The sequence below is a fragment of the Streptantibioticus ferralitis genome, assembly GCF_029223525.1.
Taxonomy (GTDB): Bacteria; Actinomycetota; Actinomycetes; order Streptomycetales; family Streptomycetaceae; genus Streptantibioticus_A; species Streptantibioticus_A ferralitis.
Genome location: NZ_JARHTQ010000007.1, coordinates 57,672 through 114,116 on the forward strand (window position 1 = coordinate 57,672; position 56,445 = coordinate 114,116).

A 56,445-nucleotide genomic window follows, 5' to 3' on the forward strand; every position below is an offset into this window, starting at 1 on the left:
CATGGTGCTGCTGGCCCGGCACCGCGAAGGGGTGCTGGAACGCCGGCTCCCGGTACCGCGCGTCCCCGCCGGACTGGCCGGTCTGGTCCGGGCGCTGCGCAGTGCCGGGTTCGAGACCGACACCGAGATCACGCCGGAGACGCCGCCACGCGTCCCCGGCAGCCGCCCGGCGGCGCGCGAGGTAGAGCTCGTGGACGCACCCGAGTTCGTACTGCGCCGCTTCGCCGAGGTCGTGCCCGACCCCGGACGGCGCTTCTACCCCTTCCACTCGCCCAACGTCATGCTGGCCGCCACAGACGGGGCCTACGAGCTCTACGCCCAACTCAGCCGCGCCGACGGCTACTGCACACTGATCGGCACCGCACCGGGGATGGACGCCCTCGGCGACGACCTCGAACCGCTCATCGAGCGCCTCGGCGGTTACGGCGCCTCCTACATCGAGACCCTGGTGCCGCTGGACTGCTACGACGAACTGTGCCAGTTACTCGCCCACGGCTTCCTGCCCGCCGCCGCCTATCCGGCGATGCGCCGGGTGGGCGAACGGTTCCGCGACTACGTCGTGATGGCTCGCACCCTGCAGCCGCTGGACTTCCGTGACCTGGCCCTCGATGTGGCCTTCCAGCCCTTCACCGAGCAGTACATCGAGCTGTGGAAGCAGCAATACCTCAACACCCGCGGGGTTTTCCAGTGAACCAGTACCTGGGGCCGGTCACGGTACCCGATTCCGACGCCCTCGCCGCCGTACAACGGCTGTGCGACATCGCCGACCCCTATGCGGTCGGCCCGGAGAACGACCGGCTCTTCGCCCAGGCGATGAACGAGTCCAACGCCTGGCACGCCGCCCGGTCGCCGTTCTTCGCCCGGATGCTGGCCTCCAGCGCCGCCGCCGGCCAACCCCTCGCCGACGTCGACGAGTTGCACCGACTGCCCTTCGTGCACGCCAACTTCTTCAAGGCGCACGAGGTGGTCTCCATACCCGGCGACGACGTGAGGCTGCATGTCACCTCCTCCGGAACCACCGGGCAGAAGTCGCAGATGTTCTTCGACGAGTGGACGCTACGCGCCGGTCAGCGCATGGTCGCCCGGATCTTCGACCACTACGGCTGGATCGGGGAGGAGGAGCCGGTCAACTATCTGCTCTCCAACTACCAGCCCCGGCCCGGGCTGAACCTCGGCACCTCGTTCACCGACGAGTACCTGTGCCACTTCGCGCCGGTGCGGTCCGTCGAGTACGCGCTGAAGCACACCGGCGGCGGCCACGAGTTCGACCCGTTCGGCTGCGTCCGCGCGCTGATCCGCTACGCCGAGGAGGGAGCGCCGGTACGCGTCCTCGGGTTCCCCGCCTTCCTCTCCTTCACCCTTGACCGGATGCGGGAGTTGGGCGTGCCGCCGCTGGAGCTCTCCCCGCGGTCACTGGTGGTCTTCGGCGGCGGTTGGAAGGGCCACGCGGACAAGCAGGTGGCCAAGCCCGAGCTCTACCGCCGGATCAAGGACCAGCTCGGCATCCCGGACGAGCGCATCCGCGACGGGTTCGGAGCCGTCGAACACTCCGTGCTGTACATGGAGTGCCCGCGGCACCGCCTCCATGTGCCCACCTGGTCGAGGATGCTGGTCCGCTCCGTGCGGACCCTTGAGCCGCTGCCCTACGGGGAACGCGGCTATGCCCAGTTCATCTCCCCGTACATCACCTCGGTCCCGGCGCAGTCCGTCCTCATGGGCGACCTGGTCTCGCAGCACGCGCCCGAGGAGTGCGGCTGCGGCCTGCCCACGCCCTGGTTCACCGTGCACGGCCGGGCCGGGCTGAGCCGCAACCGCAGCTGTGCCGTCGCCGCCGCCGAACTGCTCAAGGGGAAGTCATGACCACCGATCAGACAGTCACCGGCCAGGAACACTACTGGCAGGGCGAGTGGGTCGACGACGCTGAGGCGGACCGCCGACTGGACGGGCTGGACGACTTCGTGCGCGAGGCGCTGGCGCGGCCGGTCAGCCCACTGGTCGTCGTGGCGGCCTGCGACCGCCTGGCCGAGGCGCTGGCCGACCCGGACAGTCCGCAGACCCTGCGGCTCTCCGCGCTGCTCAGCGAGGGCGGTGTTCCCGGGGAGGAGTCGGCGCGCACCCTCCGCGACATCGCCGAGGCGCTCGGCCGGGAGGCCCTGGAGACCAAGCTGGCCCGCGAGTTGGGCGGTATCGACCCCGGCCGGCTCGCCCGCTTCGATCTGCGCCGCGAGGTCTTCGAGGCCTGGCTGCCGGTCGGCCTGCTGGTGCACATCGCCCCCGGCAACGCTCCCGCGGCGGGTGCGCTCAGCGTCGTCGAGGGACTGCTCGCCGGAAACGTCAACGTGATCAAGACCAGCGGTGGGTCGCGCTTCACCCACGGTCTGCTCGCCGCCCTGGCCGAACTCGACACCACCGGGCAGATCGCCCGCCGGGTGGTCGTACTCGCCTTCTCCTCCACGCGCACCAGTTGGCTGGAGCGCCTGTGCGCCGCCGCCGACGCGGTCGCCGCCTGGGGTGGGGAGGAGGCCATCGCCGGGGTCGCCGCGCTGGTCCGGCCGGGCTGCCGACTCGTCGACTGGGGGCCCAAGCTCTCCTTCGCCTACCTCACCGCGGACGCCTGGTCCGCACCCGAGACGCTGCGCGGGGTCGCCGCCGACATCTGCCGCCTCAACCAGCAGGCCTGCTCCAGCCCGCAGGTGGTCTACCTCGACACCGATGACACAGAGGAGGTCTTCGCGTTCGCCGAGCGGTTCACGGCGGTACTCGCCGACGCCGTCAGCACGCTGCGCCCGGCCGAGCCGGAGCTGCTGGAGAGCGCGGAGATCACCAACACCGTGCTGGTGGCCCAGCAGGAGGAGCACCTCGGCCTGACCCGGGTGCACGCCGCGAAGGACGGCAGCTGGCATGTGCTCGCCGACACCCGCAGCGCGCTGCGGGCGTCCCCGCTGCACCGTACGGTGTGGGTGAAGCCCCTTCCGCGCAAGCGGATCCAGGAAGTGCTGCGCCCAATGCGCCGCTATCTGCAGACCGTTGGCCTCGGAGCGGACCGCCGCGACACCGCCGAGCTGGCCGCGGCCGTGCTGGCGGCCGGAGCCCAGCGGGTCACCACGCCCGGCGGCATGCTCGGCAGCTACAACGGTGAGCCGCACGACGGTGTCTACGCCCTGCAGCGCTACAGCCGCCGGGTGGACGCCCAACTCGACGACAGGTTCACCGCCGACGCCTGTCTGGACGACCTGGTCGCCGCGCGTGAACTGCCGCCGCCCGCGGTCCCGATCACCGCCAAGTCCGACTTCGAGCGGCTGCAGACCGACCTGAGCCGGGCCGAGGTGTTCTTCCGCAGCGGCGGCAGCTCCGGAGCGCCCAAGCTGTCGGCCTTCACCTGGGACGACTACCACGAACACATGCGGCATGGGGCGGAGGGCCTGCTGGCCGCGGGGTTCGAACCGCGCACCGACCGTGCCATGAACCTCTTCTTCGGCGGTCTGCTCTACGGCGGCTTCCCCAGCTTCTTCTCGGTGCTGGAGAACCTCCGCGCGGTGCAGTTCCCGATGGCCGCGCAGCAGGACCATGCCGGGGTGGCCCGTTCGATCGTGGAGCACGGGGTGGACACCCTGCTCGGCATGCCCAACTACCTGCTGAGGGTGTTCACCGAAGGCGCCGAGGACCTGCGCCGCTACGGCGGAGTGCGGAAGATCTTCTACGGCGGTGAGCACTTCCCGGAACGCCAGCAGGCCTGGCTGCGCGAGGAGTTCGGGGTCGAGCTTATCCGCTCCGCCGCTTACGGCAGCGTGGACGCCGGTCCGCTGGGCTATCAGTGCGCCGAGTCACCGACCAGGGTCCACCATCTGTTCAGCGGCCTGCAGACACTGGAGATCCTGCGGCTGGAGGAGGACCGTCCCGCGCCGGTGGGCGAGGCGGGACGGCTGGTGTTCACCGCGCACACCCGGCGCGGTCAGCGGCTGGACCGCTATGAGATCGGTGACCTGGGCCGCTGGGTGGCGGGCGACTGCGGCTGTGGGCGCCGTACGCCGCGCTTCGAGCTGCTGGGTCGGTTCGGCGACATCTTCCGCAGCGGCAGCCACTTCCTCAACTACCGCAGGTTCGTCTCCGTCGCCGAGGAGTCGCTGGGCCACCACGGCGCCCTGCAGATCCTGCTGGATGAGGACGACCAAGGCCACGAGCGGCTGACGGTACGACTGGAGGAGGACGGCCCCGAGCCCGCGGTGGACGCGGTGCGCGCCTTCCTCGACGAATACCACGAGTTGGGCATCGCGGTGCGTCGTGACCGCATGCTGGAGCTGCACGTGGAGCGCGTGCCCGCGGAGCGCTTCGAGGGTACGGCCGCCAGCGGCAAACTCCTGGCGGTCGTGGACCGGCGGGCGCGCAACCGCTGACCCGGGGCGGTGCGGGGGCCTCGGTGGCGGCGACGCCGCGCCGCCCCCCCCCCCCCCCACCGCCGCGTACCCGGACCCGCCGCCGGACCGCTTCCGGTCCGGCGGCGGGCATCCGCGTCGGCTGGGCGGGGTCAGCCCAGCCGTTCGTCGATCAGCCGGACCAGCTTCCCCGTCCGGGGGTTGAGGGTCAGGTCGTCCACCGCCACCCACTCGACGGCGAGCGGGTGGATCAGTCCTTGCCGTACGTGCTCGTCGAACATCGGCCGTACGCCGGCCAGCCGTTCCACCAGTACGCGCTGCACAGCCGCCCGGTCCGCGGCTTCGCCCGAGTGCGCCGCGAGGCGCAGCACCAGCTCGTCCCTGGCCTCCCGGTGCCGTAGCACCACCTGCACCCCCGCGACCAGGCCCTGTTCGTCGGCGCCCTCGACCAGCTGCCGCAGGTCCTCCAGATACACGGTGACCGGTCCGACCCGGGCCCCCTCCTCGGAGCGGCCGAGCAGCCGGAAACGGCGCCGGGGGAAGTCGACCCACTCGGCCATGTCGCCGACGGGGTAGCGGATCATCGGCATCAGCCGCCGTACCAGGTCGGTTGCGACCACCCGTCCGGGGCGGCCCGGTTCCTCGATGGGCTCACCGGTCTCGGGGTCGAGCAGTTCCACGACCTTGTCCGGGGCGAAGACCTCGTGCACCCGTGTGTCCGCTTCCCCCGCGACCGGCCCGGCCAGTACCCCGGCGTCCACGCTGGCATAGCCGATGGAGCGGACCTCGATGCCGGGGAACGCCTTGTCCAGCAGCGCGAGTTGATCGGCGTAGAGGGCCTCGCCGCTGAACAGGGCCAGACGGACGCCCGGCAGCGTACCGACCGCGTTGATGACTTCAAGGGCGAGGCGGCACAGCGAGGTCGGCGGTGCGGCGACCACGGTGGCGGAGAAGTCGCGCAGCGCGCCGACGGTGAAGTCCAGTGGACTGGCGCCGCCGATCGGCAACTGGACCGTGGGGACGGGTGCGTCCTGGAGGCAGTTGAGGGTGAAGACGAAGCTGGAGTACAGCTCACCCGCGTAGAAGAGGTTGGCGACCCGGTCTCCGGCACGCAGCCCCGCGGCCGGTAGCCCGTCACCGAACCGGCGGCTCATCGCCCGCCACTCGTCCCGGGTGTAGACGGACACCCGTGGCGAGCCCGTGGTGCCCCCGGTCTTGAAGACGATTCCGTCGGTGTGCGGCCCGGTCAGCACCCGGCTGCCGTCAATGCCGTGCGCCTGCCAGTACGCCGTGTGATCGATGAGCGGCAGTGCGGCGAGTTCGGCCGTCCCCGGAGGTAAGGCGGAATACAGGTCGCGATAGAACGGCGAGTGCTCCCGTACGAAGGATATGAGCTCGGCGGTCCGGTGATGGTTCACGTGATCCAACTTCCCTACGAGGCAAGGATTCCAGGGTACTGAAGCCCTGTCACCGTGGATCCGGAGGGAGCCCGGTACCAGCCATCGTCACAGGGCGGACTACGGGCGGATCCGGTACAGCACGTTGCGGCGCAGCGGCCCCTCGGGCGCGCTCGGGTCGTCGAAGTCGTCGGCAGGGTCGTGGGTCATGCCGATCCGGCGCATCACCGCCTGGGAACGGAGGTTGGTGGCGGTCGTCACCGCGACGATCTCGGGCAGGGCGAGCGTCCCGAAGCCGAAGTCCAGACCGGCCAGGGCGGCTTCGGTGGCGTAGCCGTGGCCCCACGCGGATCGGGCCAGCCGCCAGCCGACCTCCACACCCGTGAACGGCAGGCCCTCGTCCACCTCGTCCAGGCCGGTGAAGCCGATGAACTCCCCGCTCTCCCGTACCTCGACCGCCCACCACCCGAATCCCCGCCGGTCGAACTCGGCCTGGAAGCGTGCCATCGAAGCCGCGCTCTGCTCCCGCGTGAGCAGGTCGGGGGAAGTGCTCCCGGACCTCGGGGTCGGCGTTCATCGCCGCCCACGGGTCCAGGTCGGACTCGCGCCACTGGCGCAGCAGCAGGCGTTCGGTGCTCAGTTCGGGCATGCCGCCAAGCTAACGCGATCACGGCAGCCGGGGCGAAGCATTTCACCGGGACCGTCGGGCTGCCGAAACCGTCGGCCCTGGACGCCCGGGCGGCCGGCGAAATTGATTGGGCCGGGCAGCCCGGCCGCGGGTACCGTCAGGCGGTTGCGTTGCCGGTGTGAAGGACGGGTTACCAGATGGACGTCGAACCGCAGGCGTTGCTGCCCACCACCCGGCGGGCTCTGCTGCATCGGCTGGCCGTCGGCCAGGCAGAGGGCCGGACGCCGTCCCTCGTCGGGGCCGTGGTCCGGGAGGGGCGTGCGGTGTGGACCGGGGCGCGCAGCATGCTCGACGACCATCAGCCGACCGACGACGTGCAGTACCGGATCGGCTCACTGACCAAGTCCTTCGTCGCGGTCCTGGTGCTGCGGCTGCGCGACGAGGGGCTGCTGGACCTGGCCGACCCGCTGGAGCGGCATCTGCCCGGTACCCCGGCCGGTGAGTTGACCATCCATCAGCTTCTCACCCACACCTCGGGGTTGGCCGCCGAGACGCCGGGGCCCTGGTGGGAGCGCACACCGGGCGAGCTGCGTCCGGACCTCACGGACGTGCTCGGCGAGCAGCCGGTACGTCATCCGGCCGGTCGCCGGTTCCACTACTCCAACCCCGGCTACGCGCTGCTCGGCGCGCTCGTGGAGCGGCTGCGCGGTGCGCCGTGGGGCGAGGTGCTGCGCCGGGAGGCGCTGGAGCCGCTCGGCATGACACGGACCACGCTGCTGCCGCAGGCCCCGCACGCCGGGGGCTTCGCGGTGCATCCATGGGCGGACGTCATGTTGCCGGAACCGCTTGAGGACACCGGGGTGATGGCGCCAGCCGGCCAACTGTGGTCCACGGCCGCCGACCTGTGCCGATGGGCGGCGTTCCTGGCCGCGGGCGACGAGAAGGTGCTCGGCCCGGCGGCGGCCCTGGAGATGCGCAGGCCCGCCTCGGAACCGGACGACGCGCAGTGGACCGCGGGGTACGGCCTCGGCCTGCAGGTCATCCGGCGGGACGGCCGGACGCTGTACGGCCACGGCGGCTCGATGCCCGGGTTCCTCGCGGGCCTGTGGGTGAGCGAGGCGGACGGTGTCGCGGCCGTCGCGCTGGCCAATGCGACCTCCGGCCCGCACGCCACGGCGATCGCCGCGGATCTGATCCGGATCGTGGCCGAGCACGAGCCGCGCATCCCCGGGCCCTGGCGCCCGCTGCGCGAGGCCGACCCGGACCTGCTCGCGCTGACCGGCCCCTGGTACTGGGGCGCGGCGCCGTTCACGCTGCGGCTACGGGGGGACCGGTCCCTGGAGCTGACCGCGCTCGGCGCGGTGGGCCGCAGCTCGCGCTTCCGCGCGGAGGCGGACGGCACCTGGACCGGCCTGGACGGCTACTACGCCGGTGAGCAGCTACGGGTGGTAAGGGCCGCCGACGGGACGGTCGGCCACCTGGACATCGGCAGCTTCGTCCTGACCCGGCAGCCGTACGATCCGGCCGCGTCGATCCCCGGCGGCGTGGACCCGCGGGGCTGGCGCACCAGCTAGGACCGCGACATCGCGACAAGGCAGCCGCCCGAACCTATTCTGGGAGTGTTCCCTGCATCCGGGTTGCCGGACGGCGATGGCGATGACAGAGCAGTACCTCGCCGGAGAGTTGTCCCAGCTCCTCGCCGAGATGCGGAAGGCGGCCGGGGAGGATCCGCCGCGGGCCCGCCAGGTGAGCGCCCTGCGGCGGCAGGCTGAGGCACTGCCGCCCGCGGCGCTCGGTCCGGTGGTGGAACGCGCGGTGGCGGTGGGCGATGACCTGTGCTGGCGGTCGCTCGGGCGAGGAGACACGGCGGCGTTCGGCGAACAGGCGGCGGTCGTCCACAACGTGTACGAGTTCGGTGTCTGCTCCGGGCTGATCGACGACCGATGAGCCGGGCGGCGCCGGGCGTGAGGCCGGGAGGCTGAGCGCATGAGTACCGCAGGTCCAGGCCGCGACGTTCCCGAGGCGCAGATCGCCGTCCACTGGCGCGAGGAGGAGTACTACTACCCGCCGGCGCGGTTCATCGGCCAGGCGAACGCCTCCGACCCCGGGATCCTGCGGCGGTTCGGCGAGGAGAACTTCCCCGAGTGCTTCCGCGAGTACGCGGACCTGCTGGACTGGGACGCGTACTGGCACACCACGCTGGACACCGGCAACCCCCCGTTCTGGAAGTGGTTCGTCGGCGGGCGGCTGAACGCCTGCCGCAACTGCGTCGACCGGCACCTGCCGACCAGCCGCGACAAGGCCGCCTTCATCTGGGTGCCCGAGCCCGAGACCGAGCCGCCCCGGGTGCTCACGTACCAGGAGCTGTATGTACAGGTCAATGAATTCGCCGCGCTGCTACGGGACTTCTGCGGGATCCAACAGGGCGACCGGGTCACCTTCCACATGCCGATGGTGCCGGAGCTGCCGGTGTGCATGCTGGCCTGTGCGCGGCTCGGGGTGGTGCACTCCGAGGTCTTCGGCGGCTTCAGCGGCATGGCGTGCGGCGATCGGCTGGCGGATTCCGGCAGCCGGGTCCTGGTCACGATGGACGGCTACCACCGGGCCGGGAAGCTGTCCGACCACAAGGCCAAGGCCGACGAGGCGGTCCAGGTCGCGGACAAGCTCGGCCAGCAGGTGGACAAGGTGCTGGTGTGGCGGCGCCACCCTGGCCAGTACGTGTCGCAGACCCCGATGGTCGAGGGCCGGGACTTCTTCGTCGACGATCTGCTGCCCGGCTACCGCGGCCGGCGCGTCGAACCGGAGTCGATGCCCGCCGAGGCGCCGCTGTTCCTGATGTACAGCAGCGGCACCACCGGCCGCCCCAAGGGCGCGCAGCACAGAACCGGCGGCTACCTGTCGTATGTGGCCGGAACGGCCAAGTACTACCTGGACATCCACCCCGAGGACACCTACTGGTGCGCGGCGGACATCGGCTGGATCACCGGCCACTCCTACATCGTCTACGGCCCGCTGGCGCTCGGCACCACAAGCGTGCTGTACGAGGGCGCGCCGACCCACCCGGACGCCGGGCGGTGCTGGCGGATCGCCGAACGGCTCGGGGTGAACATCTTCCACACCGCTCCCACCACGATCCGGCTGCTGCGCAAGCTCGGCCCGGACGAACCCGCCAAGTACGACTACCACTTCAAGCATCTGACGACGGTGGGCGAGCCGATCGAGCCCGAGGTGTGGCGCTGGTACCACGAGGCGGTGGGCAAGGGGGAGGCGGTCATCGACGACACCTGGTGGCTGACCGAGACCGGTGGCTTCCTCGGCGCCACGCTCCCCGCCCTGCAGCCGATGAAGCCGGGCAGCTGCGGCCCCGGCGTTCTGGGCATCTACCCGGTGATCTACGACGACGAGGGGAACACCGTCGAGCCGGGCAGCGGCCGAGCCGGGAACGTCTGCATCCGGAACCCCTGGCCCAGCGTCCTGCAGACCATCTGGGGTCAGCCGGAACGGTTCGTCGAGCTGTACTACGGCAAGTACTGCCGCGACCGGCAGAGCACGGACTGGCGGGACTGGCCGTTCCTGTGCGGCGACGGCGCGGTCCAGGCGGCCGACGGCTACCTGCGCATCCTGGGCCGGATCGACGACGTGATCAACGTGGCCGGGCACCGGCTGGGCACCAAGGAGCTGGAGTCGGCCTGCCTGACCGTGGCGGAGGTCGCCGAGGCGGCAGCCGTTCCGGTCGTCGACGAACTCCGTGGACGCGTGGTCGAGATGTACGTCGCGCTCAACCCGGGCCTGGAACCCGGCGGCGAACTGGAAACCAAGGTGGCCAGGGCGGTTGAGCGGCAGATCGGCCCGATCGCCCGGCCGAAGAAGGTGTGGATCGTGCCCGACATGCCCAAGACCCGGTCCGGCAAGATCATGCGCCGGGTGATCGCCGGTATCTCCAACTTCGCCGACGTGGGGGACACCAGCACCCTCGCCAACCCCGAAGTGGTCGATGCCATCCGGCACTTGGTGCAGAGCAGGAAGCTGGAGAGCGGCGAGGTACCGCGCGAACTCACCGAGCGGGAGATCGAGGAGATCAGATCCTTCGGCCGCGCCGAATGACCGCGGCGGGCTCGCCCTTCAGGGCCGGGCGATGACCGGGAACTGGGCGCCGAATCCCACCTGCCAGGCGGAAGTAGGATACGTACCGCACCTTGCGGAGGGCTGATGCGCGGCAGGGGCGTGCAGTACGACACCGGAACCTTCCCTGACGGCGACAGCGCCCGTCGCACCTTCGAACCGCACCAGGTGGCGCGCGAGATGCGGGTCATCGCCGACGACCTGCACTGCACCGCCGTCCGCGTCACCGGCGGCGATCCCGAACGACTCAGCACGGCAGCCGAGTTGGCGGCCGCCGCCGGACTGGAGGGGTGGTACTCGCCGTTCCCTTGCGAGATGACCGAGGAGCAGATGCTGCCCTACTTCGCGGACTGCGCCGACCGCGCCGATCCGTTGACCGATCTGGACCTGGGCTCCTACGGCATCGTCAAGATGCTCGACGGAACGGCGGCACACACCTACCCCGGCTGCCCTGGGAGCCCAAGGAGGCCTTCCACGCCCTCGCCCGGCACTACGCGCCGTGACCGGTACCTCCCGGTCCGCCTGCTCAGGGACGCTGAGCGGCGGACCGGCGAGGGTTCAGCCGACGGCCGTGACGGTGCCGGCGCCGACGGTCCGGCCGCCCTCACGGATGGCGAAGCCGAGTCCGGCCTCCAACGGCACCGGACGGCCCAACTGCACCGTCATCTCCACGGTGTCGCCCGGCCGCGCGATCCCGACCCCGCCGAGGTCCACATCACCGACCACGTCCGCGGTACGGATGTAGAACTGCGGCCGGTATCCGCTGCCGATCGGGGTACGGCGACCGCCCTGCCCGGTCGGCAGCACGTAGACCCGCGCGGTGAACCGTCCGCTCGGCACGACGCTCCCGGGCGCGGCCACCACATGCCCGCGCCGCACGGTCTCCCGCTGCACTCCGCGCAGCAGCAGCGCGACGTTGTCTCCGGCCTCGGCGGACTCCATCGGCTTGCCGAAGGTCTCCAGTCCTGTGACGGCGGTCTCGATCCCGGCTCCGAGCACCTCGACCCGGTCGCCGACCCGTATCGTGCCGCGCTCCACGGCACCGGTGACGACCGTGCCGCGGCCGGTGATGGTGAGCACGTTCTCCACCGGCAGCAGGAACGGCGCGTCGGTGTAGCGCGTCGGGACCGGTACGTAAGTGTCGACCGCGTCCAGCAGCGCCTCGATCGCCCCGGTCCAGCGCGGGTCGCCCTCCAGCGCGCGCAGCCCGGAGACCCGTACGACCGGCAGGCTCTCGCCCGGGTAGCCGTGCGCGCACAGCAACTCGCGCACCTCCAGCTCGACCAGGTCGGTCAGTTCCGGGTCCCCGGCGTCCGCCTTGTTGAGCGCGACCACGACATGCTCGACTCCGAGCTGCCGGGCGAGCAGTACGTGCTCCGCGGTCTGCGGCATGACGCCGTCGAGCGCCGAGACCACCAGCATCGCGCCGTCCAACTGCGCCGCACCGGTGATCATGTTCTTGACGAAGTCGGCGTGCCCGGGCATGTCCACGTGCGCGTAGTGCCGGGTGGCCGTCTCGTACTCGACATGCGCGATGTTGATGGTGATGCCGCGCGCCGACTCCTCCGGCGCGCGGTCGATCCGGTCGAACGGTACGAACGTGCCGGTCCCCCGGGCGCTGAGCACCTTGGTGATGGCGGCGGTCAGCGTGGTCTTGCCGTGGTCGACGTGCCCCATCGTGCCGATGTTCAGGTGCGGCTTGGTGCGCACGTATGCCTGCTTGGCCATGATTCCTTCCTTGGACACTGCGGTGAGTCCGCGAACCCCTGGGCCCGGCCGACCCTCCCCCTGCGGGGTCCGCGGAAGTGTCCGGGAAGGGTCAGGTTCGGGCGCCGTCAAAGGACGCGGTCGCTGCGAAGGAATCGACGGATCCGGCGGCAGCCCGCAGCGCGTCCGCGACGGCGGACGAGGCTGCGAAGGCGTACCGGAACATGCGGTCAATGATCCATGGCGCGGCGGAGGTTGGCGACTGGTTTTCCGGCGGACACCGACGCGCCGGACCGCTCAGCCGTGCCGCGGCCGCAACGCAACCGGAACACCGGTCCACGGGCGGTGAACGGCAGTGAACCGGCCTGGGGAACCAGGAAGGCGTGCTCGCGGCGGATCCGCAGCATGTCGCAGTAGCCATCGGTGATCACCAGGACGGGCGCCGACGGCGGGAAGCCCTCGGCACGCGGCAGTAGGTCGATGCCCGGCTGCAGCAGCGTGCCGCCGCGGCCGCGCACCCGTACCCGTCCGGCGATCTCCGCGACCGGCGGATAGCCCGCGCCGCGCGGTGCGGCGTCGCAGAACACCACGCGTGCCGCCGGAACGTCCCGGGACTCGGCGTAGGACGCGATCGCGCCCAGCGCCTTGCCCAGCAAGGTGCGGCTCATCGAACCGGAGGTGTCCAGGACGATGCCGAAGGTGCAGCGTGCGATCTCCTCCGGCGGGAAGTACCGGCCCGCGCGCGGGATGTCGGGGGCGGCGGCCTGGCGGCGGGCCGGACGGGCATAACGCCGGTAGAACTCGTCGAGGTCCACGTAGTCCGCCGGTCGGTGGGGGAGCGGTTCACCGAGGATGTCGCCGCGCAGCTCGGGTATGCGGGCGGGAGTGACGGTGACGGCTGCCTGCACGCGCGGGCTCCTTGACAGATGAGATGGGCGCGCAGGTGCGCGGTGTCGTACGGACAGCTTCCGCGCCGCGGACCCTCCGGTACAACCGAATTCGATCAGCGGTTGACCTTCACCTTGGGGGAAGCCACAGCATCAATGGGCCGGGCGATGTGCCCGGCATGAGGAGGAGCGCGCATGGGGTTGCTGACCATCGGGGCTTTCGCGAAGGCGTCCCGGCTGTCACCGAAGGCACTGCGTCTTTACGACGAGCTCGGACTGCTGACCCCGGCGCGCGTCGACCCGACGAACGGCTACCGCCGCTACGACCCGCAACAGCTGGAGCAGGCCCGGCTGGTGGCCTGGCTGCGCCGCCTCGGTGTGCCGCTGGCGCAGATCCGGCAGATCTGTGTGCTGGAAGCGCCCGCCGCGGCGTGGGAGGTACGCGCGTACTGGGCGCGGGTCGAGGCCGATGTCGCGGCCCGGCGGGACCTGGCCGCCTTCCTCATCGACCATCTGTCCCGGAAGGACCCCGAGATGACACTGTCCGTCAAACCGCTGGAAATCCGTTACGCCGCGCTGTCCGACGCCGGACTGGTACGCGAGAGCAACCAGGACACCGCCTACGCCGGATCCCGGCTGCTCGCGGTCGCCGACGGCTTCGGCGGTGGTGGCGCCCCGGCCAGCGCGGCCGCGATCGACGTGCTCAAGTCCCTGGAAACCGACGGGATCCCGGCAGGCAACCTGCTCAACGCCCTCGAAGACACTGTGCAGCAGGCCCAACAGGCCGTGCACGGCATCGCCGCGGCCGACCCCGCACCGCAACAGGTGGGCACCACGCTCACCGCGATGCTCTGGACCGGAACGCAACTGGCCCTGGTCCACATCGGCGACTCCCGCGCCTACCTGCTACGCGACGGCGAGTTCCTGCAGATCACCCACGATCACACCGCGGTCCAGTCGATGGTCGACGAAGGACGCATCAGCGCCGAGGAAGCCGCCTCCCACCCCCAGCGCTCGCTGCTGGCAAGGGCCCTGGCGGGAGCGGGCGAAGCCACTCCCGAGGTACGCCTGCACGATGCTCGACCCGGTGACCGCTATCTGCTCTGCTCCGACGGCCTGTCCGGCGTCGTACCGCCGGAGGCACTGCGCCGGGTGCTCTCGACGGTCTCCGATCCCGAGCAGGCGGTGCGCGAACTGATCGCCCTGGCCAACCGCTCCGGCGGGCCCGACAACGTCAGCTGTGTGGTCGCCGATGTGCTGGAGCCGCGGCAGTAGGTCCGGCTCGGACCGCCTCAACTCCTCCTGGTTTCCGCTCGGTTCATGGCATCGGGGGTGACATGCTTTCGACCGGGCGGTAATTGAGCCCGCCTACTCACGTCGTCTGAGTAGGCGGGCCGATCGACCGCGCTCGGCGGGAGGGTTCGATGGGGGCCATGGACGGAACCATCACCCCCGAGCAAGAGCGCGAAGCGCTGGACCACAACCTGCGGAAGGGCGCGGGAGTTCGACCCAGTACTGTCCGTCAACGTCCGCGCGGTCATACTCGCCGTCCAGACCGCGCTGCGGTTCCTGCCCGGGGGCGGGCGGATCGTCACTGTCGGCAGCAACATCCACGACCACACGCCCTTTCCCGGTATGGCGCTGTACGTGGCGAGCAAGGCCGCGTTGAGCGGTCAGACCAGGGGCCTGGCCCGCGAGGTCGGCCCGCGTGGCATCACGGCGGTCCTCGTCGTAGTCCGGCGTCGGCCGTGCCCGGGCCGCGGGAGCGTACGTCAGGCGCCGACGGTTCCGTCGATGCCCTCGCGCAGGAAGTCGGCGTGTCCGTTGTGCCGGGCGTAGTCGTGGATCAGATGCAGCATCACCAGACGCAGCGACACGTCCTGGCCCCACCTGGGCTGATGGCCGATCACATCGAGCGACTCGGCCTCCCGCTCGATCCGCCGCGAGTGCTCGACCTCGGCCTGCCAGGCCTCGAACGCCCCCGACCGGGTCTGCGCACTCGCGTCGAACGCCGCCTGGTAGTCGCCCTCGTCCGACCACACGAGCGGGATGTCCTCCCCGTTGATCACCCGGCGGAACCATGTCCGCTCAACCTCCGCCATGTGCCGCACCAGGCCGAGCAGCGACAGCGTCGAGGGCGGCATCGACTGACGGCGCAGATCCTCGTCGGAGAGGCCGTCGCACTTCATGGCGAGCGTCGCCCGGTGGTAGTCCAGGAAGGCACGGAGCATCTCGCGCTCGTCCGCTATCAACGGCGGGCCGATCCGTTCGGTGGTCATGAGTGGAAATCCCTTCGCTTGATCTTGGCCATGCGCACCCCGTCCGGGTGGTGCCACACGATGCCCTCGTACTGCGGACGGGCGTGCAGCCAGTCCCGTAGCCCCTCGAAGTCCCGCGGTGCGGCCGCCACATCGGCGCTGACCGACGACGGTGCCCAGCCGTGGCGCACCAGGACGTGCCCCTCGAAGCCATCCGGGTTGCCATTGATCTTCGGCCCCACCAACTCGTAGGTGCCAGGAGCCCACGCCTCCCCCAACCGCTCGGCCTCAGCGTGGAACTTCGCGAACGACGACTGGGACATCGGCTCCCAGCCGACCGCCTTGCCGGTGGTCTCGTCGGTCTGCACGGGCAGGTAGTTCGCGGGCGACCGCCCACCGGCCTTCACCTCGCGCCGCGCCCACCACTCGCCGGACCGGTCGAGCATCACGCACGTCCCGTCCCACTTCCGTGTCGCCGTGCCCTCACCGGCCAGCACCCACTCGCAGTTGGGCGTCACCTCGGGCAGCAGGCCCCCGCGCTCCTGCCGATCGCGCACGAACAGGGTAGGGATCTTACGCATGACTTCCCCCGGTTTGGATGCAGCTTGTCCGGTGCGTAGTGAACCAGTACTGGCCAGCTGACCGGTACCGAATTGGGCGGCGTGCCCCGCGACCTAGCCCGGCGCGAGATGCGCCACCACCTCGGCCAGTTCCTGGCAGGCGTCCTCCACCTTGCGGCGGGTGTTGTTCCGCTCGGTGGTGATCGCGGCCAGTAGGAGTGCGGTCAGGGCGGCGGCGCCGTTGAGGGCCTGCAGGTTGACCATGGTCGCGACGAGACCGTGATGTGCGAACGGTCCGGTGTGATGGGTCGCCGACGTCACCGCGCCCACGGACACGACCAGCGCGCAAGGCGCGGCTCCCGCAAGTTGGAAACGCAGCGCCGCCCAGATGAGTAGCGGGAAGACAAGGAACAGCAGCGACAGGGAGGTGCTGGTGACGCCGAACGTGACCACCACCGTGCCGACCAGCAGGGCCGCCGCCTCGGCCCACTGGAGGAAGGGGACGTCACGGGGCACGCGGACCCTGCGCACGGTCAGCAGCAGTGGTGTGACCACGAGCACGCCCAGCGCGTTGCCCGTCCACCACGCCGACCATGCCGTCCAGAACGAGTCGGCGGGCACCCGGCCGCTGAGCACCAGAGCACCGACGGCCAGCGTCGGATTGACCAGCGTGCCGGCCAATGCGCCCAGGAACACCAGTGCCAGCCCGTCCCGCAGCCGGCCCAACTCGACGCGGAAGCCGACCTGGCGGAGCATCAGGTAGGCACAGATCGGGGCGAGCGTGTTCCCCGCGATGATTCCGACGTCAGCGAGCGGATAGTGCCACGGCAGGAACGTCAGCTCGGAGAAGAGTGCGCCGAGCGCGATCCCCGGCCAGGTCCGCATCCCCCAGTAGAGCAGGTAGGTCAGGGCGATGCCCGAGGGCAGCCAGAGTGGGGAGATGACCTGGTTGCCGGCGACCACCACCCGTTCCGTCTCGCCGAGCCAACTCGTGGCGATGTAGGAGGCGGCGACGACGACCAGCCGAACGGCCGCTGTGGCGTCACGCCGGGGTTCCTCGTTGCGCACCACGGCGGCCATCACACTACGTATCGCTGCCGAAGCCCGTTCCGACACGCGGGAGCGAGCTCCTCAGCCCATCGGACAGGGGAGCGCCGCGGAGCCGTTGGTCGGTGCCGCCAGAGGGACACCCGCCAGCACCGTCCGTCACACCGGCCCGTCGGCCCGCTCCGGGTCGTTGTTCGCGCGTGCCTCCGCGATCCCCGCCCGCGACACCACCCATGTGCGCGCCGCGGCCGCCTGGGGGGCCGGACCGTGCGGCTGGGCCGCTACGGCCTCAGCGTCCGCCGCGTCGGGCAGCCCGTCAGGATCGCCAGCCGGGTAATCCGCGTAATCCGATTCGTCCACGACCACATCAACGGACGAGACGCGCGCAGGTGACGGTGGACTTGTGGCGCTCCCGCCGAAGATCCGGCACCGCCTGCCAGACCGGCGCGACGCTGGTGGGCTCGCTGCTGGGACCGCGGGGCAGGACGCGGCTGACCATGCCGGTCGCTGTGCGGGCGATGCTTCTGGCGCCGGGGCATGCCTGCCCGCCGTCGCTGGGTTGGGCGTTGGCCTGCCAGACGCTGACCGGCTGATGTACGTCCTACAGCCTCGGGCTGGACCAGTGGTTCATCGCAGCGGTTCCGGACGAACTCCTCGGTCGGGCCATGAGGTTGATGACCGCCGGGCTGCTGACCGGTCAGGGTCCGGGCATGACCCTGGCGGGTACCGCCGCCGATTGGGCACCGCCGCCGGGGTCGCGTGCTGACATAGCCGCTGGTTCTCGCAGTGAGAACCAGCCGTTCTTGGACATACCGCCGGGCGGACGACACCCTGGAGATCATGGGGAACACAGCGCACCACAGAACGACGGAGGAAGTCAGAGCCGGATCGCGGCCGAACGCCGGGAGTTGGCGGCCATGTTGGGAGTCGGCGGGCGGCGTCAACTCGTCGGCCGCGACCACGCGATGGCGCTGGATGCCGCGGATCAGCGGCCGCGAGGGTGGCAACTGTCGGCGGCCTGCCGCTCTTTGGGAGCGTGGGTCCGGATAGGGGCGTCGCCCAGGTCGGGCGCGTCAGGCGTGGGCGTGGTGCGCGAGGGCGGCGTGTGGGTCCCGGCCGACGGCGGTGTGGTCGGTGTGGACGGTGGCGGCGGCGAGCCGCGGGACGCCGTGGATGAGGGCGTGCTCGGCCGCGACTGCCAGGTCGTGGGCCTGGACGACGGTCAGATGCGGGTCGACGACGATGTCGGCCTCGGCGTGCAGCGCGTGTCCGATCCACCGCATCCGTACCTGCCCGGTACCGCGGACGCCGTCGATGGCGCGCAGGGCGGTCTCCGCCTTGTCGATCAGAGCCGGGTCGACGGAGTCCATCAGGCGCCGGTAGACCTCGCGGGCGGCGTCCTTGAGGACCATCAGGATCGCTACGGTGATGAGCAGGCCGATGATCGGGTCGGCGGCACGCCAGCCCAGCGCCGCGCCGCCGGCGCCGAGGAGGACGGCGAGGGAGGTGAAGCCGTCGGTGCGGGCATGCAGGCCGTCGGCGACCAGCGCGGCGGAGCCGATACGGCGGCCGGTGCCGATGCGGTAGCGGGCCACCCATTCGTTGCCCAGGAAGCCGACCACGGCTGCGACCGCGACGGCCCACAGGTGGCTGATGTCGTGGGGGTTGAGGAGATGGGCGACGGCCTCGTAGGCGGCCAGCGCGGAGGAGGCGGCGATGGTGAGCACGATGGCGATGCCCGCGAGGTCCTCGGCGCGTCCGTAGCCGTAGGTGTAGCGGCGGTTGGCCGCCCGTCGGCCGAGCATGAAGGCGATGCCCAGCGGGACGGCCGTCAACGCGTCGGCGGCGTTGTGGATGGTGTCGCCCAGTAGTGCCACCGATCCGGACAGCGCGACGATCACCGCTTGGACCACCGTGGTCAGCCCGAGGATGCCGAGCGACAGCGACAGGGTGCGCATGCCTTCGCGGGAGTTCTCCATCGCCGCGTCGACCTTGTCCATGGCCTCGTGGCTGTGCGGGGTGACCATGTGCGCGACGCGATGGCGGATCCGTGCCCATCGGCCATGACCGTCGTCATGGTCATGGCTGTGATCGCCGTGACCGTGTCGGTGTTCGCCCTGGTCGTGACCGCGCTGCCCGGCATCCCCATGCGGGTGGCGGTGGCCACGGCCAGTCTGGTCGTGGTCGTGGGTCGGCTTGCTCACGGGTGCCTCCCCCTCTCGGGCTGGTGACGGCTGGGGCGGAGTGGACGTCGCGCCGCTCCACACATCATTATGTACGCATGAACGCACGCATGCATCTATCAGGTGCGCATGGGTCGCAGGAGCCAGCCGACGGCGAGCGGCTGACGGTGGCCGTGGAGGTGCTGGGGCTGCTCGCCGACCGCACGCGCCTGGCGCTGCTGCGGCGCCTGGGTGCGGGCGAGGCCGATGTGACGACGCTGACGGAGTCCTGCGGCGCGACCCGGACTTCGGTCAGCCAGCATCTGGCGCGGCTGCGGCTGGCCGGGCTGGTGACCACCCGCAAGGAGGGGCGCCGGGTGATCTACGGGCTGCGCCACGGGCACTTGCGGGGACTGGTGGACGAGGCCCTGAACGTCGCTGACCACCAGATCGGCCACCTGCCGCCCCACGACTGACGCCGTTGTGCGGGCGCCTTCGGGCCTGACGGTGCAGCGGGCCGCCCCCGACCTGCGAGCGGCGGCCCAGCGGCGGCTCGCCGTGCTTTCCCGTTGTGGGCCCGGTGCCAGGCGGCGTCCGCCAGCAGGCGCAGGCCGTTGAGGCCGACGATGACGGTGGAGCCCTCATGGCCCGCGACACCGAGCGGAGCATGGAGCAGTCCGCCTGCAGCCACCAGCTACGGCTGCTGCGCAACCTCGGTCCGGGCAGCGGCGCGCGCAAAGGCCGATCCGTGGTCTACGCGCTCTGCGACGACCACGTCGCCGAACTGCTGGACCAGGCCGTTCACCACATCGAACACCTACGGCCGCGCATCAGCGACGCTTCGCCCGCACCGCAAGCGAACACGGCAGCCCCCGTCCGCTGAGCCGTCCGTAGCGGTTCCGTGGCCCGGCCGTGCCCGTCGGCGGCGATTCGACCCCCGTCGTCTCACTGGCGGGTCATCACTGGCGGTATCCCGCGAGGAACCGGCCGATGCGGCTGATGGCCGCCTCCAGATCGTCGGCGTTCGGCAGGGTGAGGATGCGGAAGTGGTCCGGGTGCGGCCAGTTGAAGCCGGTGCCCTGGACGACCTGGATCTTCTCGCGCAACAGCAGGTCCAGTACGAACCGTTCGTCGTCGTGGATCTTGTGCACCTTCGGATCGAGGCGCGGGAAGGCGTAGAGGGCGCCCTTCGGTTTGACGCAGGAGACGCCGGGGATCTCGTTGAGCTTCTCCCAGGCGCGGTTGCGCTGTTCGTGCAGGCGTCCGCCGGGCAGGACCAGGTCCTCGATGCTCTGGCGGCCGCCCAGCGCGGCCTGGATGGCGTACTGGGCGGGGGCGTTGGGGCACAGCCGCATCGAGGCGAGCATGGTCAGCCCCTCCAGGTAGTCCCTGGCGTGCTGTTTGGGGCCGGAGACGACGAGCCAGCCGGACCGGAACCCGGCGACGCGGTACGCCTTGGACAGGCCGTTGAAGGTCAGGCAGACCAGGTCCGGCGCGAGTACCGCGGCGCTGTGGTGCACGGCGTCGTCGTAAAGGATCTTGTCGTAGATCTCGTCGGAGAAGACCATCAGGCCGTGGCGGCGGGCGAGATCGAGGATGCCGTCGAGGATGTCCTTCGGATAGACGGCGCCGGTGGGGTTGTTGGGGTTGATGATCACCACTGCCTTGGTGCGGTCGGTGATCTTCGACGCCATGTCGTTCAGATCCGGTAGCCAGTCGGCCGACTCGTCGCAGATGTAGTGCACCGGCTTGCCGCCCGCGAGGGTGGTCACCGCGGTCCACAGCGGGAAGTCCGGTGCCGGGATGAGGACTTCGTCGCCGTCGTCGAGCAGCGCCTGGACCGCCATGGAGACCAGTTCGGAGACGCCGTTGCCGAGGAAGACGTCGTCGACTCCGACATCGGGCAGGCCACGCTGCTGGTAGTGCTGGGCCACCGCGCGCCGGGCGGGCAGGATGCCGCGCGAGTCGGTGTAGCCATGGGCCTGCGACAGGCTGCGGATCATGTCCTGCAGGATCTCCTCGGGCGCCTCGAACCCGAAGAGCGCCGGATTGCCGGTGTTCAGGCGCAGCACGCTGTGCCCCGCCTCCTCCAGCGCGTTGGCGTGCTCGATCACCGGTCCGCGGATCTCGTAGCAGACCTCGTTGAGCTTGCTCGACTGCCGGAACTCCATGCCGCCGCCTCCCACTTCGCACATCTGCCGCCGGACGGCGGGTGCCGATACTGGACTTGGTTTTACCAAGTTGGCGCTTGGAAAGTCCAACCTCATGTCTAGACTGAGCCGCATGCCACGTCGAAGCTACGACCAGTACTGCGCCATCGCCCGGGCTCTGGACACCGTTGGGGACAGATGGACCCTGCTGATCGTGCGGGAACTGCTGGCGGGCCCCCGCCGCTACACCGACCTGCACGCCGATCTGCCCGGCGTCAGCACCGACGTCCTTGCCTCACGGCTGAGGGACATGGAGCGCGACGGCCTGACGACCCGCCGCCGACTGCCCCCGCCCGCTACCGCCGTGGTCTACGAACTCACCCCGCACGGCCGCGATCTGCTGCCTGTCCTCGTGGCGCTGGCCGGGTGGGGCTCCCCGGCGTTGAGCGAGCGCAGGGCCACCGACGCCATGCGGGCCCACTGGTTCGCCATCCCGCTGATGAGCCGCCTGAAGCACCTGGCCTTCCAGGCGGGCACCATCGAGATACAGCTTGAGGAAGGCGTGTTCCATCTGCGGTTCGATGACGGCGAACTGACCTACGGCGACGGTCCGGCCCAACTCGCCGACGCGCGGCTCATCTTGGGCACCGAGACCTGTGTCGCCATCGCGGACGACTCCCTGTCCCTCGAAGCAGGGCTGAAACAGGGCAGGATCCAGCTGCGTGGCGAGGGCCCCCTCGCCTCCGCACTGCGGCAAACGTGACACCTGCCGTCAAGCGGTACCGCGGCGACGGCAGCGGCGCCGGCTGTCGGCGAGAAGACCGGCGGGGTCCGCGGCCGATCACCGCTCAGGGACCAGCCACGGCTTCTGCGGCAGCGGGGTGCCGGTCTCGATGAAGGACTTCAGGTTGGACAGCACCGCGGCCCAGCCCGCGGCGGCCGCGTTCCGTTCGGCCTCGTCGGCCAGGTTCTCATGGGTCACGGTGAGCCGGACGATCTCGCCGTACGGCTCGATGTCGAAGGTGACCCGGGAGGGGCCGTCGGCCCGCTCATCGCCCGGTGCGGCCCAGGTGGTCACCAGTCGCTTCGGCGGGTCGCTCTCCATGACCGCGCCGACGACATCGGCGACGCCTGTACCGTCCGTGCGCCGGTGCTCCCAGGTCGAGCCGGACTGCCAGTCCGAAACGTTGCTGTGGCCCCAGTACTCGGCCGTCAGATCGGCGTCGGTCAGCGCGTGCCAGACCTTCTCCGGTGTGCTCTCGATGTAGATCACGTACACCAATGCGGGCGTGTCCGCCATGGCGCCCTCCGCTCGTCGTTTCAGTACGCCGAGCGCTTGCAGACGCGGGCGCTCGAACTTGCCGATCCACCGCTCCCGGATGTCATGGAGGGGGACGGGATTGAGGTAGTGGAGCTTCCCCCGTCCGCGCCGCACCGTGCTCATCAGGTTGGCGGCCTCCAGGACGGCCAGGTGCTGGGTGGCCGACTGGCGCGTCATCTCCCGGCACTCGCACAGCTCTCCCAGGGTCTGCCCGTTGTGCTCGTGCAGCCTGTCCAGCAGATACCGCCGGGTCTGGGCGGCCAGCGTTTGAAGACCTGGTCCATGTCCGGCTTGTCCATCTCGGTGCTGTGCACGCCTCACCTTGTGCAGGCAAACGCCTGCATGTCAATGCGGGGAGACGGCGGGGACGGGCCGGTGGCTCCTGCGCTGCGCCGCGACCAGGGCGGCCGCGGGCAACATGCTGCATCCGCTCACCCCGATCAGCGCCCAGTAGGCGAGGTCGACCGCATGCGCCCTGGATATCGGCGCCGGGCTGTAGGTGTAGGGCATACGGGCCAGCAGGAGCACCAGCGTCGCGCTGCCCAGCGAACCGCCCACGTGCTCAAGGGTGTTGAACTGTGTGCTGGCCTGACCGATGTGCGTGGGGGAGAGCGACTGGTAGGCGGCGGTCATCGCCTGGGTGTGCGCCAGCCCGACACCCACGCCCCGGAGCACCGTGGCGGTGATCAGCCACCAGTACGGCGTCGTTGTCGTCAGGAAGGCGAACGGCAGCGTGGCGAGCAGCACGGCGCCGCTGCCGACCAGGACGGTGGCACTGCCCAGCCGCTCGAACAACCGGCCGGACAGCCACATCGCGGCGGCCGTGCCCAGCCCCTGCGGCGCGATGAGCAGACCGGTCCGCCAAGGGTCGTCGCCCCGGACGGTCTGAAGGTACAGCGGCAACAGGATCGTTCCGCCGAACACGACCGCGCCGGTCACCAGCATCGACTGTGCGGCCGCCCGGAACACCCCGTTCCGGTAGAGCCGCAGATCCAGCAGCGGACTTTCTCCCTGGAGCGACCAGACGATGAAGGCCGTGATCAGTACGGTCCCGGCGCACAACGGGACCACCACGGCCGGGCAGCCCAACTTCCCGGCATGACCGGCCTGGGTCAGCGCGAACGTCAGGGAGGCCAGCCCGGGGGAGACCAGCAGCAGCCCGATCACATCGAGGGATGCCGTGGGACGCGGCGGCCTGGGCTCCACGAGTCGGCGCGCCAGGAGCGTGGCGACGATACCGAGCGGCACGTTGATGAAGAAGATCGAACGCCAACCCTCGTAGGCCAGCAGTCCGCCACCCGCCAGCGGCCCGAGGACCGCGACCAGCATCACCGGAATGCTGAAAGCGGCCATGGCCCTCGGCAGCCGATGGGGGCCGGCGGCGGTGACGAGCATGATCCGGCTGACCGAACTGATCAGTCCGGCGCCGACTCCCTGCACCGCGCGGACGCCGATGAGCTGCCAAGGGGCCTCGGACAGGCCGCACAACGCGGATGCGACGGTGAAGACGCCCATCGCGGTCAGGTACATCTGCTCCGGGCCGAATCGCTGCGCGGCCCAGGTACTTGTGGGGACCGCGGCCGCGAAGGCCAGCATGTAGGCCGAGACGATCCACTGCGTGGTGCTCAACGACATGTGCAGGCCGGTGGACAGCGACCGCAGCGCGACATGGACGACGGACGAGTCGAGGTAGAGCATGACCGCGCCCAGCAGGACGACGAACATGGTCAGGCGCAGTCGGCCCGACCATCTCCCGTTCTCCTCAAGGGGCGTGGGCTCCTGGGACCAACTCGCCTCGCGGGGCGCGGGTCGCCGGGCATGCCGCCCATGGGCGGCGGCTTTACCTTTCTTCATCGCGGCGCAGCCGCATCGAAGCATCGCGGACGCGCGCCCTTGAAACGCTTCGCCCGAGATGGGCAATCCGTCTGACCCAGGCACTGGCGACCGCGGCACGACCAGTGTCCCGCCGGCGTTCCGCATCGTGTCCGGCGAGCTCGAACTGGGCCTCTTCTGGCGCAACAGGCATGGCAGCGATCCCCCTCCCTTTCAGGTAAGGACCCATGAAGGCCAATAGGGTGATTTGTCGCATACGTAGGGTTGCCGACACCCCCGGACTTCATCCAGACACGCCGAAGGGAATCCCCTGAAGGATGGAAAGTTGCTGGCGGTTGTTGACCACTTCTGGCGGTCGCCCGTGGGTGCGGTGCACCAACCGTCCGGGTGGCGGCGTCAGTTCGTCGGCAAGGATCGGCCGGGGGGTCGGGTGGTGCGAGCCCACGTGCCCGGGTGTGTCCGCCTGGCTGTGTGGCAACTGTGAGCCGGTCAAGTCACCCGACTGCCCAATCACCCCAACGTGTGGCGTACAACGGATCACGTCATGGGCAGATACTCCATGCCAATACCGGCAAAACAGCAAATCCAATTGTATGTGCCGGTATTGGAGAGAGGAGCGTCATGATGAAACGTCACTCCATCCGCAGGTCCGTCACCGCGGCCCTGCTCACCGCGGGAGTCGCGGTCGGCACGCTGACGACGGCCGCCGGGGCTCAGGCCCTCACTCCGGCCCACTACGGCCGCTGGCACCACCACGTCGAGGGGCGCGTGGTATCCCCGGAGCCGCTGACCGTCCACTACGGACCCGGCGTCAACCGGTGGGTCACCGGGACCATCAGCAACGGCATGCACGTCTGGATCGTGTGCAAGGCCGAGGGCAGCCGGGTCGGCGCCAACGACCGCTGGTACAAGCTCGCCGACGGGCAGGGCTGGGTCCCCGCCCACTACGTGAACAACTACCGGTACGTCCGCTGGTGCACGAGGTGACGCACAGGTGAAGGAAGGTTTCGCCCCGCTCGGCTCGATGCCGGGCGGGGCGGAACCGCGTTCTCGTCCGATGTCTGCCGAGAGCTCGGCTCACCCGGCGCCAGGCTTACCGGAACGGCCTGAACCGGTCCCTGCGGGCGGTAGTTCGGGAAGCGCCGTGGTGTACAGCCAGTCGTGGAAGAAGTCACCCAGTGCGACGCCCGACACCAACTCGGCGAGCGCGACGAAACGTTCGGTACCGGCGCTGCCGCCCCGGTACCGGGCCACCCACTCCCGGAGGATGCCGAAGAACCTCTCGTCACCCACGGTCAGTCGCAGGGCGTGCAGTGTCGACGCTCCCCGGCTGTAGAGGCGCTCGTCGTAGAGCGCGGCGGGACCGGGGTCGGCGATGACGAAGTCCTGGCCGACCGCGCGCAGTTCGGCCAGCTGGGACGCTGCCATCGCGTGGGCGCCGGGGCCGCCGGTCGCCTGGGACCACAGCCACTCGGCGTAGGTCGCGAAGCCCTCCTTGAGCCAGATGTCCCGCCAGTCGCCGATGCCGACGCTGTCGCCGAACCACTGGTGGGCCAACTCGTGTGCCACCTCGTCCTCATGGCCCCGTCTGCCGTCGATCCGGTCGGTTCCGAAGACGGATAACGTCTGCGCCTCCAGCGGGTCGCCGACCACGGCGTCCACCACGACGGCCCCGTACTGCTCGAAGGGGAACCGGCCGAACAGGTCGGAGAACAACCGGAGCATCCGCGGCTGGCGGCCGAAGTCGAACCGTGCGCGATCCACCAGGCGTTCGGGGAACGCGTTCCGCAGCAGTACTCCCGGCGGACCGCCGGACTGCTCGTCCCACACGAAACGGCCGATCGCGACGGTCGCCAGATAGGCTGACATCGGCTCCTGGTGATCGTAGACCCACTCGGTGCGGTGCCCGCCGACCGGTCGCCGCAGCGCCAACCGTCCGTTGGCGCACACCTGGTAGGCCTCCGGTGCCGTCACCGCTATCCGGTACCGGGCCTTGTCGTCCGGCCGGTCGTTGCTCGGGAACCACGAGGGGGCGCCCAGCGGTTCGCTCATCACAGCGACGCCGTCGCGGGTCCGGAACCAGCCTGCCTCGTCGTCCAGTTCCGGGATCCCCACCGGTCTCGGGACACCGCGGTAGCCGACCTCGATGTCAACGGGCCGTCCGGGCGGCAACGGCAGGCCGGGCCTGATGTACAGCTTCTTCTTCCGCCGCCGGAACTCCGCGGGCACGTCGGCGGCGACGACCCGGGAGACCTCCATACGGGACAGATCCAGACTGAGCACGTCCAGCGCGCGCTCCGGGACCACGGTGATGCTCGCGGTGCCGAGGACGCGACCGGATCCCGGCTTCCAGTCCAGCTGTATGCGGTACCGCAGGACCCGGTAGTCATCGCTTCCATGCCGGGGAAAGTACCTGTGCCGTCCGAGGTCTCCCGCCCCCCTCGACTCCACGCGAATTCCTCCCTTTGGGCACTGGCTGGGCGGGATGCCGGGCAGGGGACGGGCGCTTGCCGATCCCGTCCCCAAGGTGACTGCCCGAGGCCGCGGCCCTCGTTGGCGAACGGTCCCGCTACGTCCTTGCGCGGACCTCCTCTCCCTCGGCCGAGACCATGGCCGGTGCCTCAGGTGTCCCCAGCCCGAATGCCGTATGCAACGCACGGACGGCGTCGCCCAGTTGAGCGGCCCGGCACACGGCCGAGATCCGGATTCCCGAGGTGGAGATGATGTCGATGTTCACTCCCGCCGCGGCCAGGGTCTCGCAGAAGGTGGCGAGCACCCCGGGTTGTGCGCGCATACCGGTTCCGACCAGCGAGACCTTGCCGATGTGCTGGTCCAGGCAGATGTCCTCGAACCCGATCTCCGCGTGCTGTCCGCGCAGCGCCGCCAGCACGGACAGACAGCGGTCCGCCGGAACGAGGAAGGACAGTTCTGTACGACCGTCGGCTGGGTGCGATGCGTTCTGCACCGCCATGTCGAGCTCGGCCCCGGCGTCGGTGACGGCCCGGAAGACTCGGGCGGCGTGGGCGGGCCGGTCGGGCAGACCGGTCACGGTGATCTTGGCACCGGACTCGTCGTGTGCGACCCCGGTGATCGACGGCCGTTCGGCGGCGGGCACCTCGCGGGCCGCGCAGACCATGGTGCCCGGCCTGCTGTGGTACGAGGAGCGCACGTGTACGGGTACGCCGTGGCGGCGGGCGTACTCCACACTGCGCGGCGCCAGCACTCTGGCGCCGCATGCGGCCAGCTCCTGCATCGTCTCGTAGGTGATGTGGTCCAGCCGCCCGGCGTCCGGCACGATCCTCGGGTCCGCGGTGTAGACCCCGTCCACGTCGGTGTAGATCTCGCAGGTGTCGGCCTTCAGGGCGGCGGCCAGCGCTATCGCCGTGGTGTCGGAGCCGCCACGGCCCAACGTGGTGACGTCGCCGGTTTCCCGGTTGACTCCCTGGAACCCCGCGACCAGGACGATCGCGCCGCGGTCGAGCTCCTGCCGTACCCGGCCGGGGTCCATGTCGGTGATCCGTGCCCTGCCGTGCGCGGCGTTGGTGAACACCCCCGCCTGCGAGCCGGTCAGGGAGCACGCTGCGCCATCGAGCGCCTGGATGGCCATGGCGACCAGGGCGTTCGAGACGCGCTCGCCCGATGTCAGCAGCATGTCCAGCTCGCGTGGCGTGGGTGCGGCGGTCACCTCCTGCGCCAGGCCGAGCAGTTCGTCGGTGGTGCCGCCCATCGCGGAGACCACCACCACGACGTCGTGACCTGCCTTGCGGGTCGCGACGATGTGCTCGGCGACCTTCTTGATCCGCTCGGTGTCGCGCACCGAGGAGCCGCCGTACTTCTGGACGATGAGAGCCACGTGGTCACGCCTCCTGCCGTGCCTTGTCCCTGGTCGCTTCGGCGATCGCGCCGACGAGGATCGCGCAGGCGGTGTCGACGACTTCCGCGGTGACGTTGAGCGGTGGCATCAGACGGACCACGCAGTCGGCGCGGCCGCCGACCTCGACGATCAACCCGCGCCGCAGTGCGCGGGCCTGCACTTCGGTGGCGAGTTCGCCCGCCGGGCCGCCGTCGGTGGGGTCGGCGAACTCGATCCCCCACATCAGTCCGCGACCGCGCACCTCGCTGACCCAGGGGTCGGCATGCAGCCCGGCGAGTGCCCTGGTGATCTGCTCCCCGCGCTGGCGCACGTTGCCCAGCACGTCGTCGCGGCGGAAGACGCGCACCGCCTCCGCGCCGGCGGCGAAGGCCAGTTGGTTGCCGCGGAAGGTCCCGGTGTGCGCGCCCGGCGCCCACACGTCAAGTCGCCGGTCGTAGAGGATGACGGCGACCGGTGTACCGATGCCGCTCAACGCCTTGGACGCGACGATGACATCGGGCTCGATACCGTACTGCTCGAAGGCGAACCAGGTACCGGTGCGTCCGCAGCCGCTTTGCACCTCGTCGACCACCAACGGGATGCCCAACTCCAGCGTCAACTCCCGTACCCGGCGTACGAAGTCGGCGCGCGCGGGGATGATGCCGCCCTCGCCCTGCACCATTTCCAGGATCACGGCGGCGGGCAGCGGCACTCCGCCGTTGCCGTCCCGCAGCGAACGCTCCAGATAGCCGGCGCAGTTGGTGGTGCAGGTGTCCGGCGTCAGGTCGAGCGGGCACCTGGCGCAGTAGGAGTAGGGGAAGAAGTGGATGCCGGGTACTCCGTTGGGCACCGGTTGCTTCTGCGAAACGAGTCCGGTGATCGCCATGGCGGCATGGCTGCTGCCGTGGAAGCCGCCCTGGAAGGAGATCACATCGCCGCGGCCGGTCGCGGTCTTGCAGAGCTTCAGCGCGGCGTCGACGGCGTTCGCTCCCGTCGGACCGCAGAAGTGGAACTTCATCCGGTCCCGCAGGCCCGGCGCCAGCATGGACAGTTGGGCCTCGATGAACTCCTCCTTCGCGGGGGTGGGGAAGTCCAGGCCGTGCGTGAGCCGGCCGAGTTGCGCGGTCATGGCCGCCACCAGATCGGGGTGGTTGTGGCCCAGGGAGAGCACACCGGCCCCGGCGAGGAAGTCGATGAAGACATTGCCGTCGACGTCCCGGACGAAGCTTCCGGAAGCCTCCTCGATGGCGATGGGTAACCGGCGCGGGTAGGTTCGGGCATTGGACTCGTGGCGCTGCTGGAGCGCCAGGAACTCGGCCGAGCGGGGGCCCGGCAGCTCGTGGTCGACGTGTGGGGCGGTCCATGGGCTGCACTGGTCGAGCGATGTCATGAGTGTCTCCGCGAAGTGTCGAAGGAGGCAGGCGTGATGGGTCGATGCGGCTCTCGGCCGCCGACGGCGTGCTGCCGTACGCCGTCGTATGCTCAGCAGGGGCGGGCCGGAATGCCGCGCCAGCGGGTCTGGTCGGGCAGTCGCTCGCCCTTCATGACCAGGGACAGCGCATCCAGTGAGGTACCGTCGCCGACTTCGGCGTCATAGAGGACGACGGACCGGGGGCCGACCGAACTGGCCTTTCCGACCCTGACGTTGGACATCTTCATCACCCGGTCCTCGAACAGGTGGGTCTGCAGGGATGTGACCTCTCCGACGGCCGCGTCGTCGCCGACCTCCACGAGGTCGAACTCCGTCATGTAGGTGGTGGCCAGCCACACCCGTCGGCCGATGCGGGCGCCGAACAGCCGCATCATCGTGGCCATCCACGGGGTGCCGGTCAGGAAGTTCACCAGGGAGGGCACGACGAGGTTCTCGAACAGCCCCGTGATGAGTTCGGTGCGCCGCACCCAGATCCCCCACAGCGGTTCGACCCGCGGTCGATAGCGGCCGATGACCAGCCATTTCAGGGCCACAGTCACCAGGGTGGAGAGCACACCGACGCAGAGCAGCAGCGCCGGTCCCAACAGGAAGAGGGCGAGCGGGGAGGCCGACCTGGCGAGGTGGATCGAGGCGTACAGGCTTACCAGGACGCCGAGTGCCGCGATCGTGGCGGGCAGGGTCACCCGGAAGTACTCGATCACCAGGCGTGCGGCGATGAGCCCGGGGCTGGGGTGGTAGGTGAACTTCGCAGGGAAGTCCTGGCTGGCCTCCCGGCGGGGCAGGAAGATGGCCGGTGATCCCAACCAGGTCGTCTCGGGGTCCACCGGCCGGGTCGGCGCCACCGAGTGCACACCCAGCAGGCTGTTGTCGCCCATCCGGCAGGAGCCCGGCACCAGCGCGCCGTTGCCGACGAAGCTTCGGCGTCCCACCTCCGCCGGTGCCAGAGCGATCCGGCCCCGGTGGAAGACGGCGGGCCCCACCACACTGACGTCCGCCACGAAGCTGCGTTCTCCGATGACCAGCATGTCCGGATCGACGAAGCTGACGGTGGCCACTTCGGACCAACGACCGGTGCGCGCACCGAGCATACGGAGGAACGGCACCAGGTAGAGGGTGGAGTACAGCGCGTGGGTGAGCACCATGCTGGTGGTCATCAGACCGTCGGCGATCCATTTGCGCACCCCGAAGCCGCTACGTTCCGGGTAGACGCCCGCCCGCACTTTCGGCAGCACCGCACGCTTGACCACCAGCACCAGGGCGCAGGTGAGCAGCACGACCAACGGCCCGACCGCGGCCGTGGACGCGCAGGCCCAGCCGAAGCCGTCCTGGACCGCCACATAGCCGACGAGCGTCCCAGCCGTGTCGGCGATGATCAGCGGCACCAGTATGAGCACCAGCGCGCCCGCGGCGTATCCGCCGATCAGCCGCAGGGGCCACCGCCGGTGGTCGGCGTCCGCAGCCAGGGCCTCAAGTACCGGTGGGGGAGCGGCCTGTCGGCGGGCCGGAGACCCGGACCAGTGCTCGTCGGCCGGTACGGTCTGGTCCGCGGGCACCAGCGACTGGTCTCCCACGGACGCGTCGCTGCCGACCACGGCGCCCGGCATGATGACGCTGTTGGTCCCCACGAAGCTCCGGTCGCCGAGCGTGACCGGCGCCAGCCGCAGCCAGCCGTCCTGGACCAGGAAGGACTGCACCCGCGCGCCGTATCCGATGCTCGCCTCGTCGCCGATCGTCACGAAGGTCGGCAACGCGATGACCGAGGACAGGTGGCAACCGCGCCCGATCCCCGCCCCCAGCAGCCGAAGCAGGGGCGGCAGCAGCGGTGAGCCGGTCAGCAGGGCGAGCGGCGACATCGCCAGCACCTTGCCGTAAAGCCAGAACCTCAGGTACGTCACACCCCACAGCGGATACCAGCCGGGGCGTACCCCGGACATCAGCAGCCGCCCGCCGAGCAGCGGCAACGCCAGCAGGCTGACCAGCAGCCATCCGATCTCCAGCGGAACGAACGAGCCGAACCCCAGGCGGCTCAGCTGGTCCAGCGCGGAGCCGGGCGCGACTGCGCGCGCCGGGACGTGCCACACGGCCAACAGCCGGTAGACGAGCACGCCGACGGGCAGGCCGATCAGCAGCAACCACCCGTACAGTGCGGCTATTTGGGCAAGTCCGCACGCTATGACCCGGGCGGTGGAGTGGCGCCTGGCCGGAGGGACAGGCGCCGCCGATCGCTGTTCGGCCGGCGTCGCGTCACCGGTGTCGAGGAACGTGGCCAGATCGCGGATGGTGGGGTGGGCGTACAGATCGGCCATCGCCACTGTCGCCAGCTCCGGTTGCCGCCGTAGCCGGGAGACGAGGCGGGCCGCCGCCATGGAGTGGCCGCCCAGGTCGCAGAAGAAGTCGTCCTCCACCGAGATCGTCTCGGTGCCCAGAACTTCCCGCCATACCGCGGCCAGTCGGCGCTCCACCGGGGTCCGTGCGGCGGCATGGGGTCTGAGGCGTCGCGCGAGCGGGGGAGAGGTGGCGGCGGGCAGCGCGGTACGGTCCACCTTGTCGGCCGCCAGCAGCGGGAATTCGGGCAGCACCTCGACGAACGACGGGATCATGTAGTCCGGAAGCCTGCGACGCAGCGCGGTGTGCAAGCGCGTGCGCAGGTCATCCTGGGTGTCATGGCCCGTACGGCCGTTCAGCGTGACGTAGCCGACCAGGTCCTGCACCACGCCGTCCCGCTCCAGCGGGGTGACCACCGCGTTCTCGACCGCGTGGTCCTCGCGCAGTACCTCCTCGATCTCGGCCAACTCGATGCGGTATCCGCGGATCTTCACCTGGGTGTCGATCCGGCCCAGGAACTCGATCTCTCCGGCGGAGGTGAACCGCCCCAGATCGCCCGTGCGGTAGATCCGCGGGTTCTCCGCCCGCTCGTGCTCCACCGGATTGGTCACGAAGCGTTCCGCGGTGAGCTCCGGCCGGTTGAGGTAGCCGATCGCCACCCCCGGACCGCCGACGCAGATTTCACCGCTCTCACCTTCGGCGACCGGGCGCAGCCGGTCGTTGAGGATGTAGATCCGGTAGGTGGGCAGCGGGGTGCCGATGGTGACCGGCCGATGGGGCAGCAGTTCCCCGCAGGTCGCCGTGACGGTCGATTCGGTGGGGCCGTACGCGTTGAGGATGCGGCGCCCGGGGCGGTGCCAGCGGCGTACCAGGTCCGGTGGGCAGGCCTCTCCGCTGACCAACAGGCTGCGCAGGGTGGGTACTTCGGCCTCGATGGTGGTCAGCAGCGTCGGAACGCAGCACAGCACGGTGATCGCGTTCTCGATGAGGAAGTCGGCGAGCCCCTGTCCGACGCGCCGGTCGTCGGTTGGTCCGGCCACCAGCGTCGCCCCCGCCGCCCATGCGGGCCAGATCTCCTCGACCGAGAAGTCGAAGGCGATGGACAGCCCCTGATAGACCCGGTCCGCACTGTTCACCCGATAGATCGGTGTGACGACGCGCAGGAAGTTGACGATGTTGGCGTGCGAGACGGCAACACCCTTGGGTCGACCGGTGGTTCCAGAGGTGTAGATGACGTAGCACAGCGACGACGCGCTGACACCGCCCTCGGGGCGATCGTCCGGTTGGTCGGCCAACTGGCCCGCGTCCACGTCGAGTTCGAGCACCTGGCAGGGCAGTCCCCGAGTCCGGGCCGACATGGTGGAGGTCGTCACCAGGTCGCACAGTCCGGCGTCCTGCGCGATGAACGCGACCCGGTCGGCCGGGAACGAAGGGTCCAGCGGAACATATGCGGCACCGGCCTTCATGATGCCGAGTAGCGCCACGTAGGTGTCGACGGATCGATCCAGCAGGATTCCGACCGCCTGGCCCTCCTTGGCGCCGCGCTGTCCCAGCAGCCGCGCCAACTGGTTGGCGCGGCCGTCGAGTTCGGCGTAGCTGAGCCGCGTGTCGGCGCAGATCAGGGCTGTATTCTCCGGCTCTCGGTCACATGCTCGCTCGAAGAACTGGACCAGTCCCCGAGTCGGCGGTAACGCCCGGGGGCGCGGTGTGGCGGACGCGCCCGGATCATCACCCGCCCTGGGGGAAAGTGCCGTTGACTTCGCGTCTGGCATGGCCGCTCCTTGTCACCCATAACGCAGAAGGGTTTTTTAATTGTCTTTGCATTTCACTGTGCGCCGCTTGATGTTTCCCGGAAGTGACGGTGCCATCAGCCGCTGACGCGCGCGGTAGTAGCACGTTGAACCGAATCGAAAGCTAGGTGCGCCCGGCCTCGGGGAATAGCGGGATACGGGCCAACGTCCGGTGGCCGGTTACTCCCGAACAACGTATACGAGAAGCGACGGTCACATCTTCGTGGTTGACAGTAATTTCACAGGTGCGTCACAGGCTTGGATTCGAACGGCCCTCCGGTCGATCACTGTTTCCGTCGTGAGGTCCCGTTCGCGATTTTTTGCCGGTCATGTCCATGGAAATCACCCAGTGACTTTGCGTCGCCGCCCGGCAGAAGTGTTCCTCCGGGAACCGGCCAGCGGAATGCCGTGGGCGCGGCCCCGATCCCGCCGAGCGGCGCTCGGATCGCGTAAAGACCCGCCCTCGGTGAGGCCGCTTCCGGATGCGCCGCGTCCGGCGAACACCTAGCCTCGAATCCGAGCTGCCGCTGGGCGCTCCGCTCGGCCTGACCGGCTTCGGCGCGGCACGAGGAGTGGTGCTCCATGGAGATCTTCCCCCCGATCCCGCTCGCGGAGTGGAAGGACTCGAAAGAGACGCTGCACCGGTTCGCCCAGATCGTCGGCAAGATCCGACTGGCCTCCGGCGTCCGACGCAACCACTGGTGGAACGTGCCGTGCCACCTGACCGGCCGCGGCACCACGACCCGCCCGATGGGTCAGGTGGACGGGAATCCGGTTTTCACGATCGATTTCGATTTCGTCGGCCACCGACTGATCGCACGTACGTTGGACGGGAGGGCGGCGTCGTTCTCCCTGCCCGGACACTCGGTCGCGTCGTTCTACCGCGAGACGCTGAACGCCCTTCGCTCCATCGGGGTGGCGGTGCACATCGAACACCCCCATCCCTACGAACTGCCCGACGCGAAACGACCTTTTGCCGACGACACCGAGCACGCCTCATACGACCCGTTCTGGATCAACCGCTACTGGCAGGTGCTCAGCCAGGTCAATCTGGTCCTGGAGGAGTTCTCCGCGGGATTCTCCGGAAAAATCAGCCCGGTGCACCACTTCTGGCACACGTTCGACATCGCGGCCACCCGCTTCTCGGGCCGAATCGTCGAGCAGCCGCCGAGCGTCGACCCGGTCACCCGCGAGGCGTACTCCCGGGAGGTCATCAGCGCGGGCTTCTGGTTCGGCGACGACGCCTTCCCGCGGCCGACCTTCTACTCCTATGCCGCGCCGGAGCCTGAGGGCCTGGCCGACCAGCGGCTGTCCCCCGCGCCCGCACGATGGGTCGAACAACGCGGCAGTCACCTGGCGGTGTTGGACTACGACGACATCCGGGGTGGTGCGAACGCCCGAGCCGCTGTCCTCGACTTCTACGAGGGCGTCTATCGGTCCGCGGCGCGCCTCGCCGGGTGGGACATCGAGCGGCTGGCCTCTCCCGGGGGCATCACCGACCCCTACGCGCCGGCGGCGGAGTGAGAGCGCTTCCCCGGCGGTCAGTGGCTCATATCGGCGCATCTCCCGCCGCCTCAACGGCCGGTTCGGGGTCGCGGCGCTCGACCGCGGTGATGAGACGGCTCACCGTACCCCGGTGACCTGCGGTGCCGCTTCTCGCGATCACGCGGCACAGTGGCCCGGTCGCGATCCGTGGCCGCTTGTCGCCCGCCGGGCTTTCGGGGCGCCGAGTCGACCCGCGCCGGTCATGTGCGGTGGCGGGAATGAAGATGAGTCGTTCAACGTTCAACCAAATGCTTCGGCTTACACGCCCCGCCCGAGGAGGATGCAATGCCTGCTGTGACCGTAGAGAACACCCTGCTCCTGCCACGCGTCCCGGAACCGGACCCGCAGGCGGCTCCGCAGCGTCCGGTGCGCTCGGTGACCAGTGCGCCGCAGGGCTTCGAGGGCGAGGGATTCCCCGTGTACCGGGCCTTCGCGGGGGCGACGCTGCGTGATCTTGACCCGTTCGTCCACATGGATCAGATGGGTGAGGTCGAGTACGCGCCCGGCGAACCCAAGGGCACCGCCTGGCACCCGCACCGCGGCTTCGAAACCGTCACGTACATGATCGACGGCCTGATGGAACACCAGGACTCGCACGGCGGCGGAGGCACGATCACCGACGGCGCGACCCAGTGGATGACCGCGGGCAGCGGCATCCTGCACATCGAGACACCGCCCGAGGCCCTGGTCGCCTCCGGAGGCCTGTTCCACGGCATCCAGTTGTGGGTCAACCTGCCGCGCGCCAACAAGGGCAACCCCCCGCGGTACCAGAGCATCGAGGGCCAGCAGACGGTGCTGCTGTCCTCGCCGGACGGCGGCGCGCTCGTCCGCGTCATCGCCGGTGACGTGGCCGGGCACCACGGGCCGGGCGCCACCTTCACACCGATCACCATGATCCACGCCACGCTGAGCCCCGGCGCCCGTCTGGTGCTGCCCTGGCGGCCCGACTTCAACGCACTGGTGTACGCGCTGTCCGGACGCGGCACAGTCGGAGCCGAACAGCGCCCGCTCGACGCACACCAGCTGGCCGTCTTCGGACCGGGCGCCGCCCTGACGGTGTCCGCCACCGGGCAGCCGGACAGCCGGACGCCCCAGCTCGACGTACTGATCCTCGGCGGTCGGCCGATCCGCGAACCCGTCGCGCACTTCGGGCCGTTCGTCATGAACACCAAGGCCGAGGTCATCCAGGCGTTCGAGGACTTCCAGAGCGGCCGGCTCGGGGTCATCCCCGCCGACCGCATCCCCCACACGGCACCCGGCGAGGAGCTCAGTTGACCAACACCTCGCCCCCGTACCCGCAGGAGAGCTTGGCCGGGCGCTGGGCGCGCGCCGGGCGGTTCTTCGAGGCCACGGAGTACGCCGAGGCCGCCCGGCTGCTCGTCGACATAGGGAAACCTGTTGTCATGGGGAGCCGTTGATAGGCGATGAAGTCGCGGCCGAGCAGGACCACCGCCTCTGGGCGGCGAGCATCCGGCCCGAGGAGATCACGAGCCTGCCGGACACCCTTCACCGCATGCTGGCCGAACTGCACCGCCACGAGGTCAAGTAGGGCGAGTCGCCGTGGTGGCGCTGCTCCGTACGTCTAGTGGCCGTCCGGCAGATACCAGTGGTGGGGCGCGATCAGGTCATTGATCGATTCCGGCCCCCAGGACCCCCGGGCGTGCAGTTCCACCTCTGGCGGGGCTTTGAGGAGCGGCTCGGAGATCTCCCAGAGGCGTTCGATTCCGTCCGAGCGGGTGAACAGCGCCTGGTTGCCGAGCATCGCGTCCAGGATCAGCCGTTCGTATCCCTCAAGGCCGTGCGCCTTCTGGAAGGAGTCGGCGTAACGAAAGGTCATCTCCGCCTCGGCGAGGCGCATGGTCGGGCCTGGCTCCTTCGCGAGGAAGCGGGTGGCGATCCAGCCGGGGTCGTCGAAGTCGATCACGAGGGTGTTGGCCCGGTGGTCGACGCTCGCGCGCGTGTCGACGGGGAACATCCGCAAGGGGGTTTCCTTGAAGTGGAGTGACACCACCTGGCGTCTTTGCGCGAGTGACTTGCCGGAGCGCAAGAAGAACGGGACACCGGCCCAGCGCCAGTTGTCGACCTCTGTGCGCAGCGCGACGAACGTCTCGGTCTGTGAGTGCGGATCGACGCCCGGCTCGGAGCGGTAGCCGTCGTACTGGCCGCGTACGACGTGTGCGACATCGATCGGCTTCATCGCCTCGAAGACCTTGCTCCGCTCGTCTCGCAGTGGTTTCGCGGCCAGCGTCGTCGGTGGCTCCATCGCCACGAAGCCGAGCACCTGGAACAGATGGGTCACGATCATGTCCCGGAAGGTGCCCGTACCTTCGAAGAACCCGGCGCGCCCCTCGATCCCGATGGCCTCCGGCACGTCGATCTGCACATGGCTGATGTGGTCGCGGTTCCAGATGGGTTCCAGGAGTCCGTTGGCGAAGCGGAGCGCGAGGATGTTGTCCACCGACTCCTTGCCGAGGAAATGGTCGATACGGAAGATCCGGGACTCGTCGAAGACCGCGTGGACGGTCCCGTTGAGGTCACGGGCCGATGCCAGATCGGAACCGAAGGGCTTTTCGATGATGACGCTGCCGCCCTCTGCGAGCCGCGTCGCACCGAGCATTCCGACGACCGAGCCGAAGGCCGCTGGCGGCACCGCGAGATGGAACAGCCGGCGCGGGCTCCCGCCGATGGCCTTCTCGGCCGCCTTCACCGCCGCGATCAGTGGCCCAGGCTGCTCGGGATCGGCGGTGCCGAAGCTCAACGCACTCTCGAACGCCCGCCATGCCTCGCCCACCGGCTTGGCCATCCCGAACTCGGCGACGGCGTCCTTGGCGCGCTGACGGAACTCCTCGTCGCGCAACGCGGACTTCGTCGGCGCCGAGCCGATGATCCGGTACTTCCTGGGCAGCAGACCGGCGTTGGCCAGATGGAAGAGTCCGGGCAGCAGCTTGCGCCTGGCAAGGTCCCCGGTCGCCCCGAACAGCACGATGACATGGTCGTCGGGGACCTGGGACGTGGTGTCGGTATCTGCTGACTTCGCGGCGGAGCTCATCGGCGTCAGCCCTTCTTCTCCGCGTGGCCCCCGAACTCGCTCCGCATCGCGGAGAGGGCCTTGTGGGCCAACTCGCCCAGCGCCTGCGACTGGAAACGGTCGGTAAGCGCCGCGGTGATGACGGGTGCGGGTACGCCCTCGTCGACCGCCGCCAGCACCGTCCACCGGCCCTCACCGGAGTCCGACACACGTCCGGCGAAGTCGTCGAGCCGGGGTGATCGGGCGAGGGCGTCGGCCATCAGGTCTACCAGCCACGAACCGACGACCGAGCCGCGACGCCAGACCTCGGCGACCTCGGCGACGTCGATGTCGAACCGGTAGGCATCCGGATCGCGCATGGGTGCGGTCTCCGCGTCGAGCGGGCGGGCCGTCTCGCCGACGTTGGCGTGCCTGATGATGCTGAGGCCCTCCGCGATCGCGGCCATCATGCCGTACTCAACGCCGTTGTGGACCATCTTCACGAAGTGGCCCGCGCCGCTCGGGCCGCAGTGGAGGTAGCCCTCGGGAGCGGTGCCGCCGGGCCGCGTACGGCTGGGCGTGGGCTCGGCGCTGCCGACGCCGGGGGCGATGCTGCGGAAGATCGGGTCCAGCCGGCGGACGGGCTCCTCCTCGCCGCCGATCATGAGACAGTAACCGCGCTCCAGGCCCCAGACGCCACCCGAGGTCCCGCAGTCCAGATAGTGGAGGTTCCGCGCCGCGAGCTGCTTGGCGCGTGCCATGTCGTCCCGGTAGTAGGAGTTGCCACCGTCGATCACGGCATCGCCCGGGTCGAGCAGTCCGGCCAACTGGTCGAGTGTGGTCTGTACGACACCGGCGGGCAGCATCAGCCAGATGGCCCGAGGCTTCTCCAACTTCGCCACGAAGTCCGGCAGGGATGCCGCGCCCAGGGCTCCCTCGCCCTCAAGCGTCTTCACCGCGCTCTCGCTGATGTCATGGACGACGCAGCGGTGTCCGTCCCGCATGAGCCTGCGCACCAGATTCGCACCCATCCGGCCGAGCCCGACCATGCCGAGCTGCATGGGGTGGTCGCTTGCCATTGCCGTACTCCTCGCTCTCCGGACGGACGCCAGTGGCGAGGTCCAGCGGCTTCTCAGGCCCCCTGCTCTCGACGATGTTCTCGACGATCACGAGCACTTCCTACCCTGGGGTCATCTGCATGAAATGGCCCATACAGGGGGTGATTCCACGGCTGGGGAGGGAGCCCGTGTGCCCACCAGGCGAGGCACCCGGGCTCCCTCCCCCCGTCGCGGGATCAGGGGTCAGCCGGACATCGCGCATCCGCCGGCGGCGTTGCTCCACGTCGGCTGCATGGCGAAGGAGCCGGTCGGCAGGCTGATCGCGCCCAGGTTCTGCCAGGCGCACAGGTCACCGTTCTCCGAACCGTCCGAAGCCACCCAACCGCTGGACGGCTGGGGGTCGGTGGCCGTCTCCGCGTACTCGTGCCCTTCGACGATGCTGAAACCGTCGAGCTGGTTCTGGACGGAGTTCGCGCCGCAGCTGGACCCCGCGTCCAGGACGTAGGGCATGTTCGTGTACGGGACCGTGCCGTTGTAGTCGTGCCAGGCGCAGAACCCGGAGTTCGGGAACCCGTCCGGAGAGGTGCCGCTCGGGCTGAGCACGACGATCTGCACGTCGTTGCCGGACACCCCGAAGTGCTGGGCGCCCACGGTCGCTTCGGCGGCGATGTCCGAGGCGGCGGCGGAGCTCGGAGCGGCCGCGGAGTCGTCGACCCAGGTTCCGGCCAGCACCGGCCCGTTGAAGGACGGCCCCTGACCGGAGGAGTCGGTGTACTGGGAGGTGACGGTGGACCAGGTGTCCTGCGAGGTGCCCAGACCGTTGAAGAGGTTGGTCTCGTAGCTCTGGACGCCGTTGGAGTCGCTGTCCCACTGGTTGCCCCAGAACACCAGGTACACCTTCAGCTGGTGTTGGACCGGGCCGCCGTTGTACTGCAGGGTGCCACTCGCCGTCGGCCGCCGCCGATCGGCGGTACGTGGTGTGGCGGCGCCGCGCAGGGCGGGTACGACACCGAAGCGTCCGTGTGTCTCCACGCGGACGGTACGGCCGTGGGTGCGCACGTAGTGCACCTGGCCGGAGTGGTGCGCGCCAGCGCCGTTCGGCGTGGCGGCGATGCCACCGGATGACGCGGTACTGGACGCGGCCGCGCCCAGCACCGCCGTCACCGCTGCGGCGAGTACTGCCAGGGTGTGCCGGAACGAGCGCCAGGAGCGGTCGCCCGAGGAACGCGTGGAGCTGGTATTGCGGGATCTGTGTTTGCGCATCCCGAACTCCTCATGCGTGGTGGGGGATGACAACGCGCTGGGCGTGGTTCGCACGGCCGAAAGCGGTTGTCCGTGTCCAGTCAAGCGCCCTGAGGGTGTGTCAGCAAGCCTCAGGAGGCGTCAAATCTCCGACACGTCACGCGGGTCGCGTCCGGCCACAGCTCCCGCGTCGACGGACGGGTAGCCCGTTCGCCGAGGGCGCCGAGGCGCCGAAGTGCCCTTCAGGGCATAGAGGTTGGGCTTCGTCGCGCGATCGTGATGATCTCCGGTCTGGTGCCGGACGGAGGGCTGCGGTCCCGGCTCCCGGGCAGCTCCTGATCACCAGGAGCGATGGGCCATCGCGCCAGACTGCCGGCCCTGCCCGATCGACCACAACCGAATACGCCGCGCCGGCCCGCGTCCGCGCCAGTGGCGCCACGGCCTTGCCCGTCCTCGGCGAACGGCTTGGGCGCCTGTTCGGCTGTCAGGGGGAAATGCGGGATGAAGCCGCTTTGATGGGCGGAGCCAAGCTAACCATGGAAGTGGTGTCTGGTTTGTTCTGATCGCTACCGTTACGGAGTGCTCGCGTGGACGAGGACGTTGCTGTGAGCTGTCCGTTCGACTTTCGGGAGGGGCTGGAGTTCGACCCGCTGTTCCGCGAACTCATGTCCGCCGGCCCTGTCACCCGCATCCGTATGCCCTATGGCGACCCGGCGTGGCTGGTCACGGATTTCGAGGGGGTGCGGCAGGTGACCACGGACCACAGGTTCAGTCGGGCGGCCATCATCGGTCGTGACTACCCGCGGTTGACCCCGGAACCCATCGTCTCCCCCGAATCCATCAACGTGATGGATCCGCCCCACAGCAGCAGACTGCGCAGACTGGCCTCGCAGGCGTTCACCAAGCCGCATGTGGACCGGATGCGGCCCGCGGTGCAGCGCATCGTGGACAGCCTCCTTGATGAGATGGCCGAGCACGGAGCACCCGCGGATCTGGCCGGCCACCTGTCGACGCCCCTGCCCCAGCGAACCATCTGCGAACTGCTGGGCATCCCCTCCGCTGACTGGCCCATGTTGCAGGGGCATGTCCACGAGATGCTGTCCACCGGCCCGGACACGCGCCATGCCGCCGCCGAGGCCAAGGCGCACCTGCGCTCCTATTTCGTCGATCTCACCGCGCGACGGCGGCGCAGTCCGGGCGGCGACCTGATCGGCAACCTGGCCGCCGCCCGGGACGGCGATGACGCCTTCGACGACCAGGAACTGGCCGTCATGGCGCTGACGTTGATGATGAGCGGCCATGACACGGCCACCTGCCAGATCAGCAACATCGCCTACCTCCTGCTCACCCACCCCGACCAGATGGCCCTGCTGCGCCGCCGTCCCGAGCTGCTGCCCGACGCCCTGGAGGAACTCCTGCGCTTCATCCCGTTCCGCACGGGAGTCGGTATTCCGCGCGTCGCGACGGAAGACGTGGACCTGTCCGGGGTCCTGATCCGGGCGGGGGAGTTCGTGCACGTCTCCTATCTGACGGCGAATCGGGATCCGGGCAGGTACAGCGATCCTGATGTGCTTGACCTCGGGCGTCCGCCCAGTCCGCACATGGCGTTCGGCTGGGGTGGGCACCACTGCATCGCCGTTCCCCTGGCCATGGCCGAACTGGAGGTGGCCATTGGCGCCTTGCTCACCCGTTTCCCGCGGTTGCGGCTGGCGGTGGCCGCCGAAGACCTGCGGTGGAACACCGAAACCATCCGGCGCTTTCCCTGTGAACTGCCGGTGAGCTGGTAGGCGACGCCGGAGCAGGGCCGGCCGCGGCGTCCTCAGCCGCGGTGGGCGTGTACCGCCGCCGCCCATCCGGACGTCTCCAGGTCCGGGAACTTCCGGAACGCCCGTGCCGTGAAACTCAGTTCGTGGAGCAGCTCGGGCGGCGGGACCGCGATGACGGGGCACTTCGCGCGGGCCAGGCAGTAGCGGCTGACCGAGGTGTGGAGGAGGCGGCGCAGTCGACCGCGGCGCCCGGTGCCGACCACGAGGAGGTCGTCCGGGTCGTCGGCGAGCTGCACCAGGGCGGGCCCGGCGGCGAACTGCACCGGCATCGGGTGGATGCGCAGGTCGGACGGGTAGCCGCCGAAGGCCTCGTCGAAAGCGGTGTCCAGGCGCTTGCGGGCGGCCTGTTGCCACTCCCACAGCAGGTGCGGGACGGGGTGCCTGCGGTACGCGGTCTCGCCGCCTGGCGGGGACCAGGCGAGCACCGGCACGAGCAGAGCCTCGGCGCGCCGCGCTTCGGCCACGGCCCGGCGCAGCGCCGCCAGGCTGGCCGGCGATCCGCTGACGCCGACGATGACTCGCTTGCCCCCGGCCATGACTGTCTGCCCCCTCTATCGGCACTTAAGATTCGTTTGAATATTAGCAGTGAAGTGGAGCGATTCTTAGGCTTGAGAGGGTGATCTGCCATACATTCGATGGTCTATTCGTCTGGCTGTCGGACAGTGTTCGGCGTCGCGTTCCGATTGGGTTGATGTGGTCGCATCGACCTGCGGTACGGGCACCCGCTTCGGCCAGGCCGCCTGCGCCGGTCGCCGGTCAGTCGGCATCATGAGGACATGGACGATCAGCGTGAGTTCTCAGCAGACGAGGACAGCGACCTGCTCAGCGACGAGGAACGGGACGCCGGATGGGGAGAGGACGACGACGGCGACCGGGGCCGGTGACCACGGCGCGCCCTCGGCCCCGCGCTCCAGCATGACGGCGGCCGGGCCGCCGCCAACTGAGCCCGCCACCGCGGACGTTGCTCCGGCTCACCTCGGCGAGGATCGCGGCCGGCCGCCGGAGAGGCGCTAGCCCTCCGCCCGTTGGGTGACGGGCGCCTCGGTGCGGTCCCCCAGGAACTCGTACCACCGGCGCTCCAGGCAGACGTATCGCACATCGGCCCCGACGAGGGTGAGGAAGGCCCGGACCGTTTCGGTGAGGCGCTGCTGCAGGTCGGAGTCGACGAGCCGGCCGTCCCCGGTGAACGCCTGGTACGCCCTGGCGAGGCTGAACATGTCCGGATAGACGCGGGTGCCGAGGTGCTCCAGGGGAACCCTCAGCGCCCACAACCCGCGGTTGCCGCCGAACAGGGACGGCGATGCGGAGACGAGCAGCGCGTGCTTGGTCCTGAACGGCTGTGGTCGGACGCGGGAGACCCAGTCGATCGCGTTCTTCAGCAACCCGGGCACCGAACCGTTGTACTCGGGGGAGGAGATGACGAAGGCGTCGCTGCGCTCAATCCGGTCCCGCAACGCCAGAGCGCCCCCCGGCAGACCCTGGGCGGCTTCCACGTCGCCGTCGTAGAGGGGCATGTCGAAGTCGTGCATGGTGGCGTGATCGACGGTGGCTCCGGTGTCGGCGATCAGCCGGGCCACAAGGGAGGCCAGCCGGGCGTTGGTTGAGTCGGCCCGCAGCGCGGCGCCGAAGACGAGTACCCGCAGCGGACCGGGATGGGAGTCCGTGGGCATGGGCACATCCTTCCTGCGTGTGTGCGCCCGCACCTGCCCGGGCGTTGACCGCGTCCGCCTCGGCGGTCAGTGCCCCCGGGCCGTCGGACGCACCATGATCTCGTTGACCGCGGCGTGCGGGGGCTGGGTGACCATGAAGCTGATGGCGCGGGCGATGTCCTCGGCGCGCAGCCAACTGCTCTCCGGGATGTCACGCGCGATGGCCGCGGCACCGCCGTCGGCCGTCATCTCCGTGCGGGTCAGTCCCGGCTCGACCAGACCCACCCGGACACCCCGCGCGGTCACTTCTTGGCGCAGGCCCTCGCTGAACGCGCCCACCGCGTGCTTCGTCGCCGAGTAGACGCTGCTCCTCTCCCGTACCACCCGGCCCGCGACCGAGCTGACGTTCACCAGATCGGCGACCCCGCGCGGGCCGTCCGCTGCCGCACGCAGCAGATGCGGCAGCGCCGCCTGCGACATGTGCAGGACCGCCTTGACATTGAGATCGATCATCCGCTCCCAGTCCTCGGGGTCGCTCTCTTCGACGGATCCCGTCGCCGCGTAACCGGCGTTGTTCACCAGGACGTCCAGCCGCCCGAGGCGGTCCGCGGTGTCCTCGACGGTGCGACGTGCCTGCGCCGCGTCCCGTAGGTCGGCGGTGAGGGCGATGCATGTGCCGCCCTGGTCCCTGATCGCGGTGGCCAGCTCCTCCAGCCGCTCCGCGCGGCGGGCGGCCAGTGCGACAGCGGCGCCCCGCTGGGCTACGGCCATGGCGGTGGCCGCTCCGATGCCGCTGGACGCGCCCGTCACCAGTGCCGCACAACCCGCCAGTGCGGCGTCGGTGGCACCCTTCACCGTGGCGGCCTGGCTTCCGGTGCTGGCGTTCCCGGGGTTCGCATCCCTCACATTCATGATCGCCCCTTGCGGTGCGTCTGGCGGAACTCGGGCTGATTCGGGCGCACTTGACGTCGCCGACCCAACCCACCCATCGCCACTCAAGAACGCGGCCGGGGCGTCGCGCACGAGTCGGGGCCCGACCACCTGCGGTGGGTCATCGGTTCCATCCTCGCGCATCCGCGACGGTTCCGCCTCTGGATGCGGCGAGGGCCGCCCCCTGGCATCCGCCGGCGCCTACGCCGACCACGCCTCGTTCACGTTTCCTTAAAGGTGAATACACCGTTCGCGACCGGTCGGCCCCTAGGATTAACCGGCTAGAACCATCCAAAGGGGTAAGGGGGGTATGGAGTGCGCAAAATCCTCCACCTGGCCATTGCCTTCGCCGCGTTCCTGGTGGCGAGTGTCGGCCTGGTCCTACCGGCAGTCGCCGCGGGTGACTACGGCGAGAAGTACTTCGAGATCGGCGATCAGTTCTTCCAAGCCACCGACTCCAACGGGCACTTCACCGCACAGGTCAGCTACGTGAGCGGCGGGCGACCGTTCCGTGAGAACCCGGTCGCGTTCTCGTTCGTCATCAGCCCGTACCTGAGGTCGATCGCCACCGGCACGATGCAGTGCAGAGCGTGGCAGTCCAAGAACGGCGCACTCACCGGCGCGAGTGACTACCACTCGATCCCGCCGGGTTACCTATGGCACTGGACGTTCCCGGAGAACCCGATGGGACCGCATATGCAGGCCAGCGGGAGCTGCGTCTTCCCGGTCAACGCCGATGGTCGTACCGGCATCGCCAACGTCCGGTTCGTCTTCCGTTACGTCGTCGACAACGGGGGTGGCGACGCGGTGTCGCACCGGCACGCTGTGTCGGCCGGCGCCTCCGCACTGGTCAGCAGCGCTTCGATCCGATAGAGGCGGCACCGAATTGATGTCAGCCGCACCGAAGCCGGCTTCCTGGGAACTGGTCGGCGCACCCGCGGAAGGTCTGCCGACCAGCCTGGTGGGCTCCTGTGCTCGCGTCGGGCATGACCTCCTCCATGACCCCACGGTGCACGCGCGCCTCCCCGAGCTGCGCTGGTGGGCCGGGCGGGAAGCGGGCGCCCCGGCCGGTTACGTAGTCGTGGGGCTGCGGACTCCGCAGATGACGCTCTTCGGGTCCGGTGTGAACACCGAGTTGGCGGAAGCGGAACTGGCCGCTCGGATCGCCGAAATCACTCAGGACGATCTGATCGGTTACGAGGCGCTGCCCTGGCCCGCCTGCCCAGGTCACAACCACCCGATGGAACCCTGTGCCGTGGACGAGGAGGCGTGGTGGTGCTGCCCTGCCTCGCACCACCCTCTTTCCGTCATCGGCCAACTCGGTTGAAACATCCACAGCCGGCTGCGGCCGTTCGCCCGCAGTTCATCCGGCCATGTTCTGTTGGGGCGCCGCAGCAACGTTGAAGGAGCGCCTTTCCATGGACATGCCGCCCGTGAACAGCGTCGATGAGCTGATGGCGCTGCTCTGTTCCTGCCGGGGAGCCTGGGACACCCCGGATCGTTCCGGCGATCCGGTGGACCTGCACGATCACGGGCTGCAGACGGCTCGGCTGCTGCGCGGTGCGTACCCCGAGGACGAGGAACTCCAGGTAGCCGGTCTGATGCACGACATCGGCCACCTGCTGCGGCCGGGAGACGACGCGGGGCACGCCCAGCACGCGGCGAACGCGGTGCGGCCCCTGCTCGGCGAGCGGGTGGCCCGGCTCGTCGAACTGCACATACCGGCCAAGCGCTACCTGGCAGCGACCGACACCGGGCGGAGCCTGTCCCCGCAGAGCGCCCTGACGCTCAAGTCGCAGGGCGGAGCGATGACGCAGGCCGAAGCGGAGCGCTTTCGCCGTGACCCGCTGGCGCAGGCCGCGATAGCGCTGCGCGAGGCGGACGACGCGGGCAAGGTCGTCGGCCTGGACACCGGCACGATGGAGGACTGGCGGCCGGTCATCGCAGCCGTTGCCACCCGCACCCGTTGACTGGCGCCGGTCCCGAACGGGGCGCCCCCTGCGGGGCGTGACACGAGGTCAGCGGTGGCTGAACACCCTGCGCCACCTCGACCGTCACCCGACGCTCCGCCGCACGACCTCGCCCAGCTGACCTGCCAGACCGGCTAGTCCTTCGGTCCCCTCGCCAACCGCATGGCCGAGCGCGGCCGCATCGAACGCCTCCCCGGGCCGGGGCGCGCCGTACGGCACCGCCGCACGGGAAGCCGGCGACAGCTACGCGATGCCGGAGGCGCCCTCGTCAGCGAGGTCGTCACCGGCTCCTTCCCCCCTGGCGGCCGACCAGCTCGACCAACTCGGCGATCTGCTCCACCAGCTCCTGGACCAGTCGGCAGCTCCTGGACCCGTCGGCCACCGAGGCAGGTGCGCACACCGCCCGTCCGTAGGCGGTACGAGGGCGCCCGTGGGCCTCAGGCGCTCACCGCAGGGTGCCCGCGGCGATGGTGATGATGGCGCGGAGTTGGCTGAGGATGGCCATCCGGTTGTGTTCGAAGGCTGGATCGGTGATCGCACCGGTGTTGCCTGCCCCGAACTCCAGAACCGGGGTGTGGACATGGCCGCCCGGAACGTGGAGTGCCGCCGCGTCCCTGAGCCGGGTCGCGCGGTAGGCGATCTCGTTGGACAGGTAGTCACCTCCGCCGCCCGCTCGCGCGGTAGAGCCCGGCGTGGGTCCGTCGGGCCGGGTCACCGGTGTGCTCTGACCAGCCGGGAGTTCGGTGACCTCGGTGTGGTCGTACACCGGGAAGGGGCCGGTGTACGCCTGGACGATCCGCTGGTACGGCAGCGTGGTGACCGTCCACTGCGGCTGCTGGCGATGGCCGGGCACCCAGACGGGCAGCGGGATCGTGCCCGTACGGGACAGGTTGTCGTTGTCGGGGAAGCCGCCGCGCCAGGCACCGTTCCACCGTTCCACGTCGAAGCGGCCGACCCGGCCCTGGCTGACGGTGACGAACATGTCGACCCGCCGCGGGCCGGGGGTGAAGTAGGGGAACAGCGTCCGTTCGACCGTACCGTCGGCGAAGTCATCCCAGCGGACCGGGAAGATGACGGTCTCGATCCGCACCGGACCGGCCGCGGTCCGCAGGGTCGTCCCGTCCAGCGCCAGCGCGTTGGCGCCCGAAGGGTTGCCGATGCGGATGTCGGTGTCCAGGGTGAACGGATCGAAGCCGGTGACGATGACGCGCTTGACGCGGCTGCCCGCGGGCAGGTCGACCGAGTCCTCGCCGCGCGACGACCGTTCCAACCGCCCGAGCAAAGCAGCCCGTTCGCGCTCGCCGAGCGGGAATCGCGGCTGCCACTGGCGCAGCGCCCGTGTCATGCCGAGTCGTGCCCAGTACAGCGGCCGGTCGTCGGACCTGTCGAGCCCTGCCTGCTGCCCGCCGTCCGCGGCGGACGGCCCACGGCCGTCGGCATGCTCTTCCGCCGGGCCGCGTCCCTGCGCCCGGTCGACCGCGGCCCGCCACAGCTGCCGGCCGCTCTCGGTGACGACGCGCCGGGCCCGCGCCGCAGTGTGGGCCGCGCACAACTCCCGTACGAACGCGGGGGCCTTGGCGCCGAAGCCACTACGGTGCAGTATCTCCTGAGGCACGGGCTTGGCCAGGCGCTGTTCCTCGACGGTGAGCGGAGCCGAGGTGTTCACGCAGGCCGGGGCCGCGTGCGCGGCCGGGGCGCCGAGCACGGCGACGGGGGCGACCAGCGCCGCGGTGGCGAGCAGCGTGCCCGTGCGGGTTCTCAACCGATTCATGCAGGCCCCTCCGACTTGGCGGTTTCATGCCAAGACTGTCAGTGGGTCGCTCGCGGTGGCCAGAGCGCGTTCGACCGCCCGTACACCCGACGAGGCGGCTACCCCTCGACAGAACGGCCTCATACCACCCAACTCGTCCGCACCGCCTAAAATGGGAGCATGGTGCGGCCCAACGAGGAGGTCGCGGCGCTTCTCCAGGAGTACGCCGACCTCCTGTCCGTCACCGGTGGCGACGCCTTCAAGGCCCGCGCCTACGAGAAGGCGGCCCGCGCGGTGGGCGGGTACCACGCTGATGTCTCCCGGCTGGACGCCAGACAACTGCGCGAGATTCCCGGCGTCGGCGCCTCCATCGCCGAGAAGGTCGCCGAATACTTCCGCAGCGGGCACATCCCGGCACTCGAGGAACGACGCTCCCGAATTCCCGCGAGCGTCCGCGAGCTGATCCGGATCCCCACCCTCGGACCCAAGAAAGCCATGGCGCTCTACGAGGACCTGCACATCGCCTCGGTCGACGAGCTGGCCGAGGCCATCCGCACCGAAAGACTGCGCGGTCTGAAGGGTTTCGGCCCGAAGACCGAGGAGAACCTGCTGCACGGCATCGGTCTGCTACGACAGGCGGGCGACCGGATCCTGCTCAACACCGCCGTGCAGACGGCCGAGGACGTGCTCGCCAGACTCTCCGCGATCACCGGGGGTGTCCGCTGCACCTACGCGGGCTCCCTGCGCCGGATGCGCGAGACCGTCGGGGACATCGACATCCTCGTCGCGGCCAAGGACTCGGCACCCTTCATGGACGCCTTCGTCAGCCTGCCCTACACCGCCGACGTCATCGCGCACGGCGGCACCAAGAGCTCGATCCGCACCGCGGAAGGCGTGCAGGTGGACCTGCGGGTGCTGCCACCCGAATCCTGGGGCGCGGGTCTGCTCTACTTCACCGGATCGAAGGCGCACAACATCCGCCTGCGGACGATCGCGGTACGCCAGGGCCTGAAGCTCTCCGAATACGGCCTGTTCGAAGCCGAGAGCGGGAAGCTGATCGTCTCGCGGAGCGAGGAGGAGGTGTACGCGCGGCTCGGTCTGCCGTGGATCCCGCCGACGCTGCGCGAGGACCGGGGGGAGATCGCCGCCGCACTGGACGGCACGCTTCCCGACCCGGTGGCCGAGGCGGAACTCCGCGGTGATCTGCACACCCACACTGACCTCACCGACGGCCTCGCCCCCCTTGAGGAGATGGTGGCCGCCGCGGCGGAACGCGGCTACGCGTACTACGCGGTCACCGACCACGCCCCCGACCTCTACATGCAACGGATGACCGATGAGAAGGCGCTCGCCCAACGCGAGCTGGTGCGCCAACTCGACGGGAAACACCGCAAGTTGCGGGTGCTGCACGGTACCGAGCTGAACATCGGGCGCACCGGCGACGTCGACTGGCCCGCCGACTTCCTGGCGGGCTTCGACCTGTGCGTGGCCTCCGTCCACTCGTACTTCCAGCAGAGCCGCGAGGCCCAGACCCGGCGCCTGATCCGGGCCTGTGAGAACCCGTACGTCAACGTCATCGGCCATCCGACGGCCCGTCACATCGGCAAACGCCCGCCCATCGACGTGGACCTCGACGCGGTGTTCGCGGCCTGCGGCCGCACGGGCACCGCGATGGAGGTGAACGGCCAGCCCGAACGACTCGACCTGCGCGACGAGGACATCATGCTGGCCAGGCGCTACGGCGTGAAGTTCGCCCTCGACAGCGACGCCCACACCCCGATCCACCTGCCCTATCTGCGCTATGCGACAGGCACCGCACAGCGTGGCTGGCTGACCGCGGACGACGTGATCAACACCTGGCCGCTGCGGCGGTTGAAGAGCTTCCTGCGCAAGGGGCACGGGGGAGCGGCGGCGGCGTGAGCCGTGCACCGGCCATGGCGGCCGGCGGACCGGTGACCTCATGTACGGGATTCCGGCGGTGCGGCCGGGGCGCCGCACCGCCGTGCGACCGGTGCCTCGTAGGCTTCCCTCGTTGGAGCGGGTGCCGGGAAGGAACGTCATTGTGCTGCGGGTACTGATGGGCATCGCCGGTGCCGTGGTCGTGCTTGGGATCTTCTCCTCGGTGCTGCGCACACTGGTGATCCCCCGGCCGACGCGTTCCAGCTTCACCCGGATCGTCCAGCGCGCCGTGCAACGGCCGGTCCAACTGCTGGCCGACCAGATGGAAAGCGCGGAGGCCAAGGACCGGGCACTCGCCCCCGTGGCGCCGCTGGCCATCGTCATCACGCTGATCAGCTGGCTGGCGTCCTTCATGGTCGGCTATGCGCTGCTGGAGGCGGCGGTGAGCGGACTCAGCGTCAGCGACGCGCTGGTCGAGTCCGGTTCGTCACTGTTCACCCTTGGCTTCGCCAGCGGGACCCGGGCGACGTTGAACGCCATCGACTTCTGTGCCGCCGCCACCGGGCCCATCGTGATCGGCCTGCAGGTCGGCTATCTGCCCGCCCTCTACACCGCCTATCAGCGTCGCGAGACCGAGGTCACCCTGCTGGAGGCGCGCGCCGGGAGCCCGCCCTGGGGGCCGGAGATCCTCGCCCGGTACGCACAGGTCGAGCTGCTGGACAGCCTCACCGACCTCTTCCGCAGCTGGGAGCGGTGGAGCGCCGGGCTGAGCGAGAGCCACACCACCTACCCGGTGCTGATCAACTTCCGGTCCACCAAGCCGGTCCGCAACTGGCTGATCGCCCTGCTCGCGGTGATGGACGCCGCGGCGCTGCGGCTGGCCTTCAACCCCTCCCAGCCGGGAGCCGACGTTCGGATGGCGCTTCGGGCGGGCTTCGTCTGCCTGCGCGACATCGCCGACAGCCGCGGCATTCCTTACGACTACGATCCCCATCCGGACGACGTGCTGGAGCTCACCTACGAGGACTTCCTCAAGGGCGTGGCGCGGATGGCCGAGCAGGGGTATCCGATGGAGCGCACACCGCAGGAGGCGTGGCCGCACTTCCGCGGCTGGCGGGTCAACTACGAGGCGCTCACCTACCGGCTGGCACGTGACATCGACGCCGTCCCGGCCCCGTGGTCCGGGCCGCGCCGTACGTCGGTCACCATCAGCACTCCGCTCACCCCGATCGACCGCCGCCCCGCGGGCTGACCCTCTCGGCCGCGCTCGCGGCGCCGTGCAGGACCGCGGTCACACGGGGGGAGTGCTCCGGGCCGGAGCACCCGTCTTCGATGTTCACCCGGATGGCCTACCTCTGATGGTCCATTCGGGGGCCGGGCGTTTCGATGGATCCGCAGGTGGGCTGGGAAATGCCTGCGCGGGGCCGCCCGGCTCTGCCCGTGCCGGGGCCCGTCGCCCCACTGCGACATGAGCCAGGGAGAGGCCGATGTACGAGATGCGCGCCGAATTCGACCCCGATGTGACCGGTAGCGTCGAGAATGCCACTAACAGCTTGGCACTGCTGTGGCATGTCATCGCTAAGGACGACAGTGGCATGGCTTTGTGTGGGCAGCAGCTTGTCCAGACGGTACACGCCGGACTGCTCGTGGGCGGCCATGCGTCGACGGAGCGCTGCTGCTCCCCGTGCCTGGCCGCCGTCCGCGCCACGATGCAGGCCGAGGCCGTCTAGGGGTGCCCGGCCAGTGTGTCGGATGCGCTGGCGGCAGCCAGCAGCCGCGCCCGCCGGTAGGCGCGGGCACCGCTGACACGAGCACCCGAATCCGCTGCACCAGGGCAGCACCGGTATCCCGGTGCTGCCCATCTCCATGCCCGGATCCGCACCCGGACGTCGAGCACGTCCGTCGAAGTCCGAACAGGGTGAGCCGCCAGCCAGGTGAAGCACCCACGGAGTCGGCGCCGCATCCAGGGGCGTCCGATGGGCACAGGAAGCCGTACCCAGACGGCCTTGGGCGCGTCGGGCCGCGAGCGTTCAACTGGACCGGCCGATGACCGATGGAGCCGTCGGCGAGGTGGTCGAGTCGCGGTCGGCCGGTTTTGCGGGACGCCCTCAACCGGCTCCGCGACGAGCATCAGACAGTCACGCGCATCCAGGGCGAGCTGCTCGCCCTGCTGGCTGACATCGGCACCGCCGGCCCCGGTCGCTTCCGCAGCGAACTGGACCGGATGTCGCGGGAACTGACAGCGCACCTCGACTACGAGGAGGCGTCGCTGCTCCCCGTACTGACCGAGATCCCGTTTCCCCCCACTCCGCCGGCACCCGAGGCGGCCGTGAGCGCCGGCGCCTGACTGGCGGGACGCAGGAAGGGCCTGTCCGGTGGATCTTGACCACCGGATGGTGGTGGTTCGACCAAGATCCACCGGACAGACCCTAACCGAGGCCTGGCCGCTCAGGGTGAGGAGGCATCAGATGCCTTCCAACTCCGCTTCGAGCGCGGCGCGTTCCTCTGGCGTTCCGTGGACCTTCGGCCCGGTGAACCAGCGACGGGCCGACACCAGCCACCACACTCCGGCGAAGCCGAGGACGATCAGTACCGCGACGGGCGTGTAGTTGAAGTTGGCGGCCGTGATCGGGCTGGTGGTGGGCAACATGAACAGCACCGTGATCAACGCGGTCCAGGCGACCGCCACCACCCCGATGGGCTTGCTCCACCTGCCCAGATGCCAGGGGCCGCGCTGGAACGCGTCGCCCTGGCGCAGCCTCAGGAACACGGGGATCACGTACGCGATGTACAGGCCGATCACGGAAACCGAGGTGACGGCGGCGTAGGCGGTGGCGTTCCACAAGTAGGGCAGGCCCAGCAGGAACGCTCCACCGGCGGCCAGCCACACCGCGTTGGTCGGGGTGCAGGTCCGCTCGTTCAGCCGGTGCCACAGGCGTGCACCCGGCAGCGCGCCGTCCCGGGAAAAGGCGTAGATCATCCGCGAGTTGGCGGTGACCGAGGCCATGCCGCAGAAGAACTGGGCGCCGATCGCGATGACCAGGAGCAGTTTGGCGCCGGTCACACCTACGGCGTCGATGAAGATCTGCGCGGGAGGCACTCCGGTGGCGCTGTTCAACGCACCGCTGTAGTCACGGATGGCGAAGGTGATGCCGAGCAGCAGCACCCATCCGGCGGCCAGCGAGACCAGGATGGACATCACGATGCCGCGCGGGCCCGAGCGGGACGCGTCATGGGTCTCCTCGGTCATGTGCGCCGAGGCGTCGTAGCCGGTGAACGTGTACTGGGCGAGCAGCAGGCCCAGCAGGCCGACGTAGACGGGACTGTGGAAGCCGGTGTTGTTGACGAACTTGGTGAAGACGAACTCCGCCGACGCGTGATGGGTAGGCAGCAGGACCAGCGCGCCGACGATGATCAGCACGCCGAGCAGATGCCACCACACACTGACGTTGTTGAAGATCGACACCACTTTGACGCCGAAGGTGTTCAGCAGGCCGTGTATCGCCAGGATCACGCCGAACAGCGTGATGGTGTGAGCAGGTGTCGCGGCGAAGCCGAACTGCATCTCCAGCAGTGCGTTGGTGAAGAACGCGGCGCCGAAGTCGACTCCGGCGGTGACCGCCACCTGGCCGAGGAAGTTGAACCAGCCGGTGAACCATGACCACGCGGGACCGCGTCTGGGGGCGAGCATGGCGGCCCAGTAGTACAGACCACCCGCCGTCGGATAGCTGGAACACACCTCGGCCATGGCCAGTCCGACGAACAGCGTCATCAGCCCGACCAGCGGCCAGCCCCAACTGATCAGCGCGGGGCCACCGGTGGCCATGCCGAATCCGTACAACGTCAGACAGCCGGACAGGACCGAGATGATGGAGAAGGAGACCGCGAAGTTGGAGAAGGCCGACATCGAGCGGGCGAGTTCCTGGGTGTAGCCCAGTTCGTGTAGGCGTTGCTCGTCGGCCGAAAGCGTCTTGCCGGACGTGGATCGTTCGGAAGCCACGGGCGCCTCCCGGAAGGCGTGATGAGGGTTGGGACGGGGGCGCGCGTCCGCGCTGACGGCGCATCTCCCGGGTCGTGAGGGGGGTCGACTCGTTCAATGGATTAAAATCAGTCCATTGGGATGGGGGGAATCTGCCACTCCAGGCGACCGACGTCAAGGGTTCTTCACTGCTCGGTTGGCGATCAGCCGAGGAAGGCGCGGAGCAGGGACGCGGTCCCCGCCAGGTGTTCCTCCGTCGCCCGGCGGGCGCCTTCCGGGTCGCCCTTCAAGATCGCCTCGGCCATGGCGCGGTGCTGCGCCGTGGCGTGCTCGATGTTGCGATCGAGGACCGGGATCGCGTTGAGCAGGTCGTTCAGCCGCATCCGGGCGTCGGCGATGCTGGCGGCCAGCGAGTCCGAACCGGTCAGCTCCGCGATGGCCAGATGGAACCGGGAGTCGGCCGACCGGTACTCCACCGGCGACGCGCTCTCCAACTCCAGCAGGCGGGTGCGCAGGTACGCGCGCTGTTCGTCGGTCAACCGCCGCTCGGCGGCCCGCTCGGCGGCGCCGACCTCCAGCACCAGGCGGTAGGTCAACGCGTCGGTCAGCTGGCCGCCCATGTCTTCGGCGACCCGTCGTAGATCGTCCGGGCCGGGAGCCGCGACCTGGTAGGTCACGAAGGTGCCGCCGTAGCGACCGCGGCGCGACTCCACGTACCCGGCCTGTTGCAGCGAGCGCATGGCCTCCCTGAGGGTGACCCGGCTGATGTTCAGCCGGGTCGCCAGGTCCCGCTCCGAAGGCAGCCGATCACCGTAGGAGAACACCCCCAGCTTGATCGCCTGCAGGATCCGCTCGACCGTCTCCTCGAACGCGTTGCCGGTCCGGACAGGGCGGAAGATCGCGCCGCCTGCCCAATCTATCCGGCCATGCCGGTCGAGCCCTTCACGCATCGGGATCACCCTATCCGTCGGCAGGGTGTCCGCGACGGGGCTACGAGGCCTTGGGGGAGTTCGCGTCCGGCGCGGTGACGGCGGACCGCCGTTGCGGCAGCCGCAGTTGCCGTACCCGACGGACACCGGAGGCCAGCGCGGAACGCGAGACCCCGGCGGCACCGGAGCGCGTACCGGTCCCCGTACCGCAGTCGTGCCGCGCGTCTCGTTGGCCCTCGTCGCGCCAGCGGCGTGCCAGGTCGCCGACGACGTTGACGGCCTGCCGGTGCGGGGGCAGGGTCGGCAGGTGCACCCGGCCGCGTTCGGCCTGCTGATCCAGCGCTTCGGCCAGCCCGGCGGGGGTGCGGGGCCAAGGGGCGATCCCGGCGTGGGCCAGGGTGGCCGCGTTCGCCCGCCCGTGCCCGGACAGCACCTCGTAGCTCACCGCGGGCAGCCCCGCCACCAGTGCCTCGGTCAGGGAAAGCCCGCCCGCGTTGTGCACCAGCACGTCGGCGGCGGACATGAAGCGCGGCATGTCGTCGCGCCAGCCCAGCGCGACCACACCGGGCAGCCCCGCGACGCGCTGCCGAAGCCGTTCGTTCCTGCCGCACAGGACGACGGGCACGGTGCCCGGTACGGCGTGCACCGCGCGCACGCTGGCCATCACATCGCCGAGGCCCATCGAGCCCGTCACCAGCAGCGCCATCCGGTGGTCCGCCGGCACCCCGAGCTCGGCGCGCAGCGCCTGCCGGTCCGCCGCGTCGACCGGTTCCGCGAACGCGGCCGGGGCCAGCGGCCCCGCGGCGGTCATCGGGA

Annotated in this window: 50 protein-coding genes and 4 pseudogenes (2 of these 54 running past the window's edge); 26 read left to right on the forward strand and 28 right to left on the reverse strand. The window is 69.9% G+C overall.

The genetic code is table 11. The annotated features are described in order from the left end of the window. The 3 genes in view from P2L57_RS12960 to P2L57_RS12970 are tightly spaced (each overlapping or abutting the next) and all read left to right on the forward strand, a layout consistent with a single transcriptional unit that may run on beyond the window. Positions 1-691 carry the 3' portion of a GNAT family N-acetyltransferase gene (locus tag P2L57_RS12960; protein ID WP_275813104.1) on the forward strand. Its footprint begins 452 nt before the window's first position, so only the last 691 of its 1,143 coding nucleotides appear in the window; its start codon lies beyond the left edge, outside the window; its stop codon occupies positions 689-691. Next, on the forward strand, positions 688-1,860 hold the full coding sequence (locus P2L57_RS12965) for a LuxE/PaaK family acyltransferase (protein WP_275813106.1): 1,173 nt from the start codon (positions 688-690) through the stop codon (positions 1,858-1,860). The genes P2L57_RS12960 and P2L57_RS12965 overlap by 4 nt, the downstream gene beginning before the upstream one ends. Continuing rightward, positions 1,857-4,394 (forward strand): acyl-CoA reductase, encoded by a 2,538-nt coding sequence (locus tag P2L57_RS12970; protein ID WP_275813108.1) that lies wholly within the window; start codon positions 1,857-1,859, stop codon positions 4,392-4,394. The genes P2L57_RS12965 and P2L57_RS12970 overlap by 4 nt, the downstream gene beginning before the upstream one ends. A gap of 131 nt (positions 4,395-4,525) precedes the next feature. On the opposite strand, the gene P2L57_RS12975 is transcribed toward P2L57_RS12970, so the two are convergent. The 3 genes and pseudogenes from P2L57_RS12975 to P2L57_RS40720 form a co-directional block, all read right to left on the reverse strand. Beyond that, positions 4,526-5,791 (reverse strand): phenylacetate--CoA ligase family protein, encoded by a 1,266-nt coding sequence (locus tag P2L57_RS12975; protein WP_275813110.1) that lies wholly within the window; start codon positions 5,789-5,791, stop codon positions 4,526-4,528. 99 nt (positions 5,792-5,890) lie between these two features. Beyond that, positions 5,891-6,277, reverse strand: coding sequence for a GNAT family N-acetyltransferase (locus tag P2L57_RS12980; RefSeq protein ID WP_372515694.1), 387 nt, complete (start codon positions 6,275-6,277; stop codon positions 5,891-5,893). Next, positions 6,243-6,419 (reverse strand): annotated as a pseudogene (locus P2L57_RS40720) (GNAT family N-acetyltransferase); the annotation flags it as partial. The gene P2L57_RS12980 and the pseudogene P2L57_RS40720, both read right to left, overlap by 35 nt. Positions 6,420-6,595: 176 nt before the next feature. Here P2L57_RS40720 and P2L57_RS12985 point away from each other — a divergent pair. The 3 genes from P2L57_RS12985 to P2L57_RS12995 all read left to right on the forward strand — a co-directional run bounded on the left by P2L57_RS12985 (position 6,596) and on the right by P2L57_RS12995 (position 10,502). After that, complete coding sequence (locus P2L57_RS12985) at positions 6,596-7,972, forward strand: serine hydrolase domain-containing protein (RefSeq protein ID WP_275813112.1); 1,377 nt, start codon at positions 6,596-6,598, stop codon at positions 7,970-7,972. A gap of 82 nt (positions 7,973-8,054) precedes the next feature. Beyond that, a complete protein-coding gene (locus tag P2L57_RS12990; RefSeq protein WP_275813114.1) occupies positions 8,055-8,345 on the forward strand; it encodes a hypothetical protein in 291 nt (96 codons plus the stop codon). 39 nt (positions 8,346-8,384) lie between these two features. After that, the gene (locus P2L57_RS12995) at positions 8,385-10,502 is read left to right on the forward strand and encodes an acetate--CoA ligase (RefSeq protein WP_275813116.1); all 2,118 of its coding nucleotides are present in this window, start codon (positions 8,385-8,387) and stop codon (positions 10,500-10,502) included. 18 nt (positions 10,503-10,520) lie between these two features. On the opposite strand, the gene P2L57_RS13000 is transcribed toward P2L57_RS12995, so the two are convergent. The 3 genes and pseudogenes from P2L57_RS13000 to P2L57_RS13010 form a co-directional block, all read right to left on the reverse strand. After that, positions 10,521-10,955: a hypothetical protein gene (locus P2L57_RS13000; RefSeq protein ID WP_275813118.1), complete on the reverse strand. Its 435-nt coding sequence runs from the start codon at positions 10,953-10,955 to the stop codon at positions 10,521-10,523. Positions 10,956-11,078: 123 nt separating this feature from the next. Then, complete coding sequence (gene tuf / locus P2L57_RS13005; protein ID WP_275813120.1) at positions 11,079-12,248, reverse strand: elongation factor Tu; 1,170 nt, start codon at positions 12,246-12,248, stop codon at positions 11,079-11,081. Between the two features lie 299 nt (positions 12,249-12,547). Next, positions 12,548-13,087, reverse strand: a pseudogene (locus tag P2L57_RS13010) (DUF2201 family putative metallopeptidase); the annotation flags it as partial. Positions 13,088-13,309: 222 nt separating this feature from the next. Between P2L57_RS13010 and P2L57_RS13015 the strand changes: the two are divergent. Continuing rightward, a complete protein-coding gene (locus P2L57_RS13015; RefSeq protein WP_275813123.1) occupies positions 13,310-14,389 on the forward strand; it encodes a MerR family transcriptional regulator in 1,080 nt (359 codons plus the stop codon). Positions 14,390-14,620: 231 nt separating this feature from the next. After that, positions 14,621-14,953: pseudogene (locus P2L57_RS13020) on the forward strand (SDR family NAD(P)-dependent oxidoreductase); the annotation flags it as partial. Here the strand turns inward: P2L57_RS13020 and P2L57_RS13025 are convergent. From P2L57_RS13025 to P2L57_RS13040, 4 genes are all read right to left on the reverse strand, one after another. Then, positions 14,887-15,393 (reverse strand): DinB family protein, encoded by a 507-nt coding sequence (locus tag P2L57_RS13025; RefSeq protein ID WP_275813127.1) that lies wholly within the window; start codon positions 15,391-15,393, stop codon positions 14,887-14,889. The pseudogene P2L57_RS13020 and the gene P2L57_RS13025 overlap by 67 nt on opposite strands. Then, positions 15,390-15,953, reverse strand: a complete 564-nt coding sequence (locus P2L57_RS13030) for a DUF5565 family protein (protein WP_275813129.1) — start codon at positions 15,951-15,953, stop codon at positions 15,390-15,392. The genes P2L57_RS13025 and P2L57_RS13030 overlap by 4 nt, the downstream gene beginning before the upstream one ends. A 93-nt stretch (positions 15,954-16,046) precedes the next feature. Further along, positions 16,047-17,048, reverse strand: coding sequence for an MASE1 domain-containing protein (locus tag P2L57_RS13035; RefSeq protein ID WP_308292465.1), 1,002 nt, complete (start codon positions 17,046-17,048; stop codon positions 16,047-16,049). A gap of 90 nt (positions 17,049-17,138) precedes the next feature. Beyond that, positions 17,139-17,339, reverse strand: a complete 201-nt coding sequence (locus tag P2L57_RS13040; RefSeq protein ID WP_275813132.1) for a hypothetical protein — start codon at positions 17,337-17,339, stop codon at positions 17,139-17,141. 29 nt (positions 17,340-17,368) lie between these two features. Between P2L57_RS13040 and P2L57_RS13045 the strand changes: the two genes are divergently transcribed. Further along, complete coding sequence (locus tag P2L57_RS13045; protein WP_275813134.1) at positions 17,369-17,572, forward strand: hypothetical protein; 204 nt, start codon at positions 17,369-17,371, stop codon at positions 17,570-17,572. Between the two features lie 480 nt (positions 17,573-18,052). Here P2L57_RS13045 and P2L57_RS13050 read toward each other — a convergent pair whose 3' ends face one another. Beyond that, positions 18,053-19,027 carry a cation diffusion facilitator family transporter gene (locus tag P2L57_RS13050; protein ID WP_372515705.1) on the reverse strand — a complete coding sequence of 325 codons (975 nt, stop codon included), beginning with the start codon at positions 19,025-19,027 and terminating at the stop codon, positions 18,053-18,055. A gap of 15 nt (positions 19,028-19,042) precedes the next feature. On the opposite strand from P2L57_RS13050, the gene P2L57_RS40725 reads away from it, so the two are divergent. From P2L57_RS40725 to P2L57_RS13065, 3 genes are all read left to right on the forward strand, one after another. Continuing rightward, entirely contained in the window at positions 19,043-19,210 is a 168-nt protein-coding gene (locus P2L57_RS40725; RefSeq protein WP_303656275.1) for a hypothetical protein, read from the forward strand. 50 nt (positions 19,211-19,260) lie between these two features. Further along, the gene (locus tag P2L57_RS13055; protein ID WP_275813140.1) at positions 19,261-19,617 is read left to right on the forward strand and encodes an ArsR/SmtB family transcription factor; all 357 of its coding nucleotides are present in this window, start codon (positions 19,261-19,263) and stop codon (positions 19,615-19,617) included. 95 nt (positions 19,618-19,712) lie between these two features. After that, on the forward strand, positions 19,713-20,024 hold the full coding sequence (locus tag P2L57_RS13065; RefSeq protein WP_372515695.1) for an ArsR/SmtB family transcription factor: 312 nt from the start codon (positions 19,713-19,715) through the stop codon (positions 20,022-20,024). Positions 20,025-20,100: 76 nt separating this feature from the next. On the opposite strand, the gene P2L57_RS13070 is transcribed toward P2L57_RS13065, so the two are convergent. After that, the gene (locus tag P2L57_RS13070) at positions 20,101-21,312 is read right to left on the reverse strand and encodes a pyridoxal phosphate-dependent aminotransferase (protein ID WP_275813143.1); all 1,212 of its coding nucleotides are present in this window, start codon (positions 21,310-21,312) and stop codon (positions 20,101-20,103) included. A 94-nt stretch (positions 21,313-21,406) separates the two neighbouring features. Between P2L57_RS13070 and P2L57_RS13075 the strand changes: the two genes are divergently transcribed. After that, positions 21,407-22,054: a winged helix-turn-helix transcriptional regulator gene (locus P2L57_RS13075; RefSeq protein WP_372515696.1), complete on the forward strand. Its 648-nt coding sequence runs from the start codon at positions 21,407-21,409 to the stop codon at positions 22,052-22,054. 78 nt (positions 22,055-22,132) lie between these two features. On the opposite strand, the pseudogene P2L57_RS13080 reads toward P2L57_RS13075, so the two are convergent. Continuing rightward, a pseudogene (locus P2L57_RS13080) lies at positions 22,133-22,896 on the reverse strand (ArsR/SmtB family transcription factor). Positions 22,897-22,957: 61 nt separating this feature from the next. Continuing rightward, the gene (locus tag P2L57_RS13085; RefSeq protein WP_275813150.1) at positions 22,958-24,466 is read right to left on the reverse strand and encodes a DHA2 family efflux MFS transporter permease subunit; all 1,509 of its coding nucleotides are present in this window, start codon (positions 24,464-24,466) and stop codon (positions 22,958-22,960) included. Between the two features lie 600 nt (positions 24,467-25,066). On the opposite strand from P2L57_RS13085, the gene P2L57_RS13090 reads away from it, so the two are divergent. Next, positions 25,067-25,432 (forward strand): SH3 domain-containing protein, encoded by a 366-nt coding sequence (locus P2L57_RS13090; RefSeq protein WP_275813153.1) that lies wholly within the window; start codon positions 25,067-25,069, stop codon positions 25,430-25,432. A gap of 90 nt (positions 25,433-25,522) precedes the next feature. Here P2L57_RS13090 and P2L57_RS13095 read toward each other — a convergent pair whose 3' ends face one another. From P2L57_RS13095 to P2L57_RS13110, 4 genes are all read right to left on the reverse strand, one after another. Then, the gene (locus P2L57_RS13095; protein ID WP_275813156.1) at positions 25,523-26,896 is read right to left on the reverse strand and encodes a M1 family metallopeptidase; all 1,374 of its coding nucleotides are present in this window, start codon (positions 26,894-26,896) and stop codon (positions 25,523-25,525) included. 118 nt (positions 26,897-27,014) lie between these two features. Beyond that, positions 27,015-28,298, reverse strand: coding sequence for an aspartate kinase (locus P2L57_RS13100; RefSeq protein WP_275813159.1), 1,284 nt, complete (start codon positions 28,296-28,298; stop codon positions 27,015-27,017). Between the two features lie 4 nt (positions 28,299-28,302). Further along, the gene (locus P2L57_RS13105) at positions 28,303-29,688 is read right to left on the reverse strand and encodes an aspartate aminotransferase family protein (protein WP_275813162.1); all 1,386 of its coding nucleotides are present in this window, start codon (positions 29,686-29,688) and stop codon (positions 28,303-28,305) included. Between the two features lie 92 nt (positions 29,689-29,780). Further along, positions 29,781-33,827 (reverse strand): Pls/PosA family non-ribosomal peptide synthetase, encoded by a 4,047-nt coding sequence (locus P2L57_RS13110; protein WP_275813165.1) that lies wholly within the window; start codon positions 33,825-33,827, stop codon positions 29,781-29,783. A gap of 600 nt (positions 33,828-34,427) precedes the next feature. Between P2L57_RS13110 and P2L57_RS13115 the strand changes: the two genes are divergently transcribed. From P2L57_RS13115 to P2L57_RS13130, 4 genes are all read left to right on the forward strand, one after another. Beyond that, entirely contained in the window at positions 34,428-35,369 is a 942-nt protein-coding gene (locus tag P2L57_RS13115; RefSeq protein WP_275813168.1) for a DUF5996 family protein, read from the forward strand. 306 nt (positions 35,370-35,675) lie between these two features. Beyond that, positions 35,676-36,665: a pirin family protein gene (locus tag P2L57_RS13120; RefSeq protein ID WP_275813172.1), complete on the forward strand. Its 990-nt coding sequence runs from the start codon at positions 35,676-35,678 to the stop codon at positions 36,663-36,665. Beyond that, a complete protein-coding gene (locus tag P2L57_RS13125) occupies positions 36,662-36,808 on the forward strand; it encodes a hypothetical protein (protein WP_275813175.1) in 147 nt (48 codons plus the stop codon). Before P2L57_RS13120 ends, P2L57_RS13125 begins: the two co-directional genes overlap by 4 nt. Beyond that, the gene (locus P2L57_RS13130; protein ID WP_275813178.1) at positions 36,805-36,939 is read left to right on the forward strand and encodes a hypothetical protein; all 135 of its coding nucleotides are present in this window, start codon (positions 36,805-36,807) and stop codon (positions 36,937-36,939) included. Before P2L57_RS13125 ends, P2L57_RS13130 begins: the two co-directional genes overlap by 4 nt. Positions 36,940-36,972: 33 nt before the next feature. Here the strand turns inward: P2L57_RS13130 and zwf are convergent, their stop codons facing one another. The 3 genes from zwf to P2L57_RS13145 form a co-directional block, all read right to left on the reverse strand. Continuing rightward, positions 36,973-38,439, reverse strand: a complete 1,467-nt coding sequence (gene zwf, locus P2L57_RS13135) for a glucose-6-phosphate dehydrogenase (RefSeq protein WP_275813182.1) — start codon at positions 38,437-38,439, stop codon at positions 36,973-36,975. 5 nt (positions 38,440-38,444) lie between these two features. After that, the gene (gnd, locus tag P2L57_RS13140) at positions 38,445-39,476 is read right to left on the reverse strand and encodes a phosphogluconate dehydrogenase (NAD(+)-dependent, decarboxylating) (RefSeq protein ID WP_275813184.1); all 1,032 of its coding nucleotides are present in this window, start codon (positions 39,474-39,476) and stop codon (positions 38,445-38,447) included. A gap of 222 nt (positions 39,477-39,698) precedes the next feature. Continuing rightward, positions 39,699-40,718 carry a hypothetical protein gene (locus P2L57_RS13145; protein WP_275813187.1) on the reverse strand — a complete coding sequence of 340 codons (1,020 nt, stop codon included), beginning with the start codon at positions 40,716-40,718 and terminating at the stop codon, positions 39,699-39,701. A gap of 566 nt (positions 40,719-41,284) precedes the next feature. Between P2L57_RS13145 and P2L57_RS13150 the strand changes: the two genes are divergently transcribed. Continuing rightward, entirely contained in the window at positions 41,285-42,484 is a 1,200-nt protein-coding gene (locus P2L57_RS13150) for a cytochrome P450 (protein WP_275813190.1), read from the forward strand. Positions 42,485-42,516: 32 nt separating this feature from the next. Here P2L57_RS13150 and P2L57_RS13155 read toward each other — a convergent pair whose 3' ends face one another. The 3 genes from P2L57_RS13155 to P2L57_RS13165 all read right to left on the reverse strand — a co-directional run bounded on the left by P2L57_RS13155 (position 42,517) and on the right by P2L57_RS13165 (position 45,084). Further along, on the reverse strand, positions 42,517-43,059 hold the full coding sequence (locus P2L57_RS13155; RefSeq protein WP_275813192.1) for a universal stress protein: 543 nt from the start codon (positions 43,057-43,059) through the stop codon (positions 42,517-42,519). Between the two features lie 474 nt (positions 43,060-43,533). Then, a complete protein-coding gene (locus P2L57_RS13160; RefSeq protein WP_275813196.1) occupies positions 43,534-44,193 on the reverse strand; it encodes an NADPH-dependent FMN reductase in 660 nt (219 codons plus the stop codon). A gap of 66 nt (positions 44,194-44,259) precedes the next feature. Beyond that, positions 44,260-45,084: an SDR family oxidoreductase gene (locus P2L57_RS13165; protein WP_275813199.1), complete on the reverse strand. Its 825-nt coding sequence runs from the start codon at positions 45,082-45,084 to the stop codon at positions 44,260-44,262. Between the two features lie 333 nt (positions 45,085-45,417). Between P2L57_RS13165 and P2L57_RS13170 the strand changes: the two genes are divergently transcribed. The 3 genes from P2L57_RS13170 (at position 45,418) to P2L57_RS13180 (ending at position 47,072) form a co-directional block, all read left to right on the forward strand. Beyond that, complete coding sequence (locus P2L57_RS13170) at positions 45,418-45,975, forward strand: hypothetical protein (protein ID WP_275813202.1); 558 nt, start codon at positions 45,418-45,420, stop codon at positions 45,973-45,975. 16 nt (positions 45,976-45,991) lie between these two features. Beyond that, positions 45,992-46,429, forward strand: a complete 438-nt coding sequence (locus P2L57_RS13175) for a hypothetical protein (RefSeq protein WP_275813205.1) — start codon at positions 45,992-45,994, stop codon at positions 46,427-46,429. Positions 46,430-46,520: 91 nt separating this feature from the next. Further along, entirely contained in the window at positions 46,521-47,072 is a 552-nt protein-coding gene (locus P2L57_RS13180; RefSeq protein WP_275813208.1) for an HD domain-containing protein, read from the forward strand. 445 nt (positions 47,073-47,517) lie between these two features. Here the strand turns inward: P2L57_RS13180 and P2L57_RS13185 are convergent, their stop codons facing one another. After that, positions 47,518-48,843, reverse strand: a complete 1,326-nt coding sequence (locus tag P2L57_RS13185) for a pyroglutamyl-peptidase I (RefSeq protein WP_275813211.1) — start codon at positions 48,841-48,843, stop codon at positions 47,518-47,520. A 159-nt stretch (positions 48,844-49,002) separates the two neighbouring features. On the opposite strand from P2L57_RS13185, the gene polX reads away from it, so the two are divergent. From polX to P2L57_RS13205, 4 genes are all read left to right on the forward strand, one after another. Then, entirely contained in the window at positions 49,003-50,742 is a 1,740-nt protein-coding gene (gene polX, locus P2L57_RS13190) for a DNA polymerase/3'-5' exonuclease PolX (protein ID WP_275813214.1), read from the forward strand. Positions 50,743-50,884: 142 nt separating this feature from the next. Next, a complete protein-coding gene (locus tag P2L57_RS13195) occupies positions 50,885-51,973 on the forward strand; it encodes a hypothetical protein (RefSeq protein ID WP_275813218.1) in 1,089 nt (362 codons plus the stop codon). Positions 51,974-52,208: 235 nt separating this feature from the next. Then, positions 52,209-52,451: a hypothetical protein gene (locus tag P2L57_RS13200; RefSeq protein WP_275813221.1), complete on the forward strand. Its 243-nt coding sequence runs from the start codon at positions 52,209-52,211 to the stop codon at positions 52,449-52,451. Between the two features lie 365 nt (positions 52,452-52,816). Further along, positions 52,817-53,068 carry a hemerythrin domain-containing protein gene (locus tag P2L57_RS13205; protein ID WP_275813224.1) on the forward strand — a complete coding sequence of 84 codons (252 nt, stop codon included), beginning with the start codon at positions 52,817-52,819 and terminating at the stop codon, positions 53,066-53,068. A 117-nt stretch (positions 53,069-53,185) separates the two neighbouring features. On the opposite strand, the gene P2L57_RS13210 is transcribed toward P2L57_RS13205, so the two are convergent. The 3 genes from P2L57_RS13210 to P2L57_RS13220 form a co-directional block, all read right to left on the reverse strand. After that, the gene (locus tag P2L57_RS13210; protein ID WP_275813227.1) at positions 53,186-54,721 is read right to left on the reverse strand and encodes an amino acid permease; all 1,536 of its coding nucleotides are present in this window, start codon (positions 54,719-54,721) and stop codon (positions 53,186-53,188) included. A gap of 182 nt (positions 54,722-54,903) precedes the next feature. Then, positions 54,904-55,650, reverse strand: coding sequence for a FadR/GntR family transcriptional regulator (locus tag P2L57_RS13215; RefSeq protein WP_275813230.1), 747 nt, complete (start codon positions 55,648-55,650; stop codon positions 54,904-54,906). 40 nt (positions 55,651-55,690) lie between these two features. Next, positions 55,691-56,445 carry the 3' portion of an MGDG synthase family glycosyltransferase gene (locus P2L57_RS13220; RefSeq protein ID WP_275813233.1) on the reverse strand. The gene runs 577 nt beyond the window's last position, so the window shows 755 of its 1,332 coding nt (coding positions 578-1,332); the start codon falls outside the window, past its right edge — the gene reads right to left on this strand; its stop codon occupies positions 55,691-55,693.

What these genes read in the sequence shown, in the direction of transcription:
- P2L57_RS12990 (WP_275813114.1), top strand. Translation starts at nt 8,055, where the DNA reads ATGACAGAGCAGTACCTCGCCGGAGAGTTGTCCCAGCTCCTCGCCGAG.
- P2L57_RS13075 (WP_372515696.1), top strand. Translation starts at nt 21,407, where the DNA reads ATGTCTAGACTGAGCCGCATGCCACGTCGAAGCTACGACCAGTACTGC.
- P2L57_RS13155 (WP_275813192.1), bottom strand. Translation starts at nt 43,059, where the DNA reads ATGGCCGGGGGCAAGCGAGTCATCGTCGGCGTCAGCGGATCGCCGGCC.
- P2L57_RS12995 (WP_275813116.1), top strand. Translation starts at nt 8,385, where the DNA reads ATGAGTACCGCAGGTCCAGGCCGCGACGTTCCCGAGGCGCAGATCGCC.
- P2L57_RS13180 (WP_275813208.1), top strand. Translation starts at nt 46,521, where the DNA reads ATGGACATGCCGCCCGTGAACAGCGTCGATGAGCTGATGGCGCTGCTC.
- P2L57_RS13090 (WP_275813153.1), top strand. Translation starts at nt 25,067, where the DNA reads ATGATGAAACGTCACTCCATCCGCAGGTCCGTCACCGCGGCCCTGCTC.
- P2L57_RS12985 (WP_275813112.1), top strand. Translation starts at nt 6,596, where the DNA reads ATGGACGTCGAACCGCAGGCGTTGCTGCCCACCACCCGGCGGGCTCTG.
- P2L57_RS13015 (WP_275813123.1), top strand. Translation starts at nt 13,310, where the DNA reads ATGGGGTTGCTGACCATCGGGGCTTTCGCGAAGGCGTCCCGGCTGTCA.
- P2L57_RS13110 (WP_275813165.1), bottom strand. Translation starts at nt 33,827, where the DNA reads ATGCCAGACGCGAAGTCAACGGCACTTTCCCCCAGGGCGGGTGATGAT.
- P2L57_RS40725 (WP_303656275.1), top strand. Translation starts at nt 19,043, where the DNA reads ATGACCGTCGTCATGGTCATGGCTGTGATCGCCGTGACCGTGTCGGTG.
- P2L57_RS13165 (WP_275813199.1), bottom strand. Translation starts at nt 45,084, where the DNA reads ATGAATGTGAGGGATGCGAACCCCGGGAACGCCAGCACCGGAAGCCAG.
- P2L57_RS13115 (WP_275813168.1), top strand. Translation starts at nt 34,428, where the DNA reads ATGGAGATCTTCCCCCCGATCCCGCTCGCGGAGTGGAAGGACTCGAAA.
- tuf (WP_275813120.1), bottom strand. Translation starts at nt 12,248, where the DNA reads ATGGCCAAGCAGGCATACGTGCGCACCAAGCCGCACCTGAACATCGGC.
- P2L57_RS13200 (WP_275813221.1), top strand. Translation starts at nt 52,209, where the DNA reads ATGTACGAGATGCGCGCCGAATTCGACCCCGATGTGACCGGTAGCGTC.
- P2L57_RS13070 (WP_275813143.1), bottom strand. Translation starts at nt 21,312, where the DNA reads ATGGAGTTCCGGCAGTCGAGCAAGCTCAACGAGGTCTGCTACGAGATC.
- P2L57_RS13120 (WP_275813172.1), top strand. Translation starts at nt 35,676, where the DNA reads ATGCCTGCTGTGACCGTAGAGAACACCCTGCTCCTGCCACGCGTCCCG.
- P2L57_RS13085 (WP_275813150.1), bottom strand. Translation starts at nt 24,466, where the DNA reads ATGAAGAAAGGTAAAGCCGCCGCCCATGGGCGGCATGCCCGGCGACCC.
- P2L57_RS13030 (WP_275813129.1), bottom strand. Translation starts at nt 15,953, where the DNA reads ATGCGTAAGATCCCTACCCTGTTCGTGCGCGATCGGCAGGAGCGCGGG.
- P2L57_RS13185 (WP_275813211.1), bottom strand. Translation starts at nt 48,843, where the DNA reads ATGAATCGGTTGAGAACCCGCACGGGCACGCTGCTCGCCACCGCGGCG.
- P2L57_RS13215 (WP_275813230.1), bottom strand. Translation starts at nt 55,650, where the DNA reads ATGCGTGAAGGGCTCGACCGGCATGGCCGGATAGATTGGGCAGGCGGC.
- P2L57_RS13145 (WP_275813187.1), bottom strand. Translation starts at nt 40,718, where the DNA reads ATGCGCAAACACAGATCCCGCAATACCAGCTCCACGCGTTCCTCGGGC.
- P2L57_RS13175 (WP_275813205.1), top strand. Translation starts at nt 45,992, where the DNA reads ATGTCAGCCGCACCGAAGCCGGCTTCCTGGGAACTGGTCGGCGCACCC.
- P2L57_RS12980 (WP_372515694.1), bottom strand. Translation starts at nt 6,277, where the DNA reads ATGGCACGCTTCCAGGCCGAGTTCGACCGGCGGGGATTCGGGTGGTGG.
- P2L57_RS13025 (WP_275813127.1), bottom strand. Translation starts at nt 15,393, where the DNA reads ATGACCACCGAACGGATCGGCCCGCCGTTGATAGCGGACGAGCGCGAG.
- P2L57_RS13105 (WP_275813162.1), bottom strand. Translation starts at nt 29,688, where the DNA reads ATGACATCGCTCGACCAGTGCAGCCCATGGACCGCCCCACACGTCGAC.
- zwf (WP_275813182.1), bottom strand. Translation starts at nt 38,439, where the DNA reads ATGAGCTCCGCCGCGAAGTCAGCAGATACCGACACCACGTCCCAGGTC.
- gnd (WP_275813184.1), bottom strand. Translation starts at nt 39,476, where the DNA reads ATGGCAAGCGACCACCCCATGCAGCTCGGCATGGTCGGGCTCGGCCGG.
- P2L57_RS12970 (WP_275813108.1), top strand. Translation starts at nt 1,857, where the DNA reads ATGACCACCGATCAGACAGTCACCGGCCAGGAACACTACTGGCAGGGC.
- P2L57_RS13055 (WP_275813140.1), top strand. Translation starts at nt 19,261, where the DNA reads ATGAACGCACGCATGCATCTATCAGGTGCGCATGGGTCGCAGGAGCCA.
- P2L57_RS13160 (WP_275813196.1), bottom strand. Translation starts at nt 44,193, where the DNA reads ATGCCCACGGACTCCCATCCCGGTCCGCTGCGGGTACTCGTCTTCGGC.
- polX (WP_275813214.1), top strand. Translation starts at nt 49,003, where the DNA reads ATGGTGCGGCCCAACGAGGAGGTCGCGGCGCTTCTCCAGGAGTACGCC.